The 57,671-nt window shown below is 65.9% G+C and carries 42 protein-coding genes (1 of these 42 running past the window's edge); 22 read left to right on the forward strand and 20 right to left on the reverse strand.

What is annotated here, in order from left to right; translation table 11 throughout:
- Window positions 1-19, forward strand: the 3' portion of a protein-coding gene (locus tag KA419_00255) for a hypothetical protein (GenBank protein MBP7864349.1). Its footprint begins 872 nt before the window's first position; the window shows 19 of its 891 coding nt (coding positions 873-891); its start codon lies off the left edge, out of view; the stop codon is at window positions 17-19.
- A gap of 188 nt (window positions 20-207) precedes the next feature.
- The gene (locus KA419_00260) at window positions 208-2,547 is read left to right on the forward strand and encodes a hypothetical protein (protein MBP7864350.1); all 2,340 of its coding nucleotides are present in this window, start codon (window positions 208-210) and stop codon (window positions 2,545-2,547) included.
- Between the two features lie 142 nt (window positions 2,548-2,689).
- On the opposite strand, the gene KA419_00265 is transcribed toward KA419_00260, so the two are convergent.
- Complete coding sequence (locus KA419_00265; GenBank protein MBP7864351.1) at window positions 2,690-4,804, reverse strand: hypothetical protein; 2,115 nt, start codon at window positions 4,802-4,804, stop codon at window positions 2,690-2,692.
- A gap of 7 nt (window positions 4,805-4,811) precedes the next feature.
- Window positions 4,812-5,096 carry a hypothetical protein gene (locus tag KA419_00270; protein ID MBP7864352.1) on the reverse strand — a complete coding sequence of 95 codons (285 nt, stop codon included), beginning with the start codon at window positions 5,094-5,096 and terminating at the stop codon, window positions 4,812-4,814.
- 223 nt (window positions 5,097-5,319) lie between these two features.
- Here KA419_00270 and KA419_00275 point away from each other — a divergent pair, with 223 nt between their 5' ends.
- From KA419_00275 to KA419_00285, 3 genes are all read left to right on the forward strand, one after another.
- Window positions 5,320-5,604 (forward strand): helix-hairpin-helix domain-containing protein, encoded by a 285-nt coding sequence (locus KA419_00275; protein ID MBP7864353.1) that lies wholly within the window; start codon window positions 5,320-5,322, stop codon window positions 5,602-5,604.
- Window positions 5,605-5,772: 168 nt separating this feature from the next.
- Window positions 5,773-6,546, forward strand: coding sequence for a radical SAM protein (locus tag KA419_00280; protein ID MBP7864354.1), 774 nt, complete (start codon window positions 5,773-5,775; stop codon window positions 6,544-6,546).
- A gap of 88 nt (window positions 6,547-6,634) precedes the next feature.
- Window positions 6,635-8,044 (forward strand): M20/M25/M40 family metallo-hydrolase, encoded by a 1,410-nt coding sequence (locus KA419_00285; GenBank protein ID MBP7864355.1) that lies wholly within the window; start codon window positions 6,635-6,637, stop codon window positions 8,042-8,044.
- Between the two features lie 380 nt (window positions 8,045-8,424).
- Here KA419_00285 and KA419_00290 read toward each other — a convergent pair whose 3' ends face one another.
- From KA419_00290 to KA419_00315, 6 genes are all read right to left on the reverse strand, one after another.
- Window positions 8,425-9,693 carry a TolC family protein gene (locus KA419_00290; GenBank protein MBP7864356.1) on the reverse strand — a complete coding sequence of 423 codons (1,269 nt, stop codon included), beginning with the start codon at window positions 9,691-9,693 and terminating at the stop codon, window positions 8,425-8,427.
- A 261-nt stretch (window positions 9,694-9,954) separates the two neighbouring features.
- Window positions 9,955-13,158: an efflux RND transporter permease subunit gene (locus KA419_00295; protein MBP7864357.1), complete on the reverse strand. Its 3,204-nt coding sequence runs from the start codon at window positions 13,156-13,158 to the stop codon at window positions 9,955-9,957.
- 4 nt (window positions 13,159-13,162) lie between these two features.
- Complete coding sequence (locus KA419_00300) at window positions 13,163-14,344, reverse strand: efflux RND transporter periplasmic adaptor subunit (GenBank protein MBP7864358.1); 1,182 nt, start codon at window positions 14,342-14,344, stop codon at window positions 13,163-13,165.
- Window positions 14,345-14,360: 16 nt separating this feature from the next.
- Window positions 14,361-15,029 carry a TetR/AcrR family transcriptional regulator gene (locus tag KA419_00305; protein ID MBP7864359.1) on the reverse strand — a complete coding sequence of 223 codons (669 nt, stop codon included), beginning with the start codon at window positions 15,027-15,029 and terminating at the stop codon, window positions 14,361-14,363.
- 293 nt (window positions 15,030-15,322) lie between these two features.
- Complete coding sequence (locus KA419_00310) at window positions 15,323-16,582, reverse strand: hypothetical protein (GenBank protein MBP7864360.1); 1,260 nt, start codon at window positions 16,580-16,582, stop codon at window positions 15,323-15,325.
- A 174-nt stretch (window positions 16,583-16,756) separates the two neighbouring features.
- Window positions 16,757-17,458 (reverse strand): hypothetical protein, encoded by a 702-nt coding sequence (locus tag KA419_00315; GenBank protein ID MBP7864361.1) that lies wholly within the window; start codon window positions 17,456-17,458, stop codon window positions 16,757-16,759.
- Between the two features lie 287 nt (window positions 17,459-17,745).
- Here KA419_00315 and zupT point away from each other — a divergent pair, with 287 nt between their 5' ends.
- The 3 genes from zupT to KA419_00330 all read left to right on the forward strand — a co-directional run bounded on the left by zupT (window position 17,746) and on the right by KA419_00330 (window position 23,896).
- Window positions 17,746-18,645 carry a zinc transporter ZupT gene (gene zupT / locus KA419_00320; GenBank protein MBP7864362.1) on the forward strand — a complete coding sequence of 300 codons (900 nt, stop codon included), beginning with the start codon at window positions 17,746-17,748 and terminating at the stop codon, window positions 18,643-18,645.
- Between the two features lie 128 nt (window positions 18,646-18,773).
- Entirely contained in the window at window positions 18,774-22,331 is a 3,558-nt protein-coding gene (locus KA419_00325) for a histidine kinase (GenBank protein ID MBP7864363.1), read from the forward strand.
- A gap of 164 nt (window positions 22,332-22,495) precedes the next feature.
- The gene (locus tag KA419_00330; protein ID MBP7864364.1) at window positions 22,496-23,896 is read left to right on the forward strand and encodes an aspartate aminotransferase family protein; all 1,401 of its coding nucleotides are present in this window, start codon (window positions 22,496-22,498) and stop codon (window positions 23,894-23,896) included.
- 306 nt (window positions 23,897-24,202) lie between these two features.
- On the opposite strand, the gene KA419_00335 is transcribed toward KA419_00330, so the two are convergent.
- Window positions 24,203-26,599 carry a hypothetical protein gene (locus KA419_00335; GenBank protein ID MBP7864365.1) on the reverse strand — a complete coding sequence of 799 codons (2,397 nt, stop codon included), beginning with the start codon at window positions 26,597-26,599 and terminating at the stop codon, window positions 24,203-24,205.
- Between the two features lie 549 nt (window positions 26,600-27,148).
- On the opposite strand from KA419_00335, the gene KA419_00340 reads away from it, so the two are divergent.
- Window positions 27,149-28,264, forward strand: coding sequence for an isoaspartyl peptidase/L-asparaginase (locus KA419_00340; protein ID MBP7864366.1), 1,116 nt, complete (start codon window positions 27,149-27,151; stop codon window positions 28,262-28,264).
- Between the two features lie 381 nt (window positions 28,265-28,645).
- Here the strand turns inward: KA419_00340 and rpiB are convergent, their stop codons facing one another.
- The 3 genes from rpiB to KA419_00355 all read right to left on the reverse strand — a co-directional run bounded on the left by rpiB (window position 28,646) and on the right by KA419_00355 (window position 32,491).
- A complete protein-coding gene (gene rpiB / locus KA419_00345; protein MBP7864367.1) occupies window positions 28,646-29,089 on the reverse strand; it encodes a ribose 5-phosphate isomerase B in 444 nt (147 codons plus the stop codon).
- Between the two features lie 138 nt (window positions 29,090-29,227).
- On the reverse strand, window positions 29,228-30,025 hold the full coding sequence (locus KA419_00350) for a TonB family protein (GenBank protein MBP7864368.1): 798 nt from the start codon (window positions 30,023-30,025) through the stop codon (window positions 29,228-29,230).
- Window positions 30,026-30,295: 270 nt separating this feature from the next.
- Window positions 30,296-32,491 (reverse strand): fused MFS/spermidine synthase, encoded by a 2,196-nt coding sequence (locus KA419_00355; GenBank protein ID MBP7864369.1) that lies wholly within the window; start codon window positions 32,489-32,491, stop codon window positions 30,296-30,298.
- 241 nt (window positions 32,492-32,732) lie between these two features.
- Here KA419_00355 and cysS point away from each other — a divergent pair, with 241 nt between their 5' ends.
- The 3 genes from cysS (at window position 32,733) to KA419_00370 (ending at window position 35,641) form a co-directional block, all read left to right on the forward strand.
- Complete coding sequence (gene cysS, locus KA419_00360; GenBank protein ID MBP7864370.1) at window positions 32,733-34,139, forward strand: cysteine--tRNA ligase; 1,407 nt, start codon at window positions 32,733-32,735, stop codon at window positions 34,137-34,139.
- Between the two features lie 184 nt (window positions 34,140-34,323).
- On the forward strand, window positions 34,324-34,599 hold the full coding sequence (locus tag KA419_00365) for an integration host factor subunit beta (protein ID MBP7864371.1): 276 nt from the start codon (window positions 34,324-34,326) through the stop codon (window positions 34,597-34,599).
- A gap of 16 nt (window positions 34,600-34,615) precedes the next feature.
- A complete protein-coding gene (locus tag KA419_00370; protein MBP7864372.1) occupies window positions 34,616-35,641 on the forward strand; it encodes a site-2 protease family protein in 1,026 nt (341 codons plus the stop codon).
- Between the two features lie 66 nt (window positions 35,642-35,707).
- Here the strand turns inward: KA419_00370 and KA419_00375 are convergent, their stop codons facing one another.
- Window positions 35,708-36,556 carry a hypothetical protein gene (locus KA419_00375; GenBank protein ID MBP7864373.1) on the reverse strand — a complete coding sequence of 283 codons (849 nt, stop codon included), beginning with the start codon at window positions 36,554-36,556 and terminating at the stop codon, window positions 35,708-35,710.
- A 458-nt stretch (window positions 36,557-37,014) separates the two neighbouring features.
- Here KA419_00375 and KA419_00380 point away from each other — a divergent pair, with 458 nt between their 5' ends.
- The 8 genes from KA419_00380 (at window position 37,015) to mraY (ending at window position 46,019) form a co-directional block, all read left to right on the forward strand.
- Entirely contained in the window at window positions 37,015-37,503 is a 489-nt protein-coding gene (locus tag KA419_00380) for a thioredoxin family protein (protein MBP7864374.1), read from the forward strand.
- 14 nt (window positions 37,504-37,517) lie between these two features.
- Complete coding sequence (locus tag KA419_00385; protein MBP7864375.1) at window positions 37,518-38,021, forward strand: zinc ribbon domain-containing protein; 504 nt, start codon at window positions 37,518-37,520, stop codon at window positions 38,019-38,021.
- Between the two features lie 210 nt (window positions 38,022-38,231).
- Window positions 38,232-39,098, forward strand: coding sequence for a hypothetical protein (locus tag KA419_00390; GenBank protein MBP7864376.1), 867 nt, complete (start codon window positions 38,232-38,234; stop codon window positions 39,096-39,098).
- 6 nt (window positions 39,099-39,104) lie between these two features.
- The gene (argS, locus tag KA419_00395) at window positions 39,105-41,072 is read left to right on the forward strand and encodes an arginine--tRNA ligase (GenBank protein ID MBP7864377.1); all 1,968 of its coding nucleotides are present in this window, start codon (window positions 39,105-39,107) and stop codon (window positions 41,070-41,072) included.
- A 13-nt stretch (window positions 41,073-41,085) separates the two neighbouring features.
- Window positions 41,086-41,580, forward strand: coding sequence for a hypothetical protein (locus KA419_00400; protein ID MBP7864378.1), 495 nt, complete (start codon window positions 41,086-41,088; stop codon window positions 41,578-41,580).
- On the forward strand, window positions 41,577-42,908 hold the full coding sequence (der, locus tag KA419_00405) for a ribosome biogenesis GTPase Der (protein MBP7864379.1): 1,332 nt from the start codon (window positions 41,577-41,579) through the stop codon (window positions 42,906-42,908). The genes KA419_00400 and der overlap by 4 nt, the downstream gene beginning before the upstream one ends.
- Window positions 42,905-44,881, forward strand: coding sequence for a UDP-N-acetylglucosamine--N-acetylmuramyl-(pentapeptide) pyrophosphoryl-undecaprenol N-acetylglucosamine transferase (locus tag KA419_00410; GenBank protein MBP7864380.1), 1,977 nt, complete (start codon window positions 42,905-42,907; stop codon window positions 44,879-44,881). The genes der and KA419_00410 overlap by 4 nt, the downstream gene beginning before the upstream one ends.
- A gap of 16 nt (window positions 44,882-44,897) precedes the next feature.
- A complete protein-coding gene (gene mraY / locus KA419_00415; protein ID MBP7864381.1) occupies window positions 44,898-46,019 on the forward strand; it encodes a phospho-N-acetylmuramoyl-pentapeptide-transferase in 1,122 nt (373 codons plus the stop codon).
- Between the two features lie 1,036 nt (window positions 46,020-47,055).
- Here the strand turns inward: mraY and KA419_00420 are convergent.
- The 3 genes from KA419_00420 to KA419_00430 form a co-directional block, all read right to left on the reverse strand.
- The gene (locus tag KA419_00420; GenBank protein MBP7864382.1) at window positions 47,056-48,495 is read right to left on the reverse strand and encodes a sugar transferase; all 1,440 of its coding nucleotides are present in this window, start codon (window positions 48,493-48,495) and stop codon (window positions 47,056-47,058) included.
- 254 nt (window positions 48,496-48,749) lie between these two features.
- Entirely contained in the window at window positions 48,750-49,499 is a 750-nt protein-coding gene (locus tag KA419_00425; protein MBP7864383.1) for a TSUP family transporter, read from the reverse strand.
- A gap of 340 nt (window positions 49,500-49,839) precedes the next feature.
- Window positions 49,840-52,314: a GAF domain-containing protein gene (locus tag KA419_00430; GenBank protein ID MBP7864384.1), complete on the reverse strand. Its 2,475-nt coding sequence runs from the start codon at window positions 52,312-52,314 to the stop codon at window positions 49,840-49,842.
- Window positions 52,315-52,998: 684 nt separating this feature from the next.
- On the opposite strand from KA419_00430, the gene KA419_00435 reads away from it, so the two are divergent.
- Window positions 52,999-53,244, forward strand: coding sequence for a hypothetical protein (locus KA419_00435; GenBank protein ID MBP7864385.1), 246 nt, complete (start codon window positions 52,999-53,001; stop codon window positions 53,242-53,244).
- A gap of 133 nt (window positions 53,245-53,377) precedes the next feature.
- Window positions 53,378-54,034, forward strand: coding sequence for a hypothetical protein (locus tag KA419_00440; protein ID MBP7864386.1), 657 nt, complete (start codon window positions 53,378-53,380; stop codon window positions 54,032-54,034).
- Between the two features lie 112 nt (window positions 54,035-54,146).
- Here KA419_00440 and KA419_00445 read toward each other — a convergent pair whose 3' ends face one another.
- The 4 genes from KA419_00445 to KA419_00460 are packed head-to-tail and all read right to left on the reverse strand — an operon-like array spanning window position 54,147 to window position 57,669.
- Window positions 54,147-55,682 (reverse strand): hypothetical protein, encoded by a 1,536-nt coding sequence (locus KA419_00445; protein MBP7864387.1) that lies wholly within the window; start codon window positions 55,680-55,682, stop codon window positions 54,147-54,149.
- Between the two features lie 3 nt (window positions 55,683-55,685).
- Window positions 55,686-56,321, reverse strand: a complete 636-nt coding sequence (locus tag KA419_00450) for a hypothetical protein (GenBank protein MBP7864388.1) — start codon at window positions 56,319-56,321, stop codon at window positions 55,686-55,688.
- A 12-nt stretch (window positions 56,322-56,333) separates the two neighbouring features.
- Window positions 56,334-57,062 (reverse strand): zf-HC2 domain-containing protein, encoded by a 729-nt coding sequence (locus KA419_00455; protein MBP7864389.1) that lies wholly within the window; start codon window positions 57,060-57,062, stop codon window positions 56,334-56,336.
- Window positions 57,049-57,669 (reverse strand): sigma-70 family RNA polymerase sigma factor, encoded by a 621-nt coding sequence (locus tag KA419_00460; GenBank protein ID MBP7864390.1) that lies wholly within the window; start codon window positions 57,667-57,669, stop codon window positions 57,049-57,051. Before KA419_00460 ends, KA419_00455 begins: the two co-directional genes overlap by 14 nt.
- Window positions 57,670-57,671 lie beyond the last annotated feature (2 nt).

Genomic DNA, 57,671 nt, shown 5'->3' on the forward strand with positions numbered 1-57,671 from the left:
CGTCTGGTTGGCCACCTGAGCATGATTCATGTTTCACTCCCTGATCCTGGGAATCCTCTGGTGGGTCGTACAGAATGCCCTCCTCCTGAGCCTTTCCCAGATCATCGTGCGAAAGCTGGTCATCCGAGGCCATCGAATTTTATTTTTGTCGATTTTGCATGGCGCAGTGCCAATGCTCGAAAAATCAAGATCACACCATGGTGAAACATGAAGCAAAACCTATCGAAAGAAAAAGAAACAGACACCGTAAGAACATTCACGGGTTTTATCCGCATTACCATAGTGCTTTGTATTGCTTTGCCTCTGATTATCATCGGTTGGAGCCAAATCGCACATCGTGATGAGTCGGAGTATTCTGATTTCTACCAGGCAATGGCCGGAGTGATCTGTTTGGCCTTGGGCTTTACCCTTCTCTTGACATTGAAAAAATTGGAGGCCTTCCTCGCGTTGCATGCACGACATGCGGTAATTTTCCTGGACGAAATGCCAGACCAGTGGATCCCTCTTGCCATCATTGGGAGTGCAGCAGGCAGTCTGGCCCTCGAACTGGCGATCATTCGCTGGCAAGGTACGGTGTGGGAAGTTTTCGCTTTTTATAAAAATTTCAGCCTGCTGGCCTGTTTCGCTGGTTTGGGGTTGGGGTATTCCCTGGCCCGAAAAAGCAGAATTACCGCAATTTTGATTCTGCCTTTGCTTGCCTTCCATGTATTTTTCCTGGTCACGTTGAGACACGGACTGAGTGATCAACAACTTGGTTTGATTGTCTCCCCGATCAAAGAGCAACTCAACATGGGATTCAGTATTGCGGCGACACCCATGAGATTATTTACGACCCTCCTCTTTCTCGCCGTTTCCATGTTGTTGACAGCTCTTCCATTCATTCCTATCGGCCAGATCTGCGGACGCCTCCTCAATCGGACTGCATCCCTGAAGGCGTACGGCATGAACCTGGCAGGGAGCATCATCGGTGTTCTCCTCACATTGATACTCAGTTTTTTTTGGACTCCCCCTGTCATCTGGATGATTCCCTGCCTGTTCGTCCTGGCCCTGTTGCAAGCTTACAGCATTCGTGCGATCGTTGTCAGTTTTAGCGCTTCGCTGGTCCTGATCCTCATCCTCACCTGGCCTGTGTCAACGGGAATCGAGAATATCTATTCGCCCTATCAATTACTGGAGAGAATGGGATCACCCTCTTCTCCGGTTTACATCCGTGCAGCCGGTCACTACTTCCAGAAGGTGCTGGATCTGTCCAAAATCAACCAGGATTCGGATCCGTCGATTCGAGCATGTGCAGACTATTACGAATTGCCGTATCGCCTTCATCCCCACCCCACTCAGGTCGCGATCGTGGGCTCCGGAACAGGCAACGATGTTGCTGCGGCCTTGCGCGCACGCATCCCCCGGATCGATGCCATTGAAATCGACCCTGCCATTATTAGACTCGGCAAAACATTCCACCCGGAATCACCATATTTATCCCCCCATGTAAACATCATCAATCAAGACGCCCGGCAGTTCCTCAGAACGACGGAAAATCAATACGACATGATCGTTTATGGACTCCTTGACTCTCATACGCTGCTGAGCCAGGCCTCCAGTATCCGTTTGGATTCATTCGTCTACACGGTAGAGGGTATTCGGGACGCCAGAAAACACCTAAAAGAGGACGGCGTCATCGTGTTGTCATTCTGCATCATTTCCAATGAGATAGGTCGCAAGATCTATCTGATGATGCAACAAGCTTTCGATGGAATTCCTCCCATCTGCCTTTTCACGCATTATGATAATTCAGTGATGTTTGCCCAGCGCAAGAATGGAAATCTGGTCGTCAAACCCGAGCTTCTCACTAACCCGTTATTCTCGGAGCGCACTTCGACTTATGCCGATCCTTCAATCTTGGCCGATGTCTCGACCGATGATTGGCCGTTTTTCTACATGCCGAGGCGGGTCTATCCCGTTTCCTACATTTGGATGATCCTGCTGATAGTGCTTATCTCCTTAACCTTGTTTTTCTCGTTCATGGACGAGCGTCCAAAAAGCAATCTATTGCCTTTCTTTTTTATGGGTTGCGGATTCATGTTAGTCGAAACAAAGGCGATCACTGAGCTGGGTCTCGTCTTTGGAAACACATGGCAAGTGATCGGCGTCGTCATTGCAGCGATCCTTGGCATGGCTTTCCTTGCGAATGTCGCAGTCTCCAAGATGAGGCGGAGATGGCCCATGGCGGCATTCTGCCTGATCATCCTTTCTCTGATCGGGGGGGTGTCGATTTTGTATTCCGGCGGTTATTCCGCCTCACCCTGGGGGCAGATCATTGCATTGATCGTATTGACATCTCCTATGTTTTTTTCCGGGATTGCTTTCTCGTCCCTGATCGCTGACACGCACAGCATCAGCGGCGCCATGGCTGTAAACATGTTCGGGGCCATGTGCGGCGGACTGTTGGAGTACAACTCGATGTATTTCGGGTTCGGTTTTCTGTATTGGATCGCCATGGCCTTCTATTTGATGGCCATGTCGATGTACTGGATGAAGCGATCGACCTGATTTGGAAGTTAATGAAACGCAAGTGAACGTGTTACCGATAATGTCGGTTCCTGGTCTGCAATCCCGATCGTTTCCTGCGGGAACACTGACGGTGATTTTTCGCGCAATTGTGCTTCTCTTCCAAACATACTATCGACGGCATTCACCAGGCACGGTCGGACCCCGCAACACGGAAGAGACCCCAGATACCCCAATGCCCAACGATCGGCCTGAAGAGATCGGGTCTCGACTCCATCCATACGAGCTCGATCGACTGTGGAGCGAATGATACCACCTCTGTCACGCCTCTCCGGTGGAGACGTTCCACCCACGCGGCCGGGTCTGCTGTCCGGAACAGTTCCTCGAGCACAGGAGGTTTTCCAAACGGGCAGATCCGCCCATCGTGCGAGACAGGTACATAGACGAGTTCGTTTTGGAGCGATCGCCCCAGAAACGGTGCGGCGAACCAGTTGTCGAGATTCTGGAACGGTCCGGAGGTGACGGCAATCCGGCGTGCAAGGTTCGGATCATCGACGGCGAACGCGGCCGGGACCCAGTATTTGGGTACGTCATGGATCGCCGTGTCGAGCCGATAGAGTTCCTGCCGGTACACACCCTGGATCACTTGGAGAGACCCGAGCCACACGGCCGCGATGGCGAGGCATGCCGCCGCGGGCGCCACAACGGCCCTTCTGCCAATCCTGACCGCGAGAGTCATCGCAATGAGTGCAGCGGCCGAGATCAATGCGATCAGGCTCGTTGCACGTCCGGAGGCCCCAGTAAAGGACTGGAGCCCACTTGTCGCCAGGAAGAACAGGGTAGCGCCCACCATGACACGTCCCCAAACGCGGGCCGCCATTGAGGAGTCGCGGCACCAGCAGAGGCTGACCAGAGGCAGGAGGGCGACAGCGGGGAGTAAAAACCGCGCGCTTGAAGCGCTCCAGTAGTGTCGGATCAACGAAAATCCAGGCGTGTAATAACCAATCAAGGTCGTTAGGAAAACGGCCCCACAGAGGACGAGTGCACCTCGGTGCCGGGCCCGGAGCTGACGGAGACCCGGGCGGATCGCCACCAACGGGAGGAGGGCGAGAAAACCGAGCGCTTCGTCTCCGCTGCCGGGTATCCGAAAGACCCGCCGCAAGACTCCGGTTTCGGCGGCGACGTCGTAAGCTCGCAAGCCAGGCCTGTCCATGTACCATTCGACTTCGGGTGGAGCGACCCCCAAGACCAAAGGCCCGACCCGGGCCGGGACCGGAGAAAGCCACGCTCCGGTCCGTGAGTGCGTTCGGAGGAGCCATGGGCTGACTACGAGGAGAAACGCCACAACACCTGCAACGGCGAATCGTCGAGCCGCCCTTCCGCCGGTCCGGTACGCCAGTGCGACAAGGATCGCGAGGACCAGCGCTGCAGTCGGGATCACTGATATTTTTGTAGCCGCAACGACACCAAGCACTCCTCCAGCGAGAAAAATAGCCGCGGGTCGTCTCCCCTCCCACGCGCTCACTCCCAGGACGAGTGCCGACGAGAGGGCGGCGAGCAACCCGACCTCCACGTATCCGCTTCCCACAAGGAGGAAAAGTGTCGGCAGGGAGAGGATGAACCCGGTTGCTCGTGATGCGAAGGGCTCTTTCGCTCCCAGGAGCCGCGCAAGGACGAACAGGGCGAGTCCAGCCCCGAACCACTGCGTAACCTCCACGGCACCGGCCGGCGCGGCCGACCGGAGTGGCAGCATGCCCCAGGCCGTGAAGACCTCTCCCCCCGCCGGCATGTTTCGGTAGTAACCCCAGGGACCGGTCCCCTCCATCGTGTCGATGCCACCGTTTTGGATGAACATCCCGGCTTTTACACCGTGGTAAGTGAGTGTGTCCCAACCGATGGGGGGGACGACTAGCGCCCGGAGGAGCCCGGGGGTAGCGAGAGAGGCGAAGGCGAGGACGACCCAGCGGTGCCGGCTGCGTCGAATAGCCCGGGACAAGCGGCGGAGGAACACCACCTCCCGTCCCCCCCAGGTTTTCAGCGTCTTCCGCCCTCCTGCCATGATGTATGCTCCGGCCGCCGACAACCCTGCGAGCACTGTCACCGGGGCGAGAGCGAACCCCCGTACCGCCGCCAGGAGGTGGAACAGGATCGACAGAAACCAGGCCAGAAATGCGAGCGAAGCCACCCATCGGCCAAGCGCCCCGCGGACGGCTTTGAGACGCCACCCCACCACCCAGGCGACGAAAAGGAAGCTCAAGGCGAGTAACAGGGCCGTCATCGTCCGGACGATGGACTCCATGAACGGATCAGCCTTTGGTCTGGCAAGCGGAGGAAGCCAAACCCGGTAGCGAAGAGTTGACGAAGATGTCGGTGCCGTTCGGGCAGGTCCGGTTGACGGAGGTGTCGGAGAAGGGGACAGCTGACCATGGGCGGAAGCTCAGAAACGGGAGTTCACCCTGGTCCGGCATCTTCACCTGCTCCGGGCGTTTCCACGCGACAATCAGCGGGGCCATGCCTTCGATTGAGATTGCCGCCAGGACCGGGCACAAAACCCAGACAACTCTTCGCGGCAAGGAAAACCGTACGCGCATGGGCCCTCCTGCGTTCGTTCCCCGTGTGAGATCCGATCCCATGTTCGCACGGGAAAAGTGCCTTGTCAACCGCCCGGATGAGTGAGTGGCGATGGCACTTGCCGGATTCGAATGAGCATCGTGGACATCCGGCATTTTCGGGGGAAAATGGGTGTCCTGTTTCTCTGTTGCTCCCTGGCGCGTCTCCCGCTATCATCAACGGGAAGATCTGCTGGAGGAAAAGATGGCCAAGAGAAGAGTCGACCGTATTGATCAGTGCTCCTGCCTTGAGGACCTCCCGAACGTGGGGAAGGCGACCGCCGCCGACCTCCGGCTGCTGGGCATCGAGCACCCCGCCCAACTGACGGGCCGGGACCCGGAACAGCTCTACCGGGCCCTCTGCGAGAAGACCGGGTTCACACAGGACCCGTGTGTCCTCGACGTCTTCCGGGCCGTCGTCGCCTTCGCCGAGGGGGGCGACCCCCGACCCTGGTGGGCGTTCACGCCGCAGCGCAGGGGAAAGAAGTGAATTGCCGGGCCGCCAGCCGAAGGATGCCCCGGTTTTCATCGGAAGGGGTGCCCGGGTCCGTCCCGCCCCGGCCCCCGCGGGAGTGGGCGCCCAGGCTGGTCCGGGCATCGGGAGGCCCGACCCGTGGGCGGCCCTGAACGCCCCCCCGACGGCGCGTTCGGCCCCGCCGTGCGGGCGGTGCGGGTGAAGAGCGTGCTCTCCCCCTCCAAGATCCGCGGGATCGACTACTCCCTCAACCCCTACGTCGGCTGCGCTTTCGGGTGCCGCTACTGCTACGCGGACTTCATGGGCCGTTTCGCGGGCCACGCCGGCGAGACCTGGGGCCGCTTCGTGGACGTCAAGGAGAACGCGCCGGAGTTGCTGCGCCGGGAGTTGGTCCGCAAGAAACCGGGGGTCATCGGGCTGAGCCTGGTGACCGACCCCTACCAGCCCCTGGAGGGGGAGCACGGCCTCACCCGCCGCTGTCTGGAAGCCATCCTCGAACGCGGGGATTTCGAAGTCTCGGTCCTGACCCGCTCCCCCCTCGTCGTCCGGGACACCCACTTGTTCCTGGCCCTCGGGGACCGCGCCCAGGTGGGCCTTTCCGTCACCACCGACGACGAAGACGTCCGGCGGCTTTTCGAACCCGGGGCCCCGCCTGTCGACCGGCGCCTCGAAGCCCTCCGAACCCTCCGGGCGGCCGGTGTCCACACCTACGCCTTCGTCGGCCCCGCCCTCCCCATGAACCCCCACCGGCTGGCCTCCCGGCTCGCCGGGATCGTGGAGTTCGTCTACCTCGACCGGCTCAACTACGCCTGGAAGGTCCGGGAGATCTACCGCTCCCACCGCCTGGAGAACCGCCTCGCCCCGGGATATTTCCGTTACGTCGCCAACGCCTTCCGCTCCGTGCTGGAAAAGGCCGGCATCCCGATCCGCCCGGCCGGCGATTCGACCGGGGGGTGAATCAAACCGGCGCCGAATCCGTAGACGTTGTTTCAAAACGTTCATCTCATCAATGGGATGGAACGTAATCCAGTTCAACGGGGAAACCATGAAAACGAAAGGGACACTCAGCCTGGTCATCCTGTTCTGCCTGGGGGGCGCGGCCATCGCCGGACTGCCCGAGCAGGCGGACCCGAAGCGCCTGGAAACCTGGGTCGCCGACCTGAGCGCCCCGTCCATGGGCGGGCGCCTGACGGGCTCCCCCTCCGGGAAGGCCGCCGAGGCGTACGTGGAGGACGCCATGCGGGCCACCGGCCTGGAGGTGCGCACGCAGGAGGTCCGCTTCCCGCTCTGGGAGGTCCTGCCCGGCGCCTCGCTGACGCTCCTTGGGCAGGGGGACGCGAAGCCTCACGCTTACGCCTACCTGGACGAGTACCGGGAAGTCGACTACTCCGGCTCCGGGGACGTGACCGGGGACCTGGTCTTCGCGGGTTTCGGCCTTCAGACCGCGACCGTGGATTCCTATGCCGGGGTCGACGTGAAGGGGAAGGTGGCCGTGATCCTGTCCGGCAAGCCCGAGGGGGTCGAGGCAGAGGATGCCCGCGTCGATCGCAAGCTCGACACGGCCTCACGGAAAGGGGCCGCGGCGGTGGTTTTCATCCCGCAGGGCAAGATGGGCGAGCGGGTCGAGGAGAAGGGGGACGAGGCCGAGGTCCAGGCGACCGACCTGAAGCGGGACTTCCATCCCGAACTGTACCACGCGGACCTTCCCGCCGTCTTCCTGCGTCGGAAAGCGGCCGAGACGCTCCTGGGCATGGCCCCCGAGGCGGCGGCCAGGGCGCCGGCCGCCCGTGCCCTGGGCAAACGGGTGCATCTGGTGCTCCAGAGCCGTCTCTGCCGGGAGGCCGTCAGCCGGAACGTGTTCGGCATTCTCCGGGGATCGGACCCGGCCCTGGCGGAGGAAGTGATCCTCGTCGGGGCCCACTACGATCACCTGGGCGCCGGCGCCGACGGGCGGATCTTCTTTGGCGCCGCGGACAACGCCTCCGGGACCGCGGTGGTCCTGGAGGCGGCCACCGCCTTTGCCCGGTCGGGGGTCAAGCCGAAGCGCACCCTGGTCTTCGCCCTCTGGTGCGCCGAGGAGCAGGGGTTGTACGGGTCCACCCACTACGTGACGAAAGAGCCCCTCTTCCCCCTGGCCAGGACCCGGATGATGATCCAGCTCGACTACCTGGACGACCAGTACGGGCCCTGCATCTCCAACCCCGATGACAACCCGGTGTTCGTCAGCTTCGTCGGGAAGGCCTTCGAGGAGAAGAAGCTGATCCCGCTCAAGCTGGGCGGGCAGTGCGCCAGCGACGACTGCCCCTTCCTGGCGGCGAAGGTCCCCGCCTACCGCTTCATCGCCTACGGCGACCACCACCACCGCAGCACGGACACGGCGGAGAACCTCAGCCTGACCATGCTCAAGAACACCGCCGACCTGGTCGTCGCCGGCCTGCGGAACGCGGCCTACTGACGCGGATCGCGGCGTTTTGCGTCCTCGCCCCGGGGGGATCGTGTACGCCGCGCCCACACGCCGCCGGGATCGTGTACGCCGCGCCCTCGCCTTGGGGGATCATCCCCTCTGAGCCTTCACCCCGCCAGGGGTGAAACATTTGTAGAAGAATCAGTTATAAAATTCCCCCGCCCCGCGCCGCCGGCCCGGGACGGTGCTCCGGAGCACGCTTCACCCCCGGCGGCGCGGTCAAAGCAGCGTGGGGTCAGCGCAGCCCGAAAATGCGCCGCCGTGGGGTTTCTCCTTGGGAATGGGGTTGGCGTGCCGGTGGCGGCACACTCCTGGAGCGCGGTGGATGCGGCGTCAGGAGGGTGCGTGCAAGCTGAAGCTTGCGCCACCCCTTACTTTTCGGACGTGTCCAGGGTGCCCGTGACCCAGTCGAGGGTGATGCCGGCCACGATGAGGTCGCGACGGGCCTTGGCCAGGTTGAAGCGGACGGCGTTGACGTTCTGCTGGGCGTCGTCCACCTCCAGCCGGGTCTTGACGCCGTACTGGAAGCCCAGTTCGGACATCTTCAGGAGTTTCTCGGCCTCCGCCACGGTGCCGTGGAGGGCCTTGAGGATCTCGGAGGACTCCCGCAGCTTGCTGAGGGCGTCCCGCACCTGGAGGGCGATGGCGTCCCGCAGCCTGGCTTCCTCGATCCGGGTGGACTCCACGTCGCTGCGGGCCTGGATGACCTTCCCCTTCGTGTAGCCGCCGTCAAAGGCGGGGAAGGTCATCCGGACGCCGACGCTGGTGGCCCAGCCGCCCCCCTGGTTGCCCCCCATCCAGAGTTCGCGCCACCCGGCGCCGCCCGTCAGGTCGAGCCTCGGCTTGTCCCCGGCCGCGTAGATCTTGACGGCGTCCTTGTAGATGGCCAGGCGGTGGCCGATCTCCTTGAGCTCCGGTCGGTTGTCCAGGGCCCTGGCCTGGGTGAGGTCGAAGGGGGGGATGGGGCCGGGCTCGGCCTGCAGGTCGCCCGCGACGTCCACGTCCTCGTTGTCGAGGCCCAGGAGGAAGCCCAGGTGGTCCCGGGCGATGCGGATCATGTTCTCCGCCTTGATGATCTCCGGGCTGGCGTTCTGGACGGCCACCTCCGCCGCCAGGACGTCGTAGTCGGTCGCCACGCCCTCCTGGAAGCGGCGGCGGGCCTCGTCGAGGTGGCGCTCCTTCTGCAGGCGGTTCTCCTGGGCCAGTTTCAGGAGTTCCCGGGCCAGCAGGATGTCGTAGAAGGCGGCGGAAACGTCCCGGACCACGGCCTGCCGGTAGATTTCAAGCTGGACCTCCGCGTCCTTGACCCCCTCCTTGGCCGCGTGGATGGCGGCCCCCACCTGGCCCCAGGTGTAGAGGGCCTGGGTGAAGCCCACCTCGGCGTTGAAGGCGTAGCTGCTGGTGGGGAAGTCGAAGCCTTCGAACATCACGCTCTGGCTGCCGTCGGACTGGTGGCTGACCCCGGACGTGACGGTGAGGTGGGGCAGGGCGGCCGAGCGTTCCTGGATGTAACGGCCATGGACGACGTTTCGGAACTCCTTGGCCTTCTGGATGTCCTTGTTTCGCTCCAGGGCGACGTTCACCGCCTCCCGGAGCGTGACCACCCGGGCCGGCGCCGAGGCCGCCACATGCGAAATCACGAATCCTGCCAGCAGGATACACAGGGTATGAGTGCGTACGTCGGAAATTTTCATCTTGACCTTCCTGATCCGGACGACCGGATATTGACCACGAACCACACGAACCACACGAAAAACCGGAAGCGGGCCTTGCGCGAGGCGGTCGGCCGACCCATCGCCCCCGGCGCCGTCGGCGTTTTGCCGCGGCCTTGCCGACCGTCTTTTGGACCCGCGAAAGCTGAAGCTTGCGCCACCCTTCCCCTCGGAGCCCGTGCCCCGCGCTCAAGGCGCCTGGTCTTCAGCGGCGGCCAGGGCCGGCTCGAGTTCCGCTCCCGACGGTTCTTTTCGCTTCGCGTCGTGGACGTGCCCGTTGGGGTTGGCCGCCAGGCCCAGCCGCTCCAGCCGGCGCTGCCGGCGGCGCCGGAAGAAGGACGTGACGTCGTCGAGGAGGGTGTACACCACCGGCACCACCAGCAGGGTCAGGAAGGTGGAGGTGATGAGCCCGCCCACGACCGCCCGCCCCATGGGGGCCCGGAACTCGCCGCCCGCACCGATCCCCAGGGCCAGGGGGAGCATGCCGAAGATCATGGCCAGGGTCGTCATCACGATGGGCCGGAGCCGGGTCCGCCCCGCCTGGATCACGGCGTCCCGCCGTGAAAGGCCCCGGGTTCGCAGGGCCTTGGCGAAGTCCACCAGCAGGATGGCGTTCTTGGTGACCAGCCCCATGAGCATGATCAGGCCGATCAACGACATGATGTTGACGGTGTCGCCGGTCAGCTTGAGCATCCCCGCCATCCCCACCAGGGAGAGGGGCAGGGAAAGCATGATGGAGAACGGGTCGATGAAGGACTCGAACTGGGCGGCGAGGATCAGGTAGACGAAGACGATGGCCAGGATCAGCGAGTCCGCCATGTACCCGAAGGATTCCTCCATGATTTCGTTCTCGCCGGAGAAGACGTACCGGTAACCGGGCTCCAGGGGCATTTTCGCCGTGAGGTCGAGGGCCTTCTGGACGGCGGTGCCGAGCGGCAGACCGTCCAGGTTGGACTGTACCACCACCTCCCGGGAGAGGTCCTGGCGGTTGATCTCGGCGGGCGACACGCTCCGCTGCGTCTCGAGGAGGTTGCCCAGGGGGATGAGGGAGGTCTGCCCCAGCGGGCTCCGGGCGGTCAGGAAAAGGGTCCTGACCTGCTCGGGGTTGCGCCGCAGGTCTTCGGGGAGCCGGACCTTGACGTCCACGGCGTCGCCGTCCTCGTCTTCGTAGGTGGAGACGGCCTGGCCGCCCACCAGGGCCCCCAGGGTCCGCGCCACGTTGACGGTGGAGAGGCCGGCGTCGGTGGCCCGCTTGCGGTCCACGGTGAAGCGGAACTCGGGCATGTCGTACTCGAGGGTGGCCTCGAGGTCCACGATCCCCGGGACCGCCTGCAGACCGGCCTTCAGCCGGGCAGCGTAGGCTTTCAGCCTGGGGATGTCCTCGCCGCGGATGGAGACCATCAGCAGTTTCCGATCGTCCAGGCGTCCTGCTTCCATGATGGACGACTGGATGCCGGGCGTGGCGGACAAAATGGCGCGCGCCTGGCGCATCACCTGGAACTGGTTCCGCTGGCGGAGTTTCCGGTCCTTGAGCTTCACGTAGACGGCCCCGTCGCGCACGGTCCCCCAGTCCCCGGCCCCGATGGTGGCGTAAGTGTGCTCGATCTCGGGCAATTGTTTGAAGCCCGCCAGGATGGTCTCGATGCGTCCCCGGGTCTCCTGGAAGGAGGCGCCCGGCGCGCTCTTGAACAGCACCTGGAACTCGCCCTGGTCCTGCTGGACCATGAACTCGCTCTCCAGGGAGCCGAAGATCGCGATGCCGCCGACGAACGCCCCCACGGCCAGCAGCACCACGACCCACCGGAGGTTCAGCGCCCAGCCGATGAGCACGCGGTAACCGTCCGCCGTGCGGTCGAACCAGCGGTTGAAGACGTCCAGGAGTCGGGTGAGGATGCTTCGGCGGCCCTTGTGGAGAATGGACGGGTCGATCCACCGCGACGACAGCATCGGGTCCAGGGTGAAGGAGACAAACAGGGACACCAGGACCGCGAAGGTGATGGTAATCCCGAACTGATAGAAGAAGCGTCCCATGATCCCCTTCATGAAGGCCACGGGGACGAAGACCGCCACGATGGAGAAGGTGGTGGCCAGGACCGCGAGGCCGATCTCGCTGGTGCCCTTGCGGGCGGCCTCGAAGTGGTCGCCGCCGTGCTCCAGGTGGCGGACGATGTTCTCCCGGACCACGATGGCGTCGTCGATGAGCAGCCCGATGGCCAGGGAGAGGGCCATCAGGGTCATGACGTTGAGGGTCATGCCGCCGAAGTTCATGATGATGAAGGAGGCGATGACCGAGATGGGCAGGGTGAGCCCCGTGATGACCGTGGAGCGCCACGAGTTGAGGAAGAGGAAGACGATGAGGACGGTCAGGATCCCGCCGATGATCAGGGTCTCCTGGACGTCGTGGACGGAGTCCCGGATCCAGAGGGAACCGTCGCGGACCAGGTCGAGGGTGGTTCCGGGGGGCAGTTCCTGCTGCAGCCGGCGGAGTTCCTTCTTGACGGCTTCCACGACGTCCACCGTGTTGGCGCCCGACTGCTTGAGGATGTCGAGGGCCACGGCCGGGACGTTGTCGATGAGGGCCAGGGTCCGCTGTTCGCGGGTCCCGTCCTTCACCTCGCCGACCTCTGACAGGGTGACGGGGCGCCCGTTCCTGCCCCCGATGATCATGGACTCGAACTCTTTCACTTCCTTTGGTTTGCCGGAGATGCGGGCGGCGTACTCCTGGTTGCCGTCCGTGAGCCGCCCGAGCGGGGTGTTGACGTTCTCGGACGCCAGCCCGGCGATCACCTCGTCCACGCCCATCCCGAGGGCGTTCAGCCGGTCCGGGTTGATGTCGATGCTGACTTCCCGCTTCTGGTCCCCCACCATGTCGGCCTTGCCGACCCCGGGGAGGTTCTCGAGGCGCCGCTTGATGCGTTTCTCCACGAGGGTGGTGATCTCGCGGGGCGAGAGTCGGTCGGAACGCACGGCCACGGAGGCCACCGGCATGGCCGAGAAATCCAGTTTCTGGATGATGGGCTCCTGGATCCCCTGGGGCAGGTCGCCGCGGATGGCGTTGATCTTGGCCCGGGCGTCCTGGGAGGCCTCGTTGATGCGGACCTCGAGCTGAAACTCCACGATGACGGTGGAGACCCCCTCGCGGGACTGGGAGGTCACGTGTTTGACGCCGGGTATGGGGTTGAGGGCCTCCTCGATCCGCTTGGACACCTCCCGCTCCACGGTTTCCGGGGAGGCGCCGGGGAAGACGGTGATCACGGAGAGGACCGGGATTTCCACGTCGGGGAACATGTCGACGGAGAGCCGGCGATAGGAGAAGATCCCCAGGGTCACCAGCGCCAGCATCATGACGGTGGCGAAAACCGGCCGCTTGATGGAAAGGTCGGAAAGAAACATGGGTCTACCTCGCGCCGGCCGCCACGGCGTCACCGTCGCGAACCTGGAAACTTCCGCGTAAAATGACTTTCTCGCCCTCCTTCAGCCCGTCGACGATCTCCACGTTCTCCCCCGCCACGGCGCCGGTCGTCACGGCGCGTTTGCGGGCGACGGCCCCCTCCACCACGAAGACCTCGCCCTTGCGGGCCTTCATGTCCCAGTTCACCAGGGCGGCGCGGGGGGCCTGGAGGACGGCCGGGCGCTCTTCGGTGAGGATCCGCCCCTTCACGTACAGCCCGCCCTTGAGGATTTCGGGGGTGTTCCGCACCTCGGCGACCAGGGTCAGGGAGCGGTCGGCCTCGTTGACCATGGGGTTGATGTACTTCACGGTGCCGGTGAAGGTCTTTCCGGGGATGGCGTCGGTGGTGAAGTCGAGGGACTGGCCCAGCTTCACCTTGTCCATCTCGAAGGAGGGCACCGTCACGGTGAGTTCCAGCAGGGAGTTGTCCACGATGAGGAACATGATCCGGGGGCTGCCCATTTCGCCGGCCAGGTCGCCCACGTTGACGTCCCGCCTGGCGACGACGCCGTTCATGGGGGCGGTGATCAGGGCCTTCGAGAGCCGGGTTTTCGCGTGCAGGACCTCTTCCTCGGCCGCCGCCACCTGGGTCTTCACGGCGGCCGTCTGGGCCTCCGCGGCCTGCTTGGCCGTCAGGGCCTCGTCCAGGGCCTGCTGGGTGGCCAGGCCGCCGTTCTTGAGCCTCACCATGCGGTCGTACTCCCGGTTGGCCCGGGCTTCCTGGACCTGGGTCTGCAGCAGGCCGGACCGGGCCACTTCCACGGCCGCCTGGGCCTTCTTCAGCATGATCTCGGCCTCGCGGGTGTCCAGTTTCGCCAGGGCCTGGCCCCGGCTGACGCGGACCCACTCGGTGACGTAGACGTGGGTGACGATGCCGGCGTACTCGGACTTCACCTCGGCCTTGAACTTGGGGACGAGGGTCCCCGTCACCTCCACGCCGGCCGTGAGGGGCCCGACGGCGACCGGAGCCACGTCCACGGGCACCGAGGGTTTCGCGGCGGGGGCGGACTTGGCCGTGGCGGCCGGCGTCGCCCCCTGCGAGGCGTCGCTCTTGGCCAGGCATCCCGTCAGGCAGGCGGCAGCCAGGAGAAGGAGGGCCAGTTTCGGGAAGGATCGGTCTATGCGCATGGTACCTCCAATCGTTTCAAACTCGGCCCGGGGGGAGGATCCCCCGGAAGACGATGTCCAGGAGCCGGCGGTGGTCCGGCATGGGGTAGTTCTCGATCTCGGGGCAGAGGAGCAGGTCCAGACGATAGATGACGGCGGCCATGAGGGCCTGCGTCATGTCGAGAGGGTCCAGGGGGAGGAATTCCCCGCGGCGTACGCCCTCCTCCACCCGGTCCAGGATGACCCGGTTCCACTTGATGTGCTTGGCGTGGAAATCGATGAAGGGCACCCCCTGGGGCGGCCCGTAGTAGATGGCGTGGAACAGCCGGACCACCGGCAGGTGCCGGCGGAAGAGGTCCACGACGTCGTCGAAGAGGGCAGTGATCTTCTCCCGCACCGTGGGGCAGTGGGCGTAATCCCGGTCGAGCACCTCGTCGAAGAGGGCGAAGGCCGTCTCCATGATCTCCCGGTAGATCCCTTCCTTGTTCGCGAAATAATAGTAGAGAACCGGCTTGGTGACCCCGGCGTCCGCGACGATCTCGCTGACGGAGGCCGCGGCGTACCCCTTCCGGTTGAAGACCTCGGTGGCCGCCTTCAGGAGCCGCTCCCGCGCCCCGTCCGTCGCGGCTGCCTTTTCCGCAAGGATGCTCCCGGTCCCCTCCCGATTCGGCGACCTTTCCGTCCCGATCGTACCGTTGATTTCCATTTCACCCTCCCCCCGCGGATCTCGGCGGAACCGTCCGCCGTCTTTACCTACCGGAAGGTAAACCAGGTCGGGGGATCTGTCAAGGGATTTTTCCCAACCCGGATCAACCGGGAAAGGGACCACGAAATACACTGAATACACGGAATATACAGATACACGAACGGGGTGCCGGGGCCGAGGGTCGCTGAGCACGACGGCCACGATTCATCGGGTCGGACCCTAAACTTCAGGAAGGGGGACAGGAACAGGTGTTATGAATTCGCGGACACTGGCGATGGTCGCGGAATGTCACGTCAGTGGCGGTCCCTGTTTGCGGGGACCGCCATCGACCACCCTTTCGGGTTGAGGGGGATCACGAGGTCCTTCTGGCCGATCTGCGCGCTGCGGGCCGCCCACTGGTAATCGATGAAGGGCCGGGAGTGGAAGCCCGACGTGAGGGAGGACAGCAGCGCGAGGCCGAGCAGCGACAGGGTCAGGTGCCGCCTCCAGGTGTTCCGCTTCTCCATGAGCAGCACCAGGCACCAGACGACCACGACGTGGAAAAGGAAAAAGTACCGGGGGCCCGCGGAGGAGGGGACCAGGGTCCCGGGGTCCGACCGGAACTTGTACAGGGTGGCCAGCACCACGATCGTTCCGCACCCGAGGAGGACGGCGGCCGGGTACTGCCGGCCTTCCCTGGCCGCACGGTGGAGAAGGCAGGCGAGAAGGCCGATCAGAAGGGCGAGGAGGGCCCAGGGGCTGACGTGGTGGGGGAGGGATTTGCCCAGGAAGAGGTTGCCGAAGCAGCGGACCCCGGCCACCTCCACGTAAGGGGCGATCTGCCGGATCACCGGGCCGGTCGCTTCCGGGGGGTGGCCGGCGAAGGTGAGAAGCTGGACAGCGGCCACCGTCGCGGCGGCCGCCAGCAGGATCGTTGCGTGCAGCCCACGGTCCCGGATCCGTTTCCAGACGAAAAACGGCAGGAACAGGACGGCAAACGGCCCCGTCAGGCCGCAGAGGATCACGGTCCCGAGGTCCGCCGCCCACTGGAGGGGGAGGTTGCCGAAGGCCTTGCCCGGGGGTTTCTTGAGGATCGTGGCCACCAGCAGGATGGCGAGGACCCACTGGATGTTGGTGAGGGAGAGAAACACCTCGTTGGTGAGGTGGGGAACCAGGACGATCGCCAGGGCCAGGGCCGGCTTGCCCGGCAGTTCGAGCCTTCGGGAGAAAAGGCCCGCGACGACCAGGAGGTTCAGCAGCAGGCTGGCATAGTTGTAGGCGTGGGGCAGGGCGGCGTACGGGAGGAGGGCGCCGGAGACGAGGGCCACCAGCCGGGGAAACAGGTGGAGGTACCCGGCATAGGGCTCCCAGACCGCCGAGGGCCCCAGGGTGTAGTCCTGGAGGAAGAAGACCGCCCCGTCCTCGGCCCAGAACTGGGGATTCAGGAAGGCATCGGTTTTCCGGACGAACAGGATCAGGGCCGCCGCGGCCAGGACCAGGCAGACGGTCCGGCGACGGTTTGCCGGCAGGGGTTCCGGCCGGAAGCCGGGAGGGCGCTCCCGGTTTCCGAACAAACGCCACTTCCTTCTCGTCAATTTCGCAGGTGTCGCCATTGACATCCTTGGCCCGCGGTTCATCGCTCGTTTCCCGGTGGGAACCGGCCCGGTGTGATGGGCGTCGCGCCGGAACAGCGTCGGCACGGCCGGGTCCGCCACCGGGCACGGACCGGACGACCCGCGCCCCCGCGCTCAGTACCAGGGGGCGGTGAGGAGCCGGAAGGTGGCATAGCCGAAGACCACCAGGCCGATGGACACGAAGGCCCACCGGATACCGGATTTGAGCACCATCGCGACCCCCGTGATGAACAGGCTGACGGCGTAGAACAAACTCACCTGGCTGAATTCGTCCCCCTGGTCGCCGGCCGTGCGGCCCTCGTCAAACTTCTTTTTCGCCTCCCCGAACGCCTGGTTCGCGGGGCCCAGCATCTGTTCAATGTACTTCTGGTCAAGGTCACGCTGCTGAATCCTCTGGATGAGCTCAAGGGGCATGTCGGGGGGCTGGGGCTTTCCGTTGACCGGCCGGTATTCCGCGGGGACGCCCAGCGCCTCTTGCCCGGCATCGCTCATCCGGTTTTTGTACAAGTAATTGATCAGGTTAAGGTCGCGCAAGCGGGCCAATGGGTCAGAAGCGGCGGCGGCGCTCAGCAGCAGCTGCCGGGCCTGGACGTCCATGGCGTTGTCCGAGGACATGAGGGTCACGGCGAAATTGAAGACGGCCGCGGCGTTGGAGGTCCGGGCGTTCGCCTCGCCGTAGGCCAGCGAGGAAGCGCTGTTCCACTTGCCGTTCTGGTAGCTGGCCACCGAGGCCCCGACCGCCCCGAGGCCGAGCAGGACGGCCACGACCAGTTCGAATGTCTCAAAGGGCTTCTTCGCGTCCGGATTTTTCCCCATGGGAGACCTCGCGGTTTCGGCAGGTCGGAATCCGGCCCCGGCCCGACCTCGGGTGACGATTCCCGGGTCATTGTACCAGAAGACGCGGCGGGGGAAAGCGGGATCTTTCACCGGGATCTCCGGGCGACGACGGGGGCGCCGGGCCCCCGGCACGGGCGATGACCCGATTCCAAACCTGCCCGGTCGCCCCCGGTCCTTTCCTGTTTGACTTGAGGACTGTTCCCGCCTATGCTGGCGACCGGGTCTCCCCGGGGGGGCCGAAGGTTCAGCGTGAGGGGATTTCACCCATGGACGTTCTGTTTGCACTGGGGTTGACAGCATTCGCCGGGCTCGCCACGGGCCTCGGGAGCGCCATCGCCTTCTTCGCCAGGCGGACCAACTACCGCTTCCTCTCCATCTCCACGGGGTTCTCCGCCGGAGTGATGCTCTATGTCTCGTTCGTGGAGATTTTCTACAAGGGGGCGGATTCCCTGGGCGCGGCGTACGGCAGGACCTTGGGGAACTGGATCAACACCGGGGCTTTCTTCGGGGGGATCGCGCTGATCGCCGTCATCGACAACCTCATCCCCTCCTCGGGGAACCCCCACGAGACGCACACCCGCGAGGAGATGGCCCCGCTCCGGGACCCGTCGGCGGACCTGCCCGACTTCCAGGCCATCGCCGACAACCCCGCCTCCGCCGCGCCGGGGGCCCACGACCACCGGGTGGCCGAGCACAGGCTCCTGCGCATGGGGCTGTTCACCGCCCTGGCCATCGGGATCCACAACTTCCCCGAGGGCTTGGCCACGTTCCTGGCCGCTCTCGAAAACCCGGGCCTGGGCGTGGCCATTGCCATCGCCATCGCCCTTCACAATATCCCCGAGGGCATCAGCATCTCGGTCCCGATCTACTACGCAACCGGCAACCGGAGGAAGGCGTTCACCTACTCGTTCCTGAGCGGGCTCGCCGAACCGGTGGGGGCCCTGGCCGCCTACGCCCTGCTGTGGTTCCTGATCGGCGGGCCGGGCGGCGTGGTGCCGCCCCAGGTCATGGGGATCGTCTTCGCGGGGGTGGCCGGGATCATGGTCTACATCAGCCTCGACGAGCTGCTGCCCGCCAGCCGCCTCTACGGGCGCGGTCACGACAGCCTGCTGGGGCTGCTCGGCGGGATGGTGGTCATGGCCCTGAGCCTGCTGGTCATGCAGTAAGGCCCCTGGCGAGCCTTGAAGGCCGCCCCTCTTCAACGGCATCGTCGCCGGGACGGCGATGTTTTCATTTGACACCCGTTGCGGTTAAAGATAGTGTTTACCCAGAAAAAACACGGGAGTGCACAGGGGTGGGAGAAACCGTCTCGAAACCGCTGATGACCACCCGGTCGGAGCCTGGCCCCGAAGGGGCGACGTCGGTCGCGGCGCCGCCCGGGGTCGAAGGGCCGGTCCGCGTCGAGGGGCGCCCGGGGAGCGGCCGCCGGGTCGCCCGCGGAGTGAGGGCCCTCGCTTGTCGGAGCGCGGGGGGGGCGGATGGTGCGGGGCGGGGGAACCCGCCGCGTGCTTTCATCCTCTGGGTGGGTGTCCTGGTCTCGTTCTGGGCGGGCGCGGTGATTGCGGACGGTCCGGCGCCGTACCCGGGGCGTTTCTCCGGGCCGGTGACTCCGAGCTTCCTCGCGCTGACGACCCGGGACGGGCTGTCCAACGATGCCGTCCACGCCATCGTCCAGGACAAGGCCGGATTTCTGTGGATCGGCACCGAAGACGGCTTGAACCGGTACGACGGGTACGCCTTCAAGGTTTTCAGCCATGATCCGGCCGACCCGGGCTCCCTGGCGGACGATTTTATCTGGTGCGCCCTGGTGGACCGCTCGGGCACGCTCTGGGTAGGCACCGGGGAGGGGGGGCTCGCCCGCTACGACCGCGGGAAGGAGTGTTTCGAGCACTTCCGCCACGACCCCGCCAACCCGGGCTCCCTCAGTGACGACGACGTCCGGTGCATTTACGAGGACCGGTCCGGCGCCCTCTGGGTCGGGACGCTCCAGGGCGGCTTGAATGTCCTTCTCCCCGGAAGCCGGGTTTTCACCCGTTTCCAGAATGTCCCCGGAGATCCCGGCTCCTTGAGCAGCAATGCGGTCCTCTCCGTGGTCGAGGACCGAAGCGGGACCCTCTGGGTGGGGACCCAGCGCGGTCTCAATCGCCTGGACCGCTCCACCGGACGTTTCGAGAGGGTCCTGAACGACCCGGCCAACCCCGCCAGCCTGGGCGGCGACGACGTGCTGGTGCTCTCGGAAAGCCCCGACGGCAAGCTCTGGGCGGGGACCAACGGGGGGCTGTCGGTATTCGACCCGGCGGGGAGGGTGTTCAGGACGTTTCGAAGCGATTCCTCGGACAGTGGGAGCCTGAGCAACAACCGGATCCTGTCCATTCTGCCCGCCCGCAACGGTGATCTCTGGGTCGGGACGCTCTCCGGCCTGAACCGTCTGCGGGCGGGGTCCGGCCGTTTCGAGCGTTTCGTCACCGACCCGCGCGTGCCCGGGACACTGAACAAGGACATGGGGATGAGCCTCTTCGAAGACCGGGGCGGAAGTCTCTGGGTCGGGACCAATGCCGGGGGCTTGAACAGATACAGCCCGCTGCGCCAGCGGTTCCCCCTCTTCCGGCGGAACCCCTCGGTCCCCGGGAGCCTGAGCCACGACACGATCCGGTCCTTCGCCATGGGCCGCGACGGCACGCTCTGGGTGGGGACCCTGGAAGGCTACCTGAACCGGTACGACCCCGCCACCCGGGGGTTCGTCGCGATCCGCGTCCCCGAACGGGGGAACGAGGCCGATTCCGTGGCCACCGTGTCCGCCATCCGGGAGGACCGCCAGGGCGTGCTCTGGTTGGGGACCTGGGGATACGGCCTCAAGCAGTACGATCCCCGGACGGGGAAATTCAGGGATTACCGCCACGACCCGGCGGACCCGGCCAGCCTCAGTTCGGACCTGGTCCAGTTCGTGTTCGAGGACAGCCGCGGGACCCTCTGGGTCGGGACCCAGGACGGCCTGAACCGGTACGAACGGGCCCGGGACGCCTTCACCGTCATCCGGAGCGACCCGGCGGACCCCCGGAGCCTCAGCCAGAACAGCCTGCAGTCCCAGGCCGTCTGCGAAGGGTCGGACGGCTGCCTTTGGTTCGGCACCTGGCACGGCCTGAACCGTTACGACCCCCGTACCGGCCGTTTCGACCGCTTTCTCCACCAGCCCGGGCGCCCGGACAGCCTCAGCGACAACCAGATCGTCTCCCTGTGCATGGACCGGTCGAACACGCTGTGGATCGGGACTTACGGGGGTGGGCTGAACCGGATGAGCACCCCCGGGATCTTCCGGTGTTACACGAAGAAACAGGGTCTGCCCAACAACGTGATCTACGCCATCCTGGAGGACGAGCGGGGACGGCTGTGGTTGAGCACCAACCAGGGGCTGTCGCGTTTCGACCCCCGGGAGGAGGTTTTCCGGAACTTCGACATCGACGACGGGCTCCAGGGCAACCAGTTCTTCTGGGGAGCGGCTTTCCGGAGCCCGTCCGGCGAGTTGTTCTTCGGAGGGACCAACGGGTTCAACGCGTTCTTCCCGGACGAGATCGCGGACAGCCTCTTCGTGCCGCCGGTGGTCCTGACGGGTTTTTACAAGTTCAACCAACCTTTCCCGCTGGAGACTCCCCTGGAAGAACTCCGGGAGGTCGAACTCTCCTGGCGGGACAACATGATCTCCTTCGAATTCGCCGCCCTGGATTTTACAGCTCCCGGCAAGAACCGGTACCGGTACATGCTGGTCGGTTTCGACCGCGACTGGATTCACACCCCGGCCGGACGCCGGGTGGCCAACTACACCAACCTGGCGCCGGGGCGTTACGTGCTGCAGGTCCGGGGCTCGAACGGCGACGGCGTCTGGAACGAGGCCGGGCCCAACGTCGTCATCGTCATCACGCCGCCCTTCTGGAAAACCCGCTGGGCTTACGCCGGCTACGCGATCCTGGCCGGGCTCGCCCTGCTGGGGGCCTCCCGGTTCTACACCCGGCGGCATCGCCGGGAGATGGCCCGCCGGCAGCGGGAACTCGACGAGCAGATCCGGGTGAACGAGCGCCTGACGAAGGCGGACCGGCTGAAGAACGACTTCGTCTCCAACGTTTCCCACGAACTCAAGACCCCTCTGACCTCCATCATGGGCTTCGCGGCCCTGATGAAGAAGAAGCTGGCGGAACTCGTGCTGAACGAGGCCGTCGAGGAACCGAGGCGCCGGAAGGCGGCCGGGCAGCTGGCGGAGAACCTCGATATCGTCTTGGACGAGGGGTCGCGCATGCAGGCGCTCATCCAGGACCTGCTGGACCTCGACGAACTGGAGAGCGGCTCCGTGACCTGGCGCAACGACGCGGTGGACATGTGCGCCCTGCTGCGCGAGGTGACCGACGGCTTCCGGCCCCGGGCGGCCCTTCGGGGGATCGAGGTCGTCGACCGCGTGCCCCGGGAGCTTCCCCCCGTGCGGGGCGACCGGGACCGACTCGCCCAGGTGGTGAGCAAACTTCTCGACAACGCGCTGAAATTCTCCCCGGACAACGGGCGGATCTCCGCCACCGCCGAAGCGGTCAGGGCGACTTCGGACCCGAAGGCCGCGGACGGGAGGCAGACCCTGCTGTTCGCCTTCTCCAACGCCGGCGAGGCCATCTCACCCGAGGACCAGGAGAAGATCTTCGAGAAATTCGGGCAGTCCGGCGACACGTTGACGTCGAAGCCCCGCGGCGCCGGCCTGGGCCTTCCCATCGCCCGGATCATCATCACCCGCCATGGCGGCCGGATCTGGTACCAGGGCGCCCCCGACGGCAGCTCGGTTTTCTGCTTCACCCTCCCCGCGGTCTGCGAAAGCTGAGTCCGCAGAAGTACCATCGCCTTCCGGGCGATGGCCTGAACCTGGACGGACGCCCGCTTGTCCGTTGCGTGGCGGGCCCCGAGCCCGGACCGGCGCATTCCATGATACAATGCGGTTTTCTCGGAGAGGTGAAAGCCATGGAGAACACTGAACGATCCTGTCACATGACCCCCGACGAGTTCCGGCGGCACGGCCACGCCCTCGTGGAGTGGATCGCCCGCTACTGGGAGCGCGTGGAGACCTTCCCCGTTCTCTCGCGCGTGAAACCCGGCGAGGTGGCGGCGCAGCTGCCGGAGCGGGCGCCTGAGACCGGCGAGCCCTTCGAGCGGGTGCTCGAGGACGTGGAGCGCTTCATCCTCCCCGGGTTGACCCACTGGCAGTCGCCCAACTTCTTCGCGTACTTCCCGGCCAACGCCTCGGGGCCCGGCGTCCTCGGGGACATGCTCTCCGCGGGACTGGGTGTCCAGGGGATGTCCTGGGCCACCTCCCCCGCCTGCACGGAACTCGAGACCCGGGTCCTGGACTGGGTGGCGGACCTGGCCGGCCTCCCGGAGCGGTTCTTGTCGAAAGGCCCGGGGGGCGGGGTGATCCAGGACTCGGCGTCCAGCGCGGTCCTGTGCGCGATCCTGGCCGCTCGCGATCAGGCCTTGGCCTCCGGAGCCGGGGGGCCGCTCACCGCCTACGCGTCGCAACACGCCCACTCCTCCGTGGAAAAGGGGATCCGTGTCGCCGGGATCGGCAGCGCCAACCTCCGGCAGATCGGCTGCGACGCGGCCTTCGCCATGTGCCCCGACCGGCTGGGGGAAGCCGTCGCCCGGGACCGCGCCGCCGGCTTCCGCCCCTTCTTCGTCTCCGCCACGGTGGGGACCACCTCCTCCAATGCCATGGACCCGCTGCGGGCCATCGGGGAGATCTGCCGCCGAGAGGGGCTCTGGTTCCACGTGGACGGGGCCATGTCGGGTACGGCGGCGGTCTGCCCGGAGTTCCGGGGGCTCTTCGACGGACTGGAACTGGCCGACAGCTACTGTTTCAACCCCCACAAGTGGATGTTCACCAACTTCGACTGCGACTGCTTCTGGGTGGCGGACCGGGGGCCGCTCATCCGGTCGCTCTCCATCCTTCCCGAGTACCTGCGGAACCAGGCCACCGAGTCGGGGGCGGTCATCGACTACCGGGACTGGCAGGTCCCGCTGGGCAGGCGCTTCCGGGCCCTGAAGCTCTGGTTCGTCCTGCGCCACTACGGGGCCGAGGGAATCCGCCACCACGTGCGGGAGCACGTGCGGCTGGCCCGGCTCTTCGCGGATTGGGTGTCCTCGGACCCCGATTTCGAGCTGGCGGCGCCGGTCCCCCTCAACCTGGCCTGCTTCCGCCACCGGGGCGGGGACGCCGTGAACCAGGCCATCCTGGACACGGTCAACAACGGGGGGAAACTCTTCCTCTCCCACACGAAGCTGGAGGACAGGCTGACCCTCCGCTTCAGCGTGGGGCAGACCTGGACCGTCGAGCGCCACGTACGCTCGGCCTGGGACGTCATCCGCCAGGCCGCCCGCGAGGCGGTCCGCTGAAGCGGTGTTGATCCCGCAAAACGTCGCGAAAGGGAGATTTCCCGCGAATAAAGCGAACAGGCGCGAATTTACAACACGAGTAATCTCTAATGGTTATTGATTTCTGACGGGTTCGTAAAAAGTCGGAAGACGGACGGAAAAGTGTCTGTAAAGCCTTTGTCTGAGCCATCACCCGGAGGGTGATGGCACTTTTTGCGACCGCGTCATTTCTGATTCGTGTTCATTCGAGTGATTCGCGGGCAAAGCAGGACTTTTTGCGGGGTCGTCAACGATGACCGGCGGGGAAACCCTTGAAGGACTGCTCCCTCACGGTCGCGGCTCAGACTGTTTCCCGAAGCGCGGGAGGGCCAGGATTCCCAGGGACAGGGCGGCCACCGCGAAGAGGGCCAGGGAAAGCGTCAGGTGGGTGGGCCAATAGCGGAAGACCACCCGGGACCGTCCCCCGTCGATGGCTACCCCGAAAAGGAACCCGTCCACCCGGAGCAGGGGGCGCTCGGCGCCGTTGACCTCGGCGGTCCATCCCGGGTAGACGTTCTCGCCGAGGACGAGCAGGCCGGGCCCGGAGACGTCCAGGTCCACGCGGACGCCGTTGGGGCCGGGCCGCTGGTATCGAAGCGCCCGGGCGACGGGCTTTGCGGGCACGGCCCAGCGGCTGCCGGGCCTCCGCTGCCAGGGGTCGGGGAGCCGCCCGGTGTCGTTCACCGTGACCACCGTGCGCGGGTCGAGGGCGAGGTCGGGCCGGAAGGGGGAGACCGACGCTCCCGGAGGCCGGGCCGACACCTCCCCCACCACCCAAGCCCGGGGCATGGCGTCCGAATACCGGTAGACCCGCGTCCCCCCTCCCTCGAAGGTGAGGGGCAGACCGGGGTCCGTCGCCGAGACGACAAACCGGACACCCAGCCGCTGGAAGACCCCGGGGCGAAGGGAAGGATCCTTGACCCGCCATGCCCCGACCTCCGCGGGAACGGTGGCCCCGTGGCCGTTCACTGTCTCGATTCCGTTGACCTTCCCGAGGTTATACGGGTAGCGATCGTCCCGGATCTCCACGCGGAAGGGGCCCGGTTGGGCCGCGAGGAACGCCCAGGCGGCGTCGGGGGCGTAGTACCGCACCGGCTCCCGGTTCACCTTCCCGTCGAAAGCGGCCTTGGGGTGGATGCTGAAGCTGAAGACCCAGGCGATCTCGTGCAGCAGCACCAGCAGCAGGAAGGCCTTCAGGGCGCGTTCCCCGAGAAGGCCCGCGGCGCGCAGCAGCAGCAGGGCGCCCCCCGCGACGAGGACCAGGCCCAGGTAGAAGTAGAGGTTGCAGTCCGCGACCGCGGCGAAGCGGGGAACGCCGTAGAGGTGGCCGACCAGGGCCGTCAGGGCCACGAAGACGCCCAGGAACGCGGCGGCCAGGCCGGTGCGTTTCAGCGGCCGGGTACTTTCGGCAGGGCCTCTCGAGAAAACCCGGGAGGCGCCGATCCCGCAGAGGAGGGCGGCAAAAAAGTGGAACATCAGGAGGAGGCGGGCGGCTTCCCGGCCCCGGTCGAAGCCGGGGACCAGGGCCCAGGCGAGCCCGTGGAGCGGGGACCAGCTCCCCATGGCCAGCAGGAGAAAGATGACGGCGAACAGGGTGCAGACCCGGGCGTCGCGGGAACTCCGCCATGCCGCCAGGCCCAGGACGCCCAGGAGCAGGGCGGTGACCCCGAAGTACAGGACATTCTCCGGGCCGAGGACCTGGGGCAGCACGGCCGAGGGGAGGGATGCTGGGCTGAGGGGGAACGCGTTCCCTGCAACCTCGTAGGGCATCCCCTCCGCGGCGGGAAGGGCGGCGGGCTCGGCGAAGCGCAGGGCCCGCCGGGAGTACTCCAGCGAGGCGGTGAGCTGCGGGGCCGCGTAGAGGGCGGCGAAGAGGAACGTTCCTCCGAGGGCCAGGAGGACGGCGGTCCGGGAAGCGGCCGAGAACAGGTGGGTGCCCCCGGGGCGGGAGGCGGTGAGGAGCGAGCAGGCCGCCGCGCCCACCAGGGCCAGGGCGGTGAAGAAGGGGGGTTGGAAGTGCCCGGCCAGGAAGGACAGGGCAAGCCCAAGCCCCGCCACGTTGGCGAAGAACAGGGTGCCGGTCCGGCGGGGCGCTCGCAGCGCCTTCTGAAAGAAGAGGAACACGAACGGGACCCAGGCGGCGGAGAAGAAGATGTTGAGCTGGCCGGGTGAGCGGAAGAGGACGGAGCCCGAGGCGGCGAAAACGATCCCGGCCACGGCCGCGGCGAAATCCCCCAGGCCGAGCCGGCGCGCAAAGCGGGCCATGCAGAAAGCGGCGAACAGCACGTGGAGAAAGGCAAGCCCCTCGATGGCCTTGTCGGAGACCCGCCCGTCGGGGCCCGCCGGGGCGAGGGCCAGCAGCCAGTTGGGCGGGTAGAAGGCGCCGGTCTGAAGTTCACCCGTGAAGGACTGCCCGCCGTTCGCCGTGGGGTCCCAGAGCGGGAAGTCCCCGGACCGGATGGATTTCGCGATGTACTGAAGCCAGGGGTAGGATTGGCAGGTGTCGTCCTGGGCCACCAGCATCGAATAGTCCCCGGTCAGGAAGAGTTTCCAGAAGACGGCGAGGAAGAAGAGCACGATCAGGGCGCCGGCGCGAATCCCGGGGGACCTCAGCCCTCCGCGGCGGGCTTTTCCCGAGCTTGGATCGCAGGGTTCGGGCCTGGCGTGGCGTTCTGTGGATTCCATGGGTGTCCTGTCTCCGGTCATCTGTTTATCAGCATGAAAATACCGTATACACTTATTGTTATCGTTGCCAAGGTTGATGCCAGCCATGATCGTGCAACATTCCTTGGCTGCCTTGCCGGATATCCTAGCCCTGAAGGCCGCCGTTGTCCATGCCTCCTTTCCTCGGGAGCGGGGTTTCGAGTGTTCGGACCTTGAGGATGCGCCGGCACTCGACAATGAATTCCAGATTGGTCCAGCAATGCGTTAGAATACCTTCAAGTTGGACGGCCTTGTGAGAAGCTGGGGATCCAACAAGACAGAGTTTGTAAGGCCTTTGTTTGAGCCATCGCCCGGAGAGTGAAGGGACTTCTTCCGGGGCCGACATGCTTGATGACCTCGCAAAAGTCCTGGTTGTGATCTCACAGAGGCACTGAGGCACGGAGAAGAATCATAAGGATTGTTGATTCTATTAAATACGATTTGCATTTCTCTGTGCCTCCGTGCCTCTGTGAGAGAAAAGGTCTTTTTGCGAACGTATCAAGCTTGATTTTACTGGCGGAGGGCCTGGCCATGAGATTTCTGTATGTGTCAAATTCTCCGGTGTCCAGATCAGTGCGGTGGGCGGCGGCCCTGCTGGGGATCCTGATGGTTCTTCCCGGGTGGTGCCTCTCGGCGGGGGGAAAGCCCGTTTTCGTCATCGCCGTCCACGGGGGGGCCGGGGCGATGGGCCCCGAGAGCTTCAAGCCCGGGGAAATCGAGGCCTGCGAGGCGGCCTTGCGCGACGCCCTGGAGGCCGGCCACCGCATCCTGCGCCAGGGCGGGACGAGCCTGGACGCCGTGGAGGCCGCCGTCCGGGTCCTGGAGGACTCGCCCCTCTTCAACGCCGGCAAGGGGTCCGTCTTCAACGCCGACGGGAAGATCGAGATGGACGCCTCCATCATGGACGGACGGACGGGCGCGGCCGGGGCCGTGGCCGCGGTTCGGCACGTGAAGAACCCGGTCTCCCTCGCGCGGAAGGTGATGGAGAACTCGCCTCACGTCCTGCTGGCCGGGGACGGGGCCGAGGTTTTCGCCCGCGAGCAGGGGGTCGAGTTGGCGCCGGAGGACTACTTCTTCACCGAGAAGCGTTGGAAACAGCTCCAGGACATCAAGGAGAAGGAACGGAAGGAAAAGGAGAAACCGTCACCCGACCTTCCAAAGGAAAAGGGGCAGGGAAAAGGCGCCTGCGAAAACGCGGGAAAGGGCTCCCTCCGCGGGGGCGCGCCGGACGTCCATGGCACCGTGGGCGCCGTGGCCCTGGACACCCACGGGAACCTGGCCGCGGCCACCTCCACGGGGGGCAGGGTGAACAAGCGCTTCGGGCGCGTGGGAGACACCCCCATCCCGGGGGCGGGGTGCTGGGCCGACAACCGCACCTGCGCCGTTTCCGCCACGGGCCACGGGGAGTTTTTCATCCGCGAGGTCGTGGCCTACGACATCGCCGCCCGGATGGAGTACCTCGGGGTGTCCCTGGAGAAAGCGGCTTGGCAGGTCGTCCTGGGAAAACTGGCCGCCCAGGGCGGGGAAGGGGGGATCATCGCCGTGGACGCGAAGGGGCGGGTGAGCCTGCGCTTCAACACCGCCGGGATGTTCCGGGGGGTCATGGGGGCCGACGGAAAGGCCGAGGTGAAGATCTTCAAGGACTGAGGTTCCCGGAAAAAGTCGCGAAAAGAAGCAAGGTTTTCATCAGGGTTTCGGGGCGAGGGGGACCATGATCCACCGGCCGCGACGACCTCGACCCGAACAGCGCCGAAGGGAAGGCTTTCAGCTAATCTCTTCCGTCCCTCCGGGACGGGAACAGGATCTCGCTCTCTACATATAAATTCGCAAAATGCCCATAAAGAAGAGGTTGCGAAAGAAGGTTTCTGGCCGGTTGGACGGCCATCCCGCCGCCCTCGCTACAGATATCACCTCTAACGAGGTGAGGGCGCCCTCCCGCGAATCACGCGAACCGACGCGAAAGGGACCGGGCCCTTTCCGGGGCTTCGCCGGGTGGTTCGTCGTTTTTCCGGCCTGCCCGGGTCGGGGTCAGCGTTCCCGGTCCAGGGCGGCGATCTTGTCGAGGCGCCGCTGATGCCGCCCCCCGTCGAAGGGGGTGTCGACCCAGGCGCGCACCATGCGGAGGGCCTCATCCAGGGACAGGAACCGGCCGGGAAGCACCAGGACGTTGGCATCGTTGTGCCGCCGGCAGAGTTCGGCCACCTCGACGTTGAAGCTGAGGGCGGCCCGCACGCCCCGGAAGCGGTTGGCCACGATGGACATCCCCACCCCGCTCCCGCAGACCAGGACACCCATGGTCCCCGGGTTCGCACAAACCTTAGAGGCAACGACCTTTGCGATGTCGGGGTAGTCGGCGGGGCTCGTGTCGAAGACGCCCGCGTCCTCCACCGCCAGGCCCCAGGCGATCATCTCGCGGCGGATCGCCTCCTTGGTCTCGAACCCGGCGTGGTCGCTTCCGATGACAAAGTTCATGGATTCCCTCCCGGCACGAATTGGACTGCCATTTTACCCCCCGGACGGGCCTTTGTCGAAAAGATAAAGGGGGCGGGGGCCCCCTTCGGATACGCCTGGCTTCGGGTTATGCTGTTCGGGGAGGCCCGCCGGGTGCCGCTACTGCCGGAGGACGAAGTTGACGACCACGGTCCCGGTAATCTCGACGGGCAGCGCGTTGAGGGTGGTGGGTGAATACACCCATTTCAGGACGGCATCCACCGCCGCCGGGACCAGCAGCGGGTTTCCGCTGACGGGCGTTACGGAGGCGACTTTCCCGTCGACGCCCACCACGATCTTGAGAATCACGACCCCCTGGGTGCGGGAGCGGCGGGCCAGTTCCGGGTAGGCGGGCTCGACGCGGTGGATCAGCTTCGACGCCAGCAGCTCGCTTCGGAACAGGGCGGGGCCGGTGGAGGCCGGCGGGGTTTCGCGCGGTACCGGGGGCGCCGACGGAAGATCGATGACGGCGTCGGGGACCCGGATGCCCGTGTGCCGGATGCCGGGCGTGCCGGCGGGGTCCTGGCCTGGCCCCCCGATGGGGATGCCGACGTCTGCATTGTCGTCCACCGGCAGGGCGGGCCGTCGGTCGATGTCCGGGACCGTTTCGGTGACCGCCGTCGGTTCCTGGAAACCTTCCGGGGGGACGGCCAGGTGGTCGTCCGGCTTCTCGGGGCCGGCGTCCGGGGGCCTTTCCTGGGGGGGCTTCACCTTGGCCTCGGGGAACCAGGTTTCCGCGGGGGGCGGGGAGGAAACGAACATCAGGAGGTCGGTGCTTTCCAGGAGGTCCGGCATGAAGAGGGGGACCACGACCAGGGTGAGCAGCACGGAGCTGTGGAGCACCACGGACACGACGAGGGTGGAGGGTTTGCGCGTCTTGCCGCGCCGCGGGGCGGAATCGAGCAGTTTGTCGAACATGGCAGCCTCCTGGGGTGGATTCCGGCCGGTTCCCGGCCCCTGGGCCGCACGGGGAGGCACGCCGGGGGCTTCCGCCCCCGGGATCCCGTAACCTGAATCCCGTGTGGCCTTTCTGCATGGTTTGACACGCCGCCCGCCGCGGGGTTCCCTCTTTTTTCGCGTTCGATTTCCGGTTTTGGTCACCGGAGGGCCGGGAGCTTCTCCGCGCCGGTGCACCTGTGGGCTGACCGTCGGCGGGTTCGGTGTGAATGGGGGTGGGCGAACGGGGGTTCAGTTACGGAACCGGAAGACGCCCAGGAGGTTGGAGTAATCGTCCGTCCAGGGGTGGTCGCCGGGGAGGGGCGAGAGGGGCTGCCAGCGAGGGTCGCGGGCCAGGGGGCCCATGTCGCGCTCCGAGCGCCCCATGAGGACCCACCAGGACGGGTCCTTTTTCTCGAGCCGGTCCCGCGGGGCGACCAGGTTGTCCCGCTGCAGGCGGGCCGTGAGCCCCAGGTCCCGCGCCGTGCACGCCAGGGGCCGGGAGAGGTCGAGATAGTGGTTGGAAACGTGAAAGAGTACAAGCCCGTTCGGGCGGAGCTTCTCGAGGTAGAGCGCAACGGCCTCCCGCGTCATGACGTGGACGGGGATGGAGTCCGAGGTGAAGGCGTCGAGGACCAGGAGGTCGAGGGAGTGGGCCGGCTGGTGACGGAGGGTCAGCCGGGCGTCCCCCGGGACGATCCGCACCCGGCCCCGGCAGTCGGACAGGAAGGTGAAGAGGCCCGGGTCGGTGGCCACCCGGATCACGTAGGGGTCCAGCTCGAAGAAGGTGAAGGTCTGCCCCGGCTCCGCGTGGGCGGCCAGGACCCCGGCCCCGAGGCCCACGACCCCCACGTCCCGGGCCCGGGGGGACCCCTTCAGCGCGGCGAGGACCTGACCCGCGGGCCCCGTGGCGTGGTAGTAGCTCGTGGCCACCCGACGGGCCTCCGGGGCGGTGAGCTGGCACCCGTGGACCGTGTTGCCGTTCAGGAAGGCGCGAAGACGCCCGTCGGGGGACTCGATCACGCGGTGAACCCCGTAGAAGTTCCGGTCCGCCGCCAGGACGCGGCCCGGGCAGGCACTGTGGAGCCCGTTCGAGACGAGGAAGACCGCCCCCAGCGACAGCGCGTACCGCATCGGTCTTCCCGCCCACAAAAACGCGAAAAGGATCGGGGGCCCGATGATGGCGGCGTTTCGCCACGGCGCGTTCTCCCAGCCGGGGCCCATCGCCAGGAGCGGGGCGGCGGCCAGTACGCCCGTCCCGAGGGCGCACAGGAGGTCGGCCCGGGGGGAGGGGGCGCCGGAGCGCCGCGGCAGGAGGAGAAGGAGGGTCACGAGGGCGATGGGGTACTCGGCCAGGGAGCGGAAGACGACGGGCGCGAGGAGGGCGTTGAAAACGCCGCCCAGCACCCCCCCCAGGGAGATGCAGAGATAGTAGCCGGTGAGCCGTTGGGCCGGCGGCCTCATCCGGGAGAGGCGCACGTGGCAGAACAGCGCCCCCAGGGTGAAGAAGACCAGGTGCAGGGTCGCGGTGGCCAGGACGAAGCGGGAGGACTCGATCACCATCAGGGCCGCCACGGGGGCGGCCAGGACCCCCAGGGCGCGGCCGAGGCCGGCGGTGGAGAACCGGTCGGGCCGGGCGAAGGCGGCGCACAGGGTGAGAAGGTAAAGCCCCAGGGGAACGACCCAGAGCAGGGGGACGGGCGCGACATTGGTGGTGAGGAAGGAGGTGACCCCCAGCAGGAGGCTGCAGGGGACCGCCGAGAGGACGATCCAGGCCGCGCGCTCGCCCGGCCGGGGGGGAGGGGTTGTGACGGGCGCCCGCCCCGCCCCGGTCTCCGTGGCGTCCACGGCCGGGTGCTTCCGGACGGTGAACGCGCACAGGAGGGCGAGGGCGGCGTACAGAACGAAACCCGCGCTCCAGGCCCTCGTCTGCGACCCGAGGGGGAGCCCGGGCTCGAGGAGAACGGGATATCCCAGCAGGCCGGCGAAGCTGCCGAAGTTGCTGGCCGCGTAAAGGAAATAGGGGTCCCGGCCCCCCCCGCCCGAGGCGGCGTACCAGCGCTGGAGAACCGGTGTTCCCGCGGAAAGGGCGAAGAAGGGCGCCCCGACGCCGACGGCCAGCACGCCCAGGAGGGCCAGGGCGGGCGGCAGGCCGTGCCGGGCGGGGTCGAAGCCCGGGGGGAAACCCACGGGGAGGAGCAGCACCGGAAGGAGGAGGACGACCGCGTGGAGAAAACGCTGCCGGGGGGGCCCCCCGACCGTGAAGGACCCGTGGGCGTAGGCGTAGCCGGCCAGGAGGAGGGCCTGGAAGAAGAGCATGCAGGTCGTCCACACCGACGAGGCGCCCCCGAAGGCGGGGAGGATCAGCTTGGCCGCCAGGGGCTGGACGAGGAAGAGGAGGGCCGACCCCAGGAAGACCGTGATCATGTAGAGCGCCCGGACAGTCATCGAACACCTCGGCCGGCAGTGACCGCGAGCAGCCGGACCCTTCGGGGACGCATCGCCCGACTGTTTCCGGACTGGAGGCCCGGGCCATGATAGCGGAGAACACCGCTCGAATCCACCGCTAATCAGGGCAAGCCGGGGGAGCGAAGGGGCCCCGCGCGGAAAAACCGCGTGCATCGCCGGTGTATGAAGGCTATAATGCGCGCTTTACGGGTCGCCCGTGAAACGCTCGAGGAGGTGCCGCATGCTGAGATTCCAGAACACCCTGACCGGAAGACTCGACCCCTTCGAACCCGTCGCTCCCCCCCGGGTGGGGCTCTACTGCTGCGGCCCCACGGTGTACACCTTCGCCCACATCGGCAATTTCCGAACCTTCGTCTTCGAGGACATCCTCAACCGCTACCTGCGCTCGAAAGGCTTTGACGTGAACTATGTCATGAACGTCACCGACATCGACGACAAGACCATCCGGGACTCCCGGGCCGCCGGGATGAGCCTCTCGGATTTCACGAAGCGCTACACCGCCACCTTCCTGGAGGACCTGGAAACCCTGCGGGTGAAGCGCCCCGACACCCTGTGCCCGGCGACGGAGCACATCCCGGAGATGGAGGCCCTCGTCCGGAACCTCCTGGACAAGGGCCTGGCCTATGTCAGCGAGGGTTCGGTCTACTTCAAGATCGACGCGTTCCCCGGCTACGGGAAACTCTCGAAGAAGGACTTCACGGGAATCCGGGACGGCGCCCGGGTGGACTCGGACGAGTACGAGAAGGAGAATGCCCGGGACTTCGTGCTCTGGAAGGGGTCGCGGGAAGGGGAGCCTTCCTGGGAAGCCCCCTTCGGGGCGGGCCGGCCGGGTTGGCACCTCGAGTGCTCGGCCATGAGCCTGAAATACCTGGGCGACAGCTTCGACCTTCACTGCGGCGGGACGGACCTGGTCTTCCCGCACCACGAGAACGAGATCGCCCAGAGCGAGGGGGCCACGGGCAAACCCTTCGTGAAATACTGGCTGCACAGCGAGTACCTGATCGTCAACGGCGAGAAGATGTCCAAGTCGAAGGGGAATTTCTTCACCCTGCGGGACCTCGTCGCCCGGGGGCACAACCCCCTGGCCATCCGCTACCTCCTGCTGTCGGTCCCGTACCGGAAGCCGCTCAACTTCACCGAGGAAGGGGTGGGACAGGCCCAGGCCGCCCTGGACCGGATCCACGACTTCGTGGACACCCTGGGGCGGAAGGCGCTCGAACCGGGCGAGACCGAGGCCGTGGCCGAGGCTTGCAGGGAGTTTCTGCACCGGTTCGAGGAGGGTCTCGACGACGACCTCAACACCTCCGCCGGCCTGGCGGCCCTGTTCGACTTCATTCGCGAGAACAACCGGCGCCTGGCGGAAGGCGGTGTCCGGGCCGGGGACCGGGAGCGGATCCTGCAGGCCCTGCGGCGGATCGACGAGGTGCTGGACGTGCTGAACCCCTGCCGCATGGAAACCCCGGCCGACGACGAGGCGCAGATTCTCGACCTGGTCCGGCAGCGGGAGGAAGCCCGCAGGGGAAAGGACTGGAAGCGCTCCGACGCCCTCCGGGACGCGCTGAAAAACATGGGGATATCGATCAAGGACACCCCGGAAGGCACGGTCTGGAAGCGGGAGCGGCCCTGACGACGGGTCGCGCGAACGGCGGTCGGGGGCTCCGCCCGCGGGGTTGCTCACCCGGGGGCCGGGACCCCCGAGGGGCCGCCTGTGCAAAAAAACAACACAACCGCATTTTTTTCGTTGATTTTAGGAATTGAACTGTGTTAGAGATAACAAAGGCACAGGCCAAAAGGAATTCTGGAGGAAAGGTATGATCAAGCAGGACATCATTCAACGCATCGCCGAAAAGCTGGACATGCCCAAGGTCCTTGCGGCCAAGGCCGTCAACGGGATCTTCGACGTGCTCATCGAGGCGCTGAAGGACGGCGAGCGGATCGAACTGCGCGGTTTCGGTGTGCTGATGGTCAAGAACCGTAAAACCGGCGTCGGGCGAAACCCCAAGACCGGAGAGGAAGTGTCCATTCCCAAGGGGAAGACCGTCCGCTTCAAGCCGGGGAAAAACCTGTCCTCCGAGTACATGAAATAAGCGGGGCCTGCACGGCTTGAACTCTCCGGATCAGGAACCAGACGGCTTCGCGGGTTTGTCCCGCGAGGCCTTTTTTCATTCGGGCTCGCCCTTCCGCCTGCTGTCCCCCTCCTTCGACCGCAAGGAGTGGTTCCGGCTCGAGAAGCGGAACCTCCGCACGGCGCTCGCCCTGTGGGGGGTCACCTTCCTGGCCTGCACCTATTCCGGCCTGCTCTGGTACCACGAGTTCATCCTCCAGTCCGAAGGCCAGGCCCGGGCGGCGGAAATCAACCAATCCCCCTGGGCGATCCTTCACGGGCTCCCGTTCGCCCTGGGCATCCTCTTCATCCTCGGCAGCCACGAGATGGGCCATTTCCTGGCCTGCCGGCACTACGGCATGTGGTGCACCCCCCCCTTCGCGCTGCCCTTCCCGCTCCCCTGGCTGCCGTCGTTCGGCACGGCGGGGGCCTTCATCAAGATCAAACAGCCCTTCCTGGACCGCCGGCGCCTCTTCGACGTGGGGATCGCAGGCCCCCTGGCCGGCTTCGTCGCCGCCATCCCGGTCCTGGCCGCCGGGATCCTCCTGAGCCGGCCGGCGATCCCGATCCCGGCCCCGTCCGGGGCGGAAGGCGGGGGCGGCGTGCTCTACATCGGGGATTCCCTCCTCATCCACCTGGGGTTCAGCCTGAGGTTCGAGAGCGGCGTCATCGCGGCGCACCCGCTGTACTGGGCCGCGTTCTTCGGGTTCCTGGCCACGAGCCTGAACCTGCTTCCCATGGGGCAGCTGGATGGCGGGCACATCGTCTACGCCGTCTTCGGCCCCCGGGTTCACCGGTGGGTGACCTGGGTCGCCTTTTCCGCCCTGGTGGGGGTCTCGGTGCTCTCGTGGCCGGCCGCGGGATACCTGTTCTTCGCGGGGATTCTCCTGGCCCTCAGGATCTACCGGCACCCGCCGCCGCTCGTGCCGGGAGAAATCCCGGGGCGGCTGAGGCCGGCGCTCGCCGTCGCGGCCCTGCTGATCCTGGTGCTGACGTTCATCCCGGTCCCGTTCTACCTCGAGTGATCCCGGCCCGGCCCGATCCAACCCGGGTAGCCGGTCCCCGGACATTCCCCGGGCGGGCCGGGGTCCTCAGTGCTTTTCCGTTTCGTCGGGGTCCGAGAAGTCCACGGGGTTGGGCGTCGTCGTTTCGATGAACTCCCGGACACTCACCTTCCGGTAGCCTTCGGGGACGTTGAACACCGAGGCGTCGCCGTAGAAGGACCGGATGTTGGTCACCCGTTTCTCGTAGCGGACCCCGCCACGGGCGTGCTCGAGGCTCCGCATCTCCAGGCCGAGGGGAAAGAGCTTGGCCCGTTCGGCCCGGATGGCGGCTTCCGTCCGGGACTCCTCCGGGGAGCGAAACGCGTCGGAGACGGTCTGGGTCACGGTCTCGAGCCGTTCGAGGAGGGGCTGCAGCCCGGTGACGTCGAAATAGGCTGACGGGGCGATGGCGGTGTTCACCCAGACCTCCTCCTTGAGGTCGGCGCCTGCGAGGACCTTGTAGTGCCGGCAATGGGCGCCGTCCACGGTGTCTGTCCCCGCGAGGGCGGCCCGGACCTTCGGCCGGGCACCGCCGGCACCGGGTCCCGGCACCGGTTTGGCCGGGGGCGACGTCTCCCTCAGCACGGCCGCGTCCTGCCGGAAAGAGGCCTCGAGTTCCTTCAGGAAAGACTCGGCGTCGCCCCCCGTCCAGACTTTCCCGGCGTGATCCACCAGGCAGATGCGGCCGGCCTTTTGGTCGATGATGACGGCGCTGTCGTCCGAGCGCTCCATCCACCGGCCGTCGAACCAGGTGATCTCGCTCTGTTCGCGGGTTTCGATCCTGCCGTCCCGCCCGATGACGGAGACGTCGAACACGATGCCCGGGGGTGTTTCCGCCGGCAGGAAAAGGGTCAGGAAAACCCAGGGGACGATCGTCGTCCACAACGCGCGCTGCATGTCCACCTCCTGGAGGCCCACCCGAACGGCAGGGGTCGCCGGCCTCCCCACCATTGTAAACGGCCGTCCGCCCGCGCACAACCAGATTGTGCCCGGAGCCGGGGCCGGCGCCCACGGCACGTCCTGCGATGCCGGGAGCTTTGACGGTCTCCCGAAAGTCCCTTGCAGCCCGCGGCTCAAAAAGTCCGAACCATCAAACCACAAGGAACGCAAAGACACCCAAAGAAAATCCGAACTCTTTGATTCAATGTGTTGCAAATTCGTCATTCTTTGTGCTCTCTGCGTTCCTTGTGGCTGAATTGACGTTCTGTATTGGCTTTGTGCGGGCCCGTCAGCCGTTGTCCGTTTTGCGGTCTTTTGCCGGATCAGCGAAGATGACCCCGCCAGCAAGAATCCGGGTTGCCTCAGGCGGCGCGGGAATGTAATATACGCTTTATCTTGAGGACGGAGGTTTGATGATGCAGCTGAAGAAACAGGGTCCCCTCGTTTTCCTGTCGGTCGTCCTGATGCTGGTTTTCCTCGCGGGCTGTTCCGACACCGCCGGTCCTGCCGCCGGCGCCGGGTCGTCCCCGGCGGGGGCGAAAGCCGGTGAGGCCGTCAAGGAGAAGACCATCTCCCAGGGCGAGAGAATCCGCATCGAAGACCACCTGGTTTCAGGCAAGACCGTCATCTTCGACTTCTACAGCGACGGATGCCCGCCCTGCCGGCGCCTGAGCCCCATCCTCAGCAAGCTCGCGGAGAAACGGCCGGACATCGCCCTGGTCAAGGTGGACATCAACCGCCCCGGGACCGGCGGCATCGACTGGCAGTCCCCCGTCGCGCAGCAGTTCGAGTTGAGCAGCATCCCCCACCTCAAGGTCTATTCGCCCGAAGGCAAGCTGGAAGCGGAAGGCAAGGCAGCCATGGAGATCGTCGGCCGGATGATCGACGAGGAGGGCATCCAGTAAACGGGAGGAAGGCGATGCCGATCTACGAGTTCTACTGCCCCGATTGCAACGTGATCTTCAATTTCTACTCCCGGAGGGTGGACACCGAGCGGCAGCCGGACTGCCCCCGGTGCTCCCGGCTGGCGCTCGACCGGAAACCCTCCCGCTTCGCCTGCTCCCGGGGGTTGAAGGAGGAGGACGACGCCCCCATCCCCGGGATGGACGAGTCCCGGATGGAACAGGCCATGATGGAGTTGGCCGGGGAGGCCGAGAACCTCAACGAGGACGACCCCCGGCAGATGGCCCGGCTCATGAAGCGGATGTACGAAACGACCGGCATGCAGATGACGCCGGGCATCGAGGAGGCTGTCCGGCGCCTGGAGAAGGGGGAGGACCCCGAAGCGCTCGAAGAGGAGCTGGGGGACGTCCTGGAAACCGACGACCCCCAGTCCGGGGACGGCCTTTTTGCCGGCATCCGGCGGCGGCTGCGTGCCGGCGTCCGCCCCCCCGCTGTCGACGAAACGCTCTACGAGCTCTGACCGGGGCAGCGGCCCGGCTGACGGGGGCCCCGCTCCCGCCGGTTCACCGGTGGACCGCCTGGGCCGGGACCCCCGCCGCGCTCCGCCTGGCCTGCAACCGGAAGGGCGCCGTCCGGCTCCGGCGAAGCCGGACCTTCAAAACCGCATGAAAAGCTTTGTTTCCCTCTGAATATCTGCTAAAATGAATTGCTTCGACGAAGGGCGGGGACCATGATAACGGGATACAACATCGACGTACAGCACGAAGGGAAGACCTACCACGTTCAGACCGAGGACATGGGCCTCGAGCTCAAGCGGATCATCACCCACGTTTTCGTCGGCGGCGCCATCCTGCTCACGAAGAAGACGGATTACAGCCGCCTTCTCATCCAGGGTTTCGACGAGAAGAAGATCAAGGACCTGATGAACGACCAGCACCGGACGGTGGTCCGGATCATCCAGGCCGGCAAGCTGGACGTGCTGAAGAAGAAGATCGAGGAGGAGCAGGAAAAGGACGAAGGCCGCGAGCCGTTCTCCGCTCCGGTGGGAAAGCACGCGGCCCCGCAACCCCCGCCGCCACCGACCGGCCCGCCCCCGCCCGGCCCGCCGCCGGCCGTGCCGCCGCCGGCCCCGCCCGCCGTCCGGGAGCAGGCCCCGCCGCCCCCGACCCCCGAAAAGATCGCCGCCGCCGCCTCCCGGAGCGACATCGAGCTCACGCTGGAACGAACCGAGGTGCCCCAGCGCAACACCCTGGGTTCCTTCCTCAACCGGATCATCCAGCGTTCGGGCGCGCCTCGGAACCTGAAGATCGACGTCGTGGCCGGGACGGAGATCGTTTCCGGCCAGCCCTCCGTGATGAGGGTCTACACCAAGGACGCCGACAGCGGCAAGGCGATCCCCCACTGCAAAGTCACCATCAAGGTCATCGGGATGACCTTCCGTCCCGTGATCCACACCGGCCACACCGACGACGACGGGGTCTTCACGCTCAACATCGTCATCCCCGACTTCACCACGGGCCAGGCGGCGGTGATCATCCAGGCCCAGTCCGATTTCGGTTCCGACGAGCTGAAACTCAGGGTCACGCGCAAAGGATAAGCTCACATGATTTTCCGGATGAAGCAAGAGGTGGAACGGACGGTCCGCCAGGCACTGGAGAGTGCCTTCCCGATCGAGCCCGGCACCGTCGCCGTTTCCTTTCAATACCCGGCTCGCCCCGAGCACGGCGACCTTTCCACCACGTTCCCCTTCGACCTGGCCAAGGTGCTCCGCCAGGCGCCGGCCCGCATCGCGGAGCGATTCCGGGAGGTTTACGCTCCGCCTGCCGGCGTGGCCCGAGTCACGACGGCCGGCGGCGGCTACGTCAACTTCCACCTGGACCGCGGTTTCCTGTTCACGGAGGCCCTCGAGGCCCTCCGGGCCAGCGTCTTCCAGCGAGCCTTCGACCCGGTGCCCGGGAAGACCATCGTGGAGCACACCAACATCAACCCGAACAAGGCGGCCCACGTCGGGCACCTCCGGAACGCGATCCTGGGCGACTCCCTCGTCCGGCTCATGCGCTTCGCCGGCGAGACGGTGGAGGTGCAGAACTACCTCGACAACACGGGGGTCCAGGTGGCCGACGTCGTGGTCGGCTTTTTACACCTGGAGAAGATGACCCTGGAGGGCGTCCGGCGCATCCCGGGGAAGTTTGACGACGTCTGCTGGGACCTCTACGCCCGGGTGGCGGAGTTCTACGAGCGCTCCGAGGAAAACCGGAAACTGCGCTACGACGTCCTGCACGCCATCGAAGCCGGGGTCGGGGAGGCCGCGGAAATGGCGGCCCACGTCTCCGATCGGGTCGCCCGGTGCCACCTGGCGACGATGCGGCGCCTCGGGATCGTGTACGACGTGCTTCCCCGGGAGAGCGACATCCTCCGGCTGCACTTCTGGGACAAGGCTTTCGGGCTGCTCCGCGACAAGGGTGTCGTGACCCTGGAGGCCGAGGGGCCCAACGCCGGCTGCTGGGTGATGAAGTACCTCAAGGACGGGGCCGAGGACGTCAAGATCATGGTGCGCTCCAACGGGACGGTGACCTACACCGGCAAGGACGTGGCGTACCAGCTCTGGAAGCTCGGAAAGCTCGAAAAGGACTTTTTCTATTTGCCGTACGAGACCCGGTCCGACGGCGGGATCACGTGGGTGTCCCACCCGGAGCCCCCCCCGCCGGGCACGCCGCCCCCCCCCGCTTTCGGTTCGGGGGATAGGGTTTACAACGTCATCGACGTCCGCCAGTCCTACACGCAGAACATCGTTTACACTTGCGTGGCCCTGCTGGAAGGGGAGGAGGCCTTTAGCCGGTGCGTCCACTTCTCCTACGAGATGGTGGCCCTCTCCCCCCGCTGTGCCGAGGCCCTGGGGTTCGCGCTCTCGGACGAGGAGAAGACCCGGTCCCACGTGGAGGTCAGCGGCCGGCGCGGGCTCGGTGTGAAGGCCGACGACCTGGTCGATCGGCTGGAGAACCGGGCCCACGAGGAAGTGGTCAAGCGCCACCCGGAGGCGGGCGAGGAGGTCACCCGGCCCATCGCGCGGGACATCGCGGCCGGCGCCCTGCGGTACTTCATGGCGCGCTTCACCCGGAACTCCCTCCTGGTCTTCGACCTGGACGACGCCCTCAACTTCGACGGCGAGACGGGCCCCTACCTTCAGTACTCGGCGGTGCGGGCCGCCAACATCCAGCGGAAGTATGCCGAGGCCTACGGGGAAACCGCGGAGGCCGCACTGGAGCGGCTGCGGGTGATGGGTGGCGGGCTGGCCGCCGGGATGCCCGACGACGTGTGGGACCTCTTCAGCTGCCTGCTGAAGATGCGGGACGCGGTCAGGGCCGCCCTGAACGGCCAGGAGATCGCCACCTTCGCCCGGTACCTCTACACCCTGAGCCAGAAATTCTCCTTCTTCTACAACCGGCGCCGCATCATCGGAGAGACCGACGAACCGCTCCGTCTCTCCCTCCTGGCCCTGGTGAGCCAGTACCTGGTCACCATGCGACAGGGGCTCGACCTGCTGGGGATCCGCGTCCCCGATCGCATGTGAGGGTGGTGAGGCCATGCGGTTGGGGCGTGCTGGATGCTGGTTGGCCCTGTCGGCGGTCCTGACCGTCTTCCCGGGGCTCTTCGTCGGGGCGCAGTCTACCTTCGACCCTTTCAACTATTCCGTGGAGGAATTCAACCGGCTCCGTCAGACCTCCCCCCTGGAGCACCTCAACCTCTACCGGCGGATCGTTCCGCTCCGGGTCTCCGAGATCACCGCCTCGCTCCGGGCCCTGAACTGGGAGCGGCTCGAGGCGCAGCTGGACCGACTCTACCGGGTCCTGGCCAACGTCCTGGAGGATATCGACCTCTGCGCGGCCAATCCGAAGAACCGGAGCCGGATCGAGATCTGGAAGATGGAATCCGTCCTGAGGGATGCCGCCGCCCGGTTGAACGGCGTCTCCCGCTCCCTGCCCCCGGAGCGCCGGGAGAAGCCCGCCCCCCTCATCCAGCGGCTCAATATCGGGGCCGAGGCCCTGCGCAAGTTCCGCAAACCCGGAGGTTCGTCATGACGCCTCCCGGCTCCCGGCGCCCCGTGCCGGTCGTGGTCATCCTGGGCCGGCCGAACGTGGGCAAGTCAACACTCTTCAACGCGTTGACGGGTTCCCGCCGCGCCATCACGGGGGACGAGCCCGGGATCACCCGGGACCGGCTCTACCGGCAGGCCGAGTGGGACGGGAAGCCCTTCGTCCTGGTGGACACCGGCGGGCTCCTGCCCGGCGAAGACGAGCCCATCCCCCGGGAGATCCTGCGGCAGGCGCGCGCCGCCCTGGCGGAAGCCGACGCCGTCCTCTTCGTCGCCGACGCCCAGTCGGGCCCGACGGCGCTGGACGAAGAGATCTTCGCCATGATCCGGAAGTCCGGGAAGAAGGTGCTCCTGCTGGCGAACAAGGTGGACGTCCGGAAACTGGAGGCGCAGGCCATGGCCTTCTACGCCATGGGGGCCGACACCGTCTTCCCCGTGTCCGCCGAGCACCGGCAGGGGCTCGACGAGATGCTGGACGCCCTGACGGCGGGCTTTCCCGTTGCCGAGCCCGAGGACGCCCCGGCGGAGGGGGTGGTCCGCCTGGCGGTGGTCGGCCGGCCCAACGTCGGGAAGTCCTCGCTGGTGAACGCGCTTCTGGGTGAGGAGCGGATGATCGTCAGCGACATCCCCGGCACCACCCGGGACGCGGTGGACACGGAACTGTCCATCGACGGCCGCCGGTACTGCCTCATCGACACCGCGGGGATCCGCCGGAAGGGCAAGACGAAGCTCCAGGCGGAGAAGATCTCCGTGATCCAGGCCCGCAAACACATGGAAAAGGCGGACGTGGCCCTGCTGCTCCTGGACCCCGTGGAGGGCGTGACCCACCTGGACGCGGTCATCGCCGGGTACGCGGTGGAATCGGGGAACGCCGTCGTGCTGGGCGTCAACAAGTGCGACCTGCTCCCGAGAGGGGAGAGCGCCGTGCGCGAGCTGACCCGGCAGGTCCGCAACCAGATGAAGTTCCTCGACTACGCCCCGCTGCTCTTCTTCTCCGCCCGGACGGGCCGGAACCTGCCCAGGATCTTCCCGGTGATCCTCAAGGCCTGGGAGAAGCGCTACCACCGGGTCGGCACGCCGGACCTGAACCGGTTCTTCCACGCCATGATGGAGAAGCGGCGCATCGAGGCCCTCTCCACGGCGGATATCGGGGTGAAGTACCTTACCCAGGTCGGAACGGCCCCCCCGACGTTTCTCCTCTTCGTCCGCCGGGGCAAGCGGCTGCACTTCTCGGAGAAGCGCTTCGTGGAAAACCAGCTCCGGGAGTTCTTCGACTTCTACGCGAACCCTGTCGTGCTGCGGGAACGGTCGTGAAAGGGAACGGCAAATCGCTCAGGGTCCTGTTGACGGGGGGCGGTACGGGTGGCCATGTCTACCCGACCCTGGCCGTGTACGAGATCCTGAAAAAGGAATTTCCCGTCTCCCAGGTGCTCTACGTCGGGTCGAGGGGCCGGGCGGAGGAAAAGATCGTCCCACGCTTCGGCATCCCCTTGTCCTTCACCCCCTGTGCTCCCCTTTTCGGGCTCCGGCCGTGGAGCCTCGCCGCCTCCCTGTTCATCAACCTCGTCGGCACCCTGAAGGTCCTGCTGACCCTCCTCCGGTTCCGCCCCCACGTGATCCTGGCGGCCGGCGGTTACGTGAGCGCCCCGGCGGTGTTCGCCTCCTTCCTCCTGCGGCCTTTCCTGCGGCCCCTGCTGGTCATCGACGAGCAGAACGTGGTTCCGGGGCTCATGAACAAGCTGGCCTCGCTCTTCGCCCGGGCGGTCCTGGTCAGCTTCCGGGAGACCGCCTTCTTCGTGTGGAACGACAACTGCGTCTTCACGGGGTACCCGGTCCGGTCGGAGTTCCTGGCGGGCGTTTCCCGCGAGGAGGCCCGGAAGGCCCTGGGGATCGCCGAAGACCGGAAAGTGGTCGCGGTTTTCGGGGGCTCCATGGGGGCGCGGTCCATCAACCGCTTGATGGCGGAGATCCTGACGGGCCTGGGGGTGGCCGGGAGCGCCCTGACGGTGTTTCACTCCACGGGGATGTCGCGGGGCGCCTACGACGCGTGGGAAGACACCCTGCTCCGATTCCGGAAAGCGGCGGGGGGCGGGGCGAGGGTCGAGGATGCCGGCGAGGGGAAGACGTTCCGGCTGGCGGACGGCCGGCTGGACTATCACCTGCTCCCTTACATCCACGACATGGCCCTTCACCTCCAGGCGTCGGACCTGGTGGTCTGCCGGGGCGGCGCCGGGGCGCTGTCGGAGGTCATGGCCCTCGGAAAACCGGCCGTGGTGATCCCGAAACGCGATCTTCCCGGGGACCACCAGGAGCTGAACGCCATCAACCTCGCTTCCGTGGGCGGTTGCGAGGTCGTGTTCGAGCGCAAGGCCGCCGACGGGGTCGATTACGTCGATGCCCCGGAATTCCTGTCGGTGTTCACCCGGCTTCTGGACGACCCCGCCCGGATGCAGGCGATGGCGGCCCGGGCCCGGGACAAGTTCCCCGCGGGGTGCCGGGCGAAGATCGTGGAAACCTTCCGCAACCTCCTGGCCGGACGCGAGGTGGACGCCATCCAGGAACTGGTGGAGCCCGAGTACGTCCGTTTGCAGAAGCAGGTGGACCACCTGGTGGCCTTCCTCCGGAACCAGCCCCCGGAGAGCTTCTATTACCGCTTCTACGCCATCCGGATGGAGGAGATGCTCCGCTCCGACCAGTGGTCGCGCCTGAACACCGGGGTGAAGCTGTGCGGCGGGCTCCGGCGCTTCGACAAGATCCCCCTCCTCGTCTCCCTCTTCGAGACGGGGAACGGGTTCATGCGGCGGAACATCCTGGTGGCGCTCGCCAACATGAAACTCTGGGACCCGGCCCTGGCGGACCTGATCGTTCGCGCGCTGCAGGACGGGTACTACGAGGTCCGGGTGGCCGCCCTGGCCCTGGCCGCCGCCTGCGTCGACCACACGTCGGCGAACCCCCTGATCGTCGACCAGATGCGCCGGTTGATGCGCAAACGGTTCGAGCGTTTCGAGGTCCGGTACTGGTGCATCCGGACGCTGCCGCTCTTCATCCCCCTGGACGAGTACTTCCGGATGACGGCCCGCTTCCGGTTCGCCCGGAACGTCCGGCTGCGCGAGGCGATCCTGGAAGGCTTCCAGGGCGCCCTCCGGATGGAGCGGATCCGCGCCGACCAGATCGAGGACGTCCGCTATTTCCTGAACGACTTCCTGATCACCACGTCCGGTTTCGACCCGAAATTCAGCATCCGGCACAACTACGTCGAGCTGCACAACCGTTTGAAGAGTCCGTAGGGACGGGGAGGAGACCATGTACGAGATCGTCCTCTACCTGCTGGGAAAAGCGGGAATCAACCCCGGGTTCCTTCGGATCTTCGACTACATCACCTTCCGGGTCATGCTCGCCGCCGCCACGGCCCTGATCTTCGAGCTGATCTTCGGCCACCGCATCATCGTCATGCTCTACCGGCGCCGGTTCCGGGACACCGGGGGCGAGTTTTCCTCCATCGAGGCGACCTCCAAGCGGGGCACCCCCACCGGGGGCGGCGTTCTCTTCATCTGGGGGACCCTCCTGGCGGTGTTGATCTGGGGTCGGCTGACCAACCGGCATCTGTGGATCGTCCTCACCGCCTTCGCCTGGTTCGGGATGGTGGGTTACCTGGACGACCTGCAGAAGACCCGTTTCAAGTCGTCGCTCAGCGGGTTGAGCCAGGTGGGGAAGACCTTCCTGCAACTGGCCTTCATCGTGCCCTACGCCCTCTTCTTCGTCTACTGCGCGTTCCCGGTCAATCCCATCCCCGCCGAGTTCCGCACGGACCTCTTCCTCCCCTTCGTCAAGCACCAGGCGCTGCCCTACGCCCTGGACTCCTGGGTCTTCGTCTGCTTCATCGTGTTCGCCTTCTTCTCCATCGTCAACGCCGTGAACATCACCGACGGCCTGGACGGGCTCCTGACCGGGCCGTCCATCATGTGCCTGTCCCTTTACGGGGTCTTCGCCTACATCATCGGCAACGCGGTGCTCTCGAAGTACCTCTGGTTCCCCTTCTTCCCGGGCGCCGGCGAGATGGCGGTCTTCTGCGGGGGGCTGGTGGGGGCGCTCTTCGGCTTCCTCTGGTACAACACCTACCCGGCCGAGATCTTCATGGGGGACACCGGCTCCCTCGCCATCGGGGGCGCCCTGGGGGCGCTGGCCTTCCAGACCCGGCAGGAACTCCTCTTCCCCATCGCCGGCGGGGTGTTCGTCGCCATGATCGCCAGTTCGCTGATCCAGGAGAAGATCGGGATGCGAATGGGCCGCCGGATCTTCCTCCGCGCCCCCATTCACCACGGCCTGATCCTCAAGGGGGTCGCCGAGCCCAAGGTGGTGATCCGGTTCTGGATCGTCTCGATCCTCCTCACCCTCCTGGCGGGCATCTCCATCAAGCTGCGCTGAGGCCGGCGGGTGGAGAGAACCACGGTGGAACACGGAGAAGGCGCAGAGAAAACCACCCAATGCACGAAGGAAGAATCCAGAATCCAGAATTCAGGAGGCAGGAGGGGGAGAATGACGTCAGGAGACGTCGTCGGGAGACAGGAGATAAAGCGATGGCGTTTGGGCCCGGGGCAAGCCGCGGACGCCGGGGAACTCAGACCGGAGCGCGAAAAGGTGACGGGCGTCCGCGGCGCCGCCCCGGGGTCAAGACGTGGCAGCGCAGGGGCAAACCCGCCCCGAAGGCGGCGGGAGCAAAGCGTTCATTCAAATTTTAATGCCCTCGTAAAAAGTCTTGATTGTGATCTCACAGAGGCACAGAGGCACGGAGAAGAATTATAAGATTTATTGATTCTAGTAATTACGATTTGCATTTCTCCGTGCCTCCGTGCCTCTGTGAGAGAAAAGGACTCTTTGCGAACGCATTAAATTTGCATAATTTGACAAAGACTATACAAGGTATGACAGCCTGAACCCCTTTCGATTGCGACTGCGACTGCGATACCGATACCGATACCGATTCCGACCCCGATACCGATAGCGACTCCGATAGCGATACCGACCCCGATACCGATGGGAACCCCCTCCGGACCTACCGCCTACCGCCCAACCCGGATAAACCGGAGAGAAACCACGGATGAACACGGATGGACACGGATCATCCGGACGCGCCAGAAAAATAACAGGCGGTCTTTACCTCTCGCAAAGGCGCAAAGACGAAAAGCCTCGCAAAGCCGGAAGCGGAGAAGGAGGATTCCTTTGCGAGGCTTTGCGTCCGGGCGTCTTTGCGAGAGACCGGATACGTCGATTCCGGAACCGGATCAGCACCAGTGGGGCATTTTAGCCCCGGGGCATGCCGGACGACGCTGCCGGGATTCCCTCCTCCGTCCCCGCACCGGGTTTCCCCGCTCTGAAAGCGGTGGGAGCCCACCGATGATCTCAATCTTGCTCATTTTGCCTAAGATCTTACTTCGTAGGGACTACAGCCTACAGCCCAACTTCACCTCGCCCCCCGGCAGAAGAGGACGGTGGGGATGGTGCGGAGGAGGATCTTGAAGTCCAGCCAGAGGCTCCACGAGTCGATGTACTTCAGGTCGAGTTTCATCCACTCGTCGAAGTCGACCTCGTTGCGCCCGGAGACCTGCCACAGGCACGTCAGCCCCGGTTTGACGGAGAGCCGGCGCCGCTGCCACCGGGTGTACTCGCGGACTTCCTCGGGGAGGGGCGCCCGGGGGCCCACGAGGCTCATGTCGCCCTTGAGCACGTTGAAGAACTGGGGAAGCTCGTCGATGCTGGTCTTCCGAAGGAAGCGCCCCAGGGCGGTGATGCGGGGGTCGCCGCGCATCTTGAAGACGGGGCCGTTCATCTCGTTGAGGTGCCGGATCTCCCAGAGGATGTCTTCCGCCCCGTGCACCATGGAGCGGAACTTGTACAGGGTGAATTTTCGCCCGTAGAGGCCGCAGCGCACCTGCCGGTAGACGGCCGGCCCGCGGGAGGTGAGCCGGATCAGGAGCGGGACCGTCAGCAGGAAGGGCAGGGAGAGGAGGATCCCGGCCAGGGCGCCCACCACGTCCAGGAAGCGTTTGAAGACGAGGGACAGGGCGTGCTCGGGCACGGGGGAGAAGGACAGGAAGGGCTGGTTCTCCACGAAGTCGAGGCTGGTTCGCGAGATGGCGTGCGGGAAGAAGTGGAGGGAGAGCCGGGTGATGATCCCCAGTTCCTCGCAGAGGAGGGCGATCCCCTCGAACAGCTTCAGGTCCCCGTTGGTGGAGCTGACGAACATGACCTCGTCCACCACGTGGTTGCCGAGCACCGCCTCGGCTTCCTTCAGCGAGCCCAGGACGGGTCCGTGGCACGGCATGCCCGGGGTCGGGGCGCAGTCGGTGACGTAGCCCACCAGGTAGTATCCCTGGTCCTTGTGGGAGGCGATCTTCCGCCCCATCTCGAAGACCTTGGGGGAGTTTCCGGCCACCAGCACGCGCCGGTACTCGCTGCGGATCCCTTTCCGGGACTTGACCCAGGCCACGTAGCAGAGCCGGTGCAGCGCGCAGAGGAGAAAGAGGGTGACGAGGAAAAGGAAGGTCACGGAACGACTGAGGTCCAGCTTGAAGAGGAAGGAAACGAAGCCGATGGCGAGACCGAGGGTCAGGCACTCCGCCAGGAGCACCAGGAGGTGGCCGGGGAGATAGCGGAACCGGTACGGGGTGCGCTGCCGCGCGTGATACACGTGGAAAAGCAGGAAGATGGCGGCGCTCACCGAGTAGAACCACAGGTAGGATTCCACGGCCCCGATGACCGGCAGAGAACGGTCCGCGAAAAAGACCCGCAGGTCCGTCAGGTCCCGGCGGAAGGCGTGGGCCATCGGCAGTGCCGCCAGGATGGCGACCAGGTCGCAGAAGAGGAGGAAGATGTGCCGCTGTCGTTCTTTCTTGTCCAGCATGGAGGGGCTACCAGCGTCCTTTGGCGCACCCATCTTAGCCTAAATCCGGCCTTCGGACAACCCTACATTAGCGATTCCCCGGGGCGGAAAATGTCGCGAATGAAGTCCGCCGGTACTCCGCCTCAGTCCTTAGCGCGGGGGGGAGGTGCGCCGGCGGCGGTTCGGGCCCGGTCGCCCGGTCAACCCGGGCAGCCCGGCGCCTTGCCGCACCCCGCTTCGCCGGGGGGCGGCGGATCGCCCCGGATCCCCGGCCCTCAGCGGTCCAGGAGCAGTTTCGCCGTGACGGCCAGGGAGATCAGCACGAGGGTCGGGCGGACCACCCGGCTGCCCCGCCGGAGCACCAACCCCGACCCCAGGCGGGCGCCGATGACCTCACCCACCCCCATGACCAGGCCGTAGACCCACTGAACGTGGCCACCGGCGATGAAGACCGCCAGCGACACGATGTTGCTGGTGAAGTTCATCAGCTTCGTCTCGGCGGTGGCGACCGTCATGGCCCGCCCGGCCAGGAGCATGAGGGCCATGACCCAGAAGGAGCCGGTCCCGGGCCCGAAGAAACCGTCGTAGAAGCCCAGCGTGAGGCCAAAAACGGTGAAGAAGAGGGCCGGGACCAGGTGCGGGCGGCGTTCCAGCTCGCCGAGTCGGGGAGCACACAGGATGTAGGCGGCCACCGCCATCAGGAGGAAGGGGATGGCCCGGCGCAGGAGGTCGGGCGGGAGGTGCTGGACGGCCCAGGCCCCCCCCGCGGCGCCCACCGCCGTCATGAACACCCCGAGCGCGCACCGGCGGACGCTGAAGATGCCCGCCCGGTGAAAGTGCCAGACGGCGCTGCCGGAGCCGAAGCTGGACTGGAACTTGTTGGTCCCCAGGGCGTCGGCGGGGGGGAGCCCGACCCCCAGGAGCACGGGGACCGTGATGAGCCCGCCGCCGCCGGCGATGGAGTCCACGAAACCAGCCCCCGTGCCGGCCAGGAAGAGCAGGGAACCCTGCAGCCACGCCATCATGGGCGATACCGGTCGCGGAAACTTTTGAACCGCATGGTGTTCTCCACCGCCCCGGGTCTTCCCGGGGCGAAACGCCATTGTTCCACGGTCCGGCGCCCGCCGCAAGGGGCAAGAGGGATCAAGCTTGTCGTTGCACTGTTTTCAGGGGTGAAAGGACAAAAGGACCAAAAGGACCAAAGGGACCACGAAGACCAGGACGACCCACAAGACTCCCTTTTCAGGCCTTTTACGCCCTTCCTGCCTTTCCCGTCCTTTAGGTCCTTTAGGTCCTTTAGGTCCTTTAGGTCCTTTGGGTCCTTTGGGTCCTTTGGGTCCCCTGGCCCCTTCCCGCCGCGGAGCGTCACCCCGCCCAGGCCACCACCCGGTTCTTGCCCTCCTTCTTGGCCTGAAGCAGGCAGCGGTCGGCCGCCTCGATGAGGGCGGCCTTGTTCATGTCGGGGAGCAGTTCGCACACGCCCTGGCTGACGGTAACCCGGAGTTTCTTCTGCCCCTGGGGGACCACGTGGGAGGCGATGCGGCTCCGCAGCCGTTCCGCCAGGGCCTTCGCCTGGCTCAGGGAGGTGTTGGGGAGAACCAGGGCAAACTCCTCCCCGCCGTAACGGGCCGCGACGTCGTACTCCCGCAACCCGTTCCGGATGAGGATCGCCACTTCCCGCAGGACCACGTCCCCGATCTGGTGGCCGAACCGGTCGTTGAAGAGCTTGAAGTCGTCGATGTCCATCATGATCACCGCCAGGGCGTTCTCGTGCCGTTTCGCCCGCGCGATCTCCCGGGACAGCGTGTCCTGGAAGAAGCGGTGGACGTACAGGCCGGTCAGCCCGTCGGTGATGGAAAGCTCCAGGATCTTCTGGTATTTCTCGCAATTCTCCACGGCCACGGACAGGTGCTGGGCGAAACTGCACGCCAGGTGGAACTCCTGGGACGAGAAGGGGGTGCCGTCGATCTTGTCCGTGAGGTTCAGCACGCCGATGACCCGGTCGCGGCTCCGGAGGAGGATGTTGAGGAACGACTTGGTCTGGTAGTAGGGCTTGTTCTGGATGCTGAGGTCGGATTCGATGTCCTGGATGTAGACGGACCGCTTCATGCGGATCACCCGGGTCATCAGGTTGTCGCCGGCCGATTCCAGCGAGATGGGGTCGACGCTCTTCACCTCGGGGAGGTTGTGGCCCATCAGGACGAGCTTCTTCTCTTCGGGGACGTGGAAAAAGATGGAGCAGAGCCGGCAGTTCATGTAGAAGGGCAGCCACTTGACGACGGCCCCGATGCACTTCTTCAGGTCGAAGGAGGAGTTGATCCGGCGGCTGAGCGCGTTCAGGTTGAGCAGGAGGTTGTGGGCGGTGGTCTTCTGCTTGAAGAGTTCGGCGTTGACGAGGGTGTAGCAGATGTGGTCCGCGATGCGGGAGAAGATCTCCACGTCGCTCTTGTCGAACTGGTTCAGGCGGCTGCTCTCGATGTTGAGGACCCCGAACACCTCCTCCTCGTTCCGGATGGGGATCGCCAGTTCCGACTTGGTGTGGAGGAGCACCCCGCGGTAACGCGCTTCCCGCAGGACGTCGTTGCAGAGGTGGTGCTGGCCGGACCGGGCGACGAGCCCGATGATCCCCTCGTCCAGCGGGAACTTGTCCCCCACCGAGGCCCCCGGAGGCGGGGAGCCGGCGTAGGACACCAGCTCGAGCTGCTGGGAGAGCTTCTCGAACGAGAAGATCCCCGTGTGGTCGTAGCCGAAGGCGTCCTGGATGTACTGGACGATGTCGTTGATGAAGACCTTGTAGTCGAAACTCTGGATGGTCACCTGCCCGATTTTCTGGATCACCTCGGAGTGCTTGGATTTCTTCGTCGCCTCCGCGTAGGAGATGACGTCCTTGAGGATGGCGCCGAGGTGTTCACACAGCGCCTCCATGACGAGGCGGTCCTTGTCGGCCATCGGGCCGCGGTTGCTGGTGCAGAGGTGGATCACGCCGATCGGGTTCGCCTGGATCCGGATGGGCATGGCGTGGCCGATCCGCTGCAGGGCGTCGTCCGCCAGGTCCTCCGCGGCCGGGTGGGACACCGAGGTCTCGCGGTTGTCCCGAAACGCCTGCTCCACGATCGGGTCGATCCCCTCCCCGGGGTGTTCGCCCGCCTCCCCCTCGGGGGCGACCGCCGCACACTGCAGCCGTTTTTCGTCCGGGTTCCACAGGAAGATCCGGATCCCGGAGAAGCCGAGGAATTCCACGATGGACCGGGCCACGACCGCCAGCATCCGGTCCATCCCGAGGTTCAGCGAGATCCGGTTCCGGATCTCGTTGATGATCTGAAGGCGGCTGGCGCTTCGGCGCTCGATCTCGATGGTCATGGCGTGGCCGATGGCCACGGCGATCTGGGAGGAGAAGATGACGAGGATGTCGAAGTCGTCCTGCGAGAAGGAAAACTCGCGGCGGCACTCGATGTCCAGGACCCCGAGGAACTGCTCCGACGTGACCAGGGGAATGCAGATCTCGGACCGGGCGCCGTCCACCCCCGGGATGTAGCGGGGTTCCGCCCGGAGGTCGGGAATGAAGAGCGGCTGGCGGGTTTGCGCCGCGTGGCCCGTGATCCCGCGGCCCCCGACCGTGGTGCGGAAGGTCTTGATGGCCTCGGGCGTGTACCCCCGGGCCGCACGGATGTACAGCTCGCTGGACTGGTTGTCCAGGAAGAGGATGGCGCAGGAGTCGAACCCGAGGGTGTTCTCGATGATGTCCAGCACCTTCTCCAGGAGGCGGTTCATGTTCAGGTCGGACAGGATCGACTCGTTCAGCCGGTAGAGGGCCTCCAGCTTGTCCAGTTTGCGTTTCATGAGCCGCCTCCTTGTTCCGTGAGGGGTCGGAACGGCCAGGCACGCGGCCCCCGGATCGGCACGCACGCCAACCCCCGGGCACCCCCTGGCCGTCCAGCGAAGCGGTTCGGAGACGAAAGACCTTTCGTCCGGGCGAGCCGCACCGCGCCCTCCGGGATTGTTGAATTCCGCCTTGACACCCCGCAAAAAGTGCCGTCGCCCCCCCGGGCGATGGCTCAAGCAAAGGTCTTATTGAACGTTCCCGCCCGATTTTCGACTTTTTGCGACGTTGTCACCTCCTCATCTTCCCCCAGTTTGGTGCGTTCGTCAACGGTTTTTAGGGACGGGCCACGAGGCGTCGGGAGCCGGGCGGGCGACGGTGGGAAAGCCGGTTCGGTACCTCGAGGCGTCGCGTGTCAACCGCTGCGAAACTTCGATATCGATCTCCTGTCGGTGATCTCCCCGGCCTTGGCCGGCGACATCGCCGGGGTCGAATCCGGCGGTGAGCACAAGGTCCTCAGCGGGCGATTGACGGGGGGGGAGGGAAAACCCGTTTTAACTATCCGTTTTGAAGAGTCCTGATCAGAGGGCTCCGAAGCAGGAATTCTTAAAGGCTTGGTAAAAAGGGGTTAAGACTTATGCCGGGTTTGGCAGGCTTCATGCTCTGTTCTCATCGACGGACGGGGGGGCGTCGGGAGGCCCATCATGCCGAACGGATGCCATGGAGACACCAACCCCTCGGTATGCCCGGGGAACCTTCACCGGGTGGAAGAGACGGAGTTCGATTTCTGCCCCCACTTCGCCAAGCCATTCCCGGAGTGCTTCTGCAGGCAGTTCGACAGTCTCACCATCCCCAAGATCGTCGCCTATTGCAACGGGGCCTACGCGCTGTGCCCCATCTTCCGGCGGGCCTCCGACGAGGCGGCACCCACGAAAAACGCTTCGAAATGAGTCGTGCCCTGAATTCGCGGGGTGGCGTGTTTCACGGGGCGGGGCCCTTCCGCGAGGCGATGCGGGCCATCCCGGCCAACGGGCTTGTGTTCCGCCCCTTGCCCCCGTTCCCGGTCGGGTTTACAATGGGCCCATGAACATTCGTATCCATCTTCTGGTCCTGTTTCTTTGGGGGGCGTTCGTTCCCGGGCAGGCCCCGGGCCCGGGAACCGCCCCGGAGGGGGTGGCCGTCACCCTCGCTTTCCCGAAACCCCTGCACCTGGTGGAGTTGTGGCATGGGCGGGAGCGGGTCGGGAGCGGCCTCGAGGGGAGCGTGACGGTGACCGTCACCAACCGGGGGCCGGGGCCGGTCACCGTGTACGACCTGGACGTGCACGGCCTCTGTTTCCGGGACGTGAGGACCGGCGAGGAGCGGGTGGTGGTTCACCCCTGCGACACGGCCTTCTACGCCGGGCTCGAATCGCCCCCCCCGGGGTGGGCCCGAACCCGGACGCACATCCTGGGGCCCGGGGAGTCCTGCCGGGTCCTCCTCGACGACTTCGGGTGTTCGGGGGGGTACTGGGCCGCCCCGCCGCCGGGGGAGTACGAGGTCTTCTACCGCCTCCGGACAGCGCCCCCCTGGGCATCCCCGCCGTCTTCCGGCACCGGGGGGCAGGTCCGGTTCAACCCTTCGCGCGACGTGAGCGCCTTCCGGGCCCGTCTCCTCGACGCCGGCTTCTGGAAGGACGGCCCGGGTTCCCCGACCCTCCGCCTCCAATTGAAAAAGCCGCGAGCCCGGCAGGTGAAGTGAGGCCCCCGGGGCGCAAACGAGGGCCCCGCGGCGGACCGCTGCCGGCGGGAACCGGGTGGTGAGCCCGGGTCCGCGCCGCCGGCGGGGCGCCGACAGCGCCGGCCCCCGGACGTCACTGCTTGACCAGGCGGATGTCGCCGGACTGGGTCACGCAGCGGAGGGTGGCTTCCTCCGGTTTCCCGTTGCTCCAGATCGGCCCCTTGCTGCCGGTGGAGGCGGTCAGGACCCCCGGGGGGAAGTCGGATTCGATCTCGCCGTCCATGGCGTAGAGGTACATCTTCCGTTCCGCGGGAAGGGACGGCGAGCGCAGTTCCACGTCACCGTTCCGCACGTCGACGCCCAGGCGGGCGGTGGGAGACTCGGGGAAGCCCGAGACGATGACGTCGCCGCCCTCGCTCTCGAGGGTGACGTCCCCGACCGGGCGGATCACCTTCAGCAGGTGACGGGAGTTCTTCGCGGTGAGGGTGCCCCGGATTCCCTCGAAGACGGCCTCGCAACGGTCGAGGTCGGCCTTGACGTTCCCGTTCTGGCCCTTGACCCGGAGGTCGGACCGCTCGGCGGTCACCCGGAGGTCGCCGATCCCGGAGGAACCGCGGATGTCGCAGTGGTAACAGTCCGAAAGGGTGCAGGACCCGGTGATGTTGAACAGGAAGATGTCCGCGTTCCGGGCCCCGCTGAGCGAGACGTCCCCGGTCACGGTCTCCAGGGTGATGTCGCCCCAGAGGCGGTGCTCGCCGCTGACGGTGACGGGCCCCCGGTGGGAGCGGACGTAGATGTCGGCGCTCTCCACGTCGAGCGCCAGCGGGCTTTCCAGGTTGGAGGCCGCGACGTCGCCCCGGTCGTTGGCCACCCGGAGGATGAAGCCTTTCGGGACGGTGATGACCAGGTTCACGACGGCCCGGTCGTCGCGGCCGGGTTCCAGCACGAGGTACTCGCCCTCGGTCCGGACCCGGGTGGCCGCCTTGACCTCCTCGGCGACGGCGCGGGCTTCGGTGGCACTGTCGGTGTAGACGACGCTGTCGAAGGTCACGGTGAGGTTCCCGTCGGTGGAGGGTTGGAACGAGATGTTTCCCACCTCGTGGGCGAGCATCAGGCCCCGGGTGTTCCCGGCCTTGCAGTGCAGCACGGACTGGATGCGCTGCGACTGGAAGAGGAGGCTGCGGATCTCCTCGGGCAGATAGCGAAGGTTTTGGAAGGCCTGGTGAATGCCGGCCCCGAAGATCGCCAGGAGGATGAGGAACACGATCTCCCCGGCGAAGAAGCGAACGGTCCTGCGGGGGTGGACGGCGTCCACCAGCTTGCCGATCCCCGCCAGGATGACCAGCAGCGGCCAATAGGTGCCGGGCACGGCCCACACGTGAGGGGTCCGGCCGAGCGTGACGAAGAGGAGCATCACCCCGAACCCCGCCCACAGCAGGGGTGCGGAGAAGGTGACGGGCTTCGGGGGGGCGCCGGCCTCCTCCTCGCCGGGTTTGTGGAAGTAGTTCCAGGCCTTCACCCCGCCGATGTAGACCAACAGCAGGGGGAAGCAGCGGAAGATCCAGCTGAGGAAGTTGTAGTCTTTCTGGATGTTGGCGTACAGGATGAGGAAGCCCAGGAAGATCAGCAGCAGTCCGCCCTGGATGGATCGTGCCGTTCGCTTCGACATGGTTCACTCCTTCCCGAAGCCGCCGTCGCGGGGGATTCTCCCCGTGAGGTCCGCCTCGTCCTTGTTTTGACCGAACCCGCGGACGAAGACCATGTAGAACCCCGCCAGGATGATCAGGACGGGCCAGTACCGGTGCAGGAACTCGAGGTCGAAGTCGAGGTTGTTGAGCAGGAACAGGCACCCGATGAGGACGAGGACGGCCCCCTTGACCAGGTTCATGTTCAGCCGGTTCTCGAAGGGCAGGGGCTCCGGCCGGTACGTTCCCGCGTTGAGCGCCTTGGCCGTGCGGTACGCGTCGACGATGGTGTACACGTAGAAGACGATGTTCGCCGGGATGCCGAAACCCAGCTGGTTCTGCATCAGTTCGTGGATGACGACGAACCCCAGGAACTGGTAGAAGGCCTTGACGTAGGTCCCGTTGTAGATGGCCCCCACGCAGGGGATGACCGCCAGCCAGGCCGCGGCGGCGGGTGACACGGTGCGGTTGGGGTTTTCCCGGTACCGCTTCACCGCTTCCTTGGCGCACTCGGTGCAGACGGGGTCGCCGCCGATGTTCCCGGCGCAGGCGGGGCAGAAATGACGCTTGCAGACGGCGCACTCGACAACGGACGGGACCTCGGGGTGATTGACGCAGTTCATGGCGGTTCTCCTTTAAACGAGTCCGGGCAGGAGGGCCCGGCTCGGGATGGACGCACAGGGTGCCCTCTCAGGGACGAAACTCCCGGGAAACACCCCGAGAAGCGCGATGGTGTCGGGGAAGCTCCGTTCCATGCCGGACCGGTTGGGGTCTTTCTTGTCGTTCCGGGGGAGCGTTTCCTTCTTCTTGTCGCGCGGGCTGAAGATGTCCTTCACCTGTTCCCACTTGGTCTCGAGGTACACCTGGGCCTTCTCGGTGAAGATCACCACGGAGTCCCACGCCTCGGAGGCCCCCTCGTAGAGCTTGACGAAGCGGTGAACGACCTTGTTCGTGAGGTTGTCCAGCACGGGCGATGACCCTCCGGTCGGGTCCAGGTTTCGCGCCACGGGGGCGTTGAGCAGGTTGTACCCCACCGCCACCAGGAACAGGCAGGCCAGTGCGGCGGCCGCCAGGCGCCGCTGATGGAAGGACAGGATCGGCGCGGGGTGCAGCAGCGACTTCAGAAACCCCAGCGGAGAGAACCGGGGGCGCCGGGTGGCCTCCAGGATTCTCCGGGCGAGTTCCGGCGGGGGGTCGACCTCGGGGATCGCGGAGAAGACGGCCCGATTGTCCAGCACCGTGTCCATGAGCAGGGCGCAAAGGGAACAGCTGCGCCGGTGGCTCTCGAACTCGTGGAGGGGTTTGCCAGTCAGTTCACCGTCCACGTAAGCGCCGACGAGGTCTTCGAACTCACGGCAGTCCATGCTCGCTCCTTTCCCGCACCGGCGGGCTCGCCTCGGAATAGAGGGACATCCTGCGCATGTTGACGATCCGGGCCAACTCGATCCGGCCCCGGTTGATCCGGGACTTCACGGTCCCCAGGGGGGCCTTGAGCGTCTCGGCGATCTCCTCGTAGCTGAGGCCCTCGATTTCCCGGAGGACCAGGGCGTTCCGGGTTTCGGGCGGAAGCTGGCGGAGGCACTCGTGGACGAAAGACGAGGTGTCCTGACGTTCCACGTGGCGCTGGGGAGAGTCGGAATCCGCCTGGAAATCGTATTTCTCCAGCTCCTCGGTGCCGCCGGACCGGAACCAGCCCCGCTTTTCCTTGCGGGAGGTGTCGATCAGGTGGTTGCGCGCCATCACGCAGAGCCAGCTTCGAAACTCGCCCCGCTGCTTCTGGAACTGGTTGATGAAGCGGTAGACTTTCAGGAAGATCTCCTGGGTCATGTCCTCGGCCGCGTCGTACCGTCCGGTGAACCGGTAGGCGATGTTGAAAACGAGTTTCTGGTAGGCGTACACGATGGTGCTCCAAGCGGCTTCGTCACCCTGGGCGCATCGTTCAAGAAGTTGACTTTCGCGATCGGCTTCCATTC

Source organism: Acidobacteriota bacterium, assembly GCA_018001935.1.
Taxonomy (GTDB): Bacteria; Acidobacteriota; JAAYUB01; order JAAYUB01; family JAAYUB01; genus JAGNHB01.

Excerpts from the sequence above, each read along its gene's own strand:
- KA419_00260 (MBP7864350.1), top strand. The coding sequence starts at position 208 with ATGAAGCAAAACCTATCGAAAGAAAAAGAAACAGACACCGTAAGAACA.
- rpiB (MBP7864367.1), bottom strand. The coding sequence starts at position 29,089 with ATGAACTTTGTCATCGGAAGCGACCACGCCGGGTTCGAGACCAAGGAG.
- KA419_00400 (MBP7864378.1), top strand. The coding sequence starts at position 41,086 with ATGCGGTTGGGGCGTGCTGGATGCTGGTTGGCCCTGTCGGCGGTCCTG.
- KA419_00385 (MBP7864375.1), top strand. The coding sequence starts at position 37,518 with ATGCCGATCTACGAGTTCTACTGCCCCGATTGCAACGTGATCTTCAAT.
- KA419_00335 (MBP7864365.1), bottom strand. The coding sequence starts at position 26,599 with ATGGAATCCACAGAACGCCACGCCAGGCCCGAACCCTGCGATCCAAGC.
- KA419_00455 (MBP7864389.1), bottom strand. The coding sequence starts at position 57,062 with ATGGACTGCCGTGAGTTCGAAGACCTCGTCGGCGCTTACGTGGACGGT.
- KA419_00375 (MBP7864373.1), bottom strand. The coding sequence starts at position 36,556 with ATGCAGCGCGCGTTGTGGACGACGATCGTCCCCTGGGTTTTCCTGACC.
- KA419_00350 (MBP7864368.1), bottom strand. The coding sequence starts at position 30,025 with ATGTTCGACAAACTGCTCGATTCCGCCCCGCGGCGCGGCAAGACGCGC.
- KA419_00355 (MBP7864369.1), bottom strand. The coding sequence starts at position 32,491 with ATGACTGTCCGGGCGCTCTACATGATCACGGTCTTCCTGGGGTCGGCC.
- KA419_00390 (MBP7864376.1), top strand. The coding sequence starts at position 38,232 with ATGATAACGGGATACAACATCGACGTACAGCACGAAGGGAAGACCTAC.
- KA419_00285 (MBP7864355.1), top strand. The coding sequence starts at position 6,635 with ATGAAAACGAAAGGGACACTCAGCCTGGTCATCCTGTTCTGCCTGGGG.
- zupT (MBP7864362.1), top strand. The coding sequence starts at position 17,746 with ATGGACGTTCTGTTTGCACTGGGGTTGACAGCATTCGCCGGGCTCGCC.
- KA419_00270 (MBP7864352.1), bottom strand. The coding sequence starts at position 5,096 with ATGCGCGTACGGTTTTCCTTGCCGCGAAGAGTTGTCTGGGTTTTGTGC.
- KA419_00340 (MBP7864366.1), top strand. The coding sequence starts at position 27,149 with ATGAGATTTCTGTATGTGTCAAATTCTCCGGTGTCCAGATCAGTGCGG.
- KA419_00305 (MBP7864359.1), bottom strand. The coding sequence starts at position 15,029 with ATGGAAATCAACGGTACGATCGGGACGGAAAGGTCGCCGAATCGGGAG.
- KA419_00380 (MBP7864374.1), top strand. The coding sequence starts at position 37,015 with ATGCAGCTGAAGAAACAGGGTCCCCTCGTTTTCCTGTCGGTCGTCCTG.
- KA419_00315 (MBP7864361.1), bottom strand. The coding sequence starts at position 17,458 with ATGGGGAAAAATCCGGACGCGAAGAAGCCCTTTGAGACATTCGAACTG.
- KA419_00425 (MBP7864383.1), bottom strand. The coding sequence starts at position 49,499 with ATGATGGCGTGGCTGCAGGGTTCCCTGCTCTTCCTGGCCGGCACGGGG.
- argS (MBP7864377.1), top strand. The coding sequence starts at position 39,105 with ATGATTTTCCGGATGAAGCAAGAGGTGGAACGGACGGTCCGCCAGGCA.
- KA419_00420 (MBP7864382.1), bottom strand. The coding sequence starts at position 48,495 with ATGCTGGACAAGAAAGAACGACAGCGGCACATCTTCCTCCTCTTCTGC.
- der (MBP7864379.1), top strand. The coding sequence starts at position 41,577 with ATGACGCCTCCCGGCTCCCGGCGCCCCGTGCCGGTCGTGGTCATCCTG.
- mraY (MBP7864381.1), top strand. The coding sequence starts at position 44,898 with ATGTACGAGATCGTCCTCTACCTGCTGGGAAAAGCGGGAATCAACCCC.
- KA419_00435 (MBP7864385.1), top strand. The coding sequence starts at position 52,999 with ATGCCGAACGGATGCCATGGAGACACCAACCCCTCGGTATGCCCGGGG.
- KA419_00330 (MBP7864364.1), top strand. The coding sequence starts at position 22,496 with ATGACCCCCGACGAGTTCCGGCGGCACGGCCACGCCCTCGTGGAGTGG.
- KA419_00445 (MBP7864387.1), bottom strand. The coding sequence starts at position 55,682 with ATGTCGAAGCGAACGGCACGATCCATCCAGGGCGGACTGCTGCTGATC.
- KA419_00265 (MBP7864351.1), bottom strand. The coding sequence starts at position 4,804 with ATGGAGTCCATCGTCCGGACGATGACGGCCCTGTTACTCGCCTTGAGC.
- cysS (MBP7864370.1), top strand. The coding sequence starts at position 32,733 with ATGCTGAGATTCCAGAACACCCTGACCGGAAGACTCGACCCCTTCGAA.
- KA419_00275 (MBP7864353.1), top strand. The coding sequence starts at position 5,320 with ATGGCCAAGAGAAGAGTCGACCGTATTGATCAGTGCTCCTGCCTTGAG.
- KA419_00300 (MBP7864358.1), bottom strand. The coding sequence starts at position 14,344 with ATGCGCATAGACCGATCCTTCCCGAAACTGGCCCTCCTTCTCCTGGCT.
- KA419_00460 (MBP7864390.1), bottom strand. The coding sequence starts at position 57,669 with ATGGAAGCCGATCGCGAAAGTCAACTTCTTGAACGATGCGCCCAGGGT.
- KA419_00365 (MBP7864371.1), top strand. The coding sequence starts at position 34,324 with ATGATCAAGCAGGACATCATTCAACGCATCGCCGAAAAGCTGGACATG.
- KA419_00430 (MBP7864384.1), bottom strand. The coding sequence starts at position 52,314 with ATGAAACGCAAACTGGACAAGCTGGAGGCCCTCTACCGGCTGAACGAG.
- KA419_00295 (MBP7864357.1), bottom strand. The coding sequence starts at position 13,158 with ATGTTTCTTTCCGACCTTTCCATCAAGCGGCCGGTTTTCGCCACCGTC.
- KA419_00440 (MBP7864386.1), top strand. The coding sequence starts at position 53,378 with ATGAACATTCGTATCCATCTTCTGGTCCTGTTTCTTTGGGGGGCGTTC.
- KA419_00450 (MBP7864388.1), bottom strand. The coding sequence starts at position 56,321 with ATGAACTGCGTCAATCACCCCGAGGTCCCGTCCGTTGTCGAGTGCGCC.